Below are 57671 nucleotides of genomic sequence, written 5' to 3' on the forward strand. Positions count from 1 at the left end.
GGTCTGGGTATCGTAGAGCTGTTCGGCAACTTTTACGCCTTGTTCACCCTGCCCTCCCTGCTCGCTCCAGGCCGGCCAGAAGGTCACCGCGATACCGGCTTGCTGGCGCGTTACCTGTTCCGGCAATGCTGTCTGGCCAGCGGGCCGCTCGGGCTCGTGCTGAGGCTCGGGCAGTGGCGCACTGCGCTGTGGCAAGCCCGCCAGTTCACTGCACAACAGCCCAAGATCACGTCCCTGGGCAACCACCTTGCCAGCCGCATCCAGCACTTCAATACGCATGCGCAGGTGGGTTTCCAGCTCAGCAGAATCCCAGGCATCGTCAGGAATTCGCGCACCAGTCATGCGCGTCAGCTCACGGCCGAGCACCTGAGTCAAATTGCCCTGAGCAAACGGCATGCGCTCCAGCGCGGCGCGAACGAAATCCGGCACCGGCACAAAGTTCTTGCGCAGCGCCTTGGGCAGCCCCCGTACCAACGCCACACACTTATCGAACAGCAACCCTGGCACCAGCCACTCCAGGCGCTCGGCCGGCAATTGGCGCAGCAACGCCGCCGGCACCCTGAGCGTTACGCCATCAGCCTCGTGATTGGGCTCGAAGTGATAACTTAGCGGCAGTGCGACCTGTTCCCAGCGCCATACATCCGGATACTGCTCGGCGGTTACCTCGCCCGCTTCGCGCTGGAGCAGCTCGTCACGAGTCATATGCAGCAGTTGGGGCTCGCTCTGGCTGGTCTTTTTCAACCACCGTTCAAAACTGGCAAGCTGACAGATATTGGCCGGAATCCGCGCATCGAAATAACGGAACAGGGTCTGGTCATCGACCAGAATATCGCGCTTGCGCGCCTTGGCCTCCAGCTCATCGAGCTGAGCCAGCAACTGGCGGTTAGCCTGATTGAATGCCGCCCGGCCATGCCATTCACCGTCGACCAATGCCCGGCGAATGAAGATCTCGCGCGAGACGACCGGATCGATCGGACCAAAATGCACCTTGCGCCTGGGCACGATGATCAAACCGTAGAGGCTGACCTGCTCATAGGCCACCACCTGACCGCGCTTTTTCTCCCAATGCGGCTCGCTGTGACTGGTCTTGACCAGATGCCCTGCCAGCGGCTCGACCCACTGCGGATCGATCTTGGCCACAAGCCGGCCGTACAGTCGACGGGTTTCAGTCAATTCAGCAACCATGACCCAGGCCGGGCGTTTCCTGGCCAGGGCCGAGGATGGATGCAGCAGGAAGCGCCGCTGGCGGGCGCCCTGATAGTCGCCCTCTTCGGTCTTGTTGCCGATCTGGCTGAGCAGCCCGGCCAGCAGCGCCTGATGCACGGCGTCATAGCTTGCCGGCACAGGGTTGAGGTTGAGTCCCAGGTCACGGCAGGTCAGCAGCAACTGGCGGTGCGTTTCACGCCATTCACGCAACCGCAAGTAATTGAGGAAGTTGCGCCTACACCAACTGCGCAACTGACTCTGGCTGAGCGCCTGACGCTGCTCTTCAAAACCCCGCCAGAGGTTGATGAAGGCAACGAAATCCGAACTGTCGTCCTTCCACTGCGCATGGGCCTGATCGGCGGCCTGTTGGCGTTCAACCGGGCGTTCTCGCGGATCCTGTACCGCCAGCGCGCTGGCGATGATCAGCGCTTCGTCGAGGCTGTTCAGGCGGCTGGCTTCGATCAGCATGCGGCCAATACGCGGGTCGACCGGTAGTCGCGCCAACTGCCGGCCGACTTCGCTGATCTGGCCCGATTTATCGACTGCGCCCAATTCCTGCAGCAGAGTGAAGCCGTCACTGATCGCACGGCCATCTGGCGGCTCAATAAACGGGAAGTCCTCAATTCGCCCCAGACGCAGATGCAGCATCTGCAAAATGACCGCCGCCAGATTGGTGCGCAGGATCTCGGGGTCGGTAAAGGCCGGCCGGGCATTGAAATCGTCTTCGCCATACAGCCGCACGCAAATGCCCGGCGCTACCCGTCCGCAGCGCCCTTTGCGCTGGTTGGCACTGGCCTGTGATATTGCTTCGACCGGCAGCCGCTGAACCTTGGAACGCGGGCTGTAGCGGCTGATGCGCGCCTCGCCGGGGTCGATTACATAAACAATGCCCGGCACCGTGAGCGAAGTTTCCGCCACGTTGGTAGCCAGCACCACCCGGCGCCCGGCGTGTGGGGCAAAGATTTTCTGCTGTTCGCTGACTGACAGCCGCGCATAGAGCGGTAAAATTTCGGTATGCCTGAGGTTGGCCTTGCGCAGAAACTCGGCGGTATCGCGAATCTCGCGCTCGCCGGGCAAAAAGATCAGGGCATCGCCCGGTCCTTTGCCCTGGCTGCGCTCCTGCTGCTCCAGTTCACGCAGCGCGGCGAGGATGCCCTGATCGATCGACAGGTCTTCCTCAACCGGGTTGCCCTCCTCGTCCATCTCGGCAGCCAGCGGCCGGTACCAGACATCCACAGGATAGGTGCGCCCGGACACCTCGATGATCGGCGCGCCATCAAAGTGCTGGGAGAAGCGCTCCAGATCGATGGTCGCCGAGGTAATGATCAGCTTGAGATCGGGCCGCTTGGCCAGGATGGTCTTGAGGTAGCCGAGCAGAAAATCGATGTTCAGGCTACGCTCATGGGCCTCATCGATGATCAGGGTGTCATAGCGCTCCAGAAAACGGTCATGCTGGGTTTCAGCCAGCAGGATGCCGTCGGTCATCAGCTTGACCAGGGTGTTCTCATTGCTCTGATCGGTAAAGCGCACCTGATAACCAACCAGCTCCCCCAGACCGCTGCCCAGCTCTTCGGCCACCCTGCTGGCAACACTGCGCGCGGCCAGCCGGCGCGGCTGGGTATGCCCGATCAACCCGTAGGCACCACGGCCCAGCTCCAGGCAGATCTTCGGCAACTGGGTGGTCTTGCCCGAGCCGGTTTCGCCGGCGATCACCACCACCTGATGGGCAGCAATCGCCTGCTTGATCTCGTCACGCTTGGCGGCAATCGGCAGGTTATCGTCGTAGCGGATCGACGGCACGCTGGCACGGCGCTGTGCTACCCGGGCACAGGAGCGCTGGAAGCGCTCCAGCCATTGGTTCAGCTTGTGCTCATCCGGCTGCTTGCCGAGGTTCTGCAATTGCCGGCGCAGACGATGGCGATCAGCAGCCATGGCCTGATCAAGATTGTTGGCGAGTTGGTGCAGGTTGGTCATGAACGGCCTGTCAGAAATGAAACACCCCGCCCGGTTACCCGGGCGGGGTGCATTGTCGCAAAGAACGCGGCTCAGGTGTTACTTGGCGCCGAGTTTCTTCAGCTCTTCGTCACGCAGTTCACGACGCAGGATCTTGCCGACATTGGTGGTCGGCAAGGCATCGCGGAACTCGACGAACTTGGGCACTTTGTAGCCGGTCAGGTTGTTGCGCATGTGATCCTTGACCTGCTCTTCGCTGAGTTGCGCACCGGGCGCCTTGACCAGGAACACCTTGATCGCTTCACCGGACTTCTCATCCGGCACCCCGATGGCGGCGCACTGCACCACGCCGGGAATCGCGGCCATTACGTCTTCCAGCTCGTTGGGATAGACGTTGAAGCCCGAGACCAGAATCATGTCTTTCTTGCGATCGACAATGCGCAGGAAACCGTCTTCCTGGATGATGGCGATGTCGCCGGTTTTCAGCCAGCCTTCAGCATCGAGAATCTCGGCAGTGGCTTCCGGGCGCTGCCAGTAGCCTTTCATCACCTGCGGGCCCTTGACGCACAGCTCGCCACGCTCACCGATCGGCAGCTCGTTGCCATCGTCGTCGATGATCTTGCACAGCGTTGAGGGTACCGGGATACCAATGGTGCCGATCTGTACCGCATCGATCGGGTTGACCGTGGCTACCGGGCTGGTTTCGGTCATGCCGTAACCTTCGCAGATCTTGCAGCCTGTAACCTGCTCCCAGCGCTCGGCAGTGGCCAATTGCAGGGCCATGCCGCCAGACAGGGTGACCTTAAACTTGCTGAAGTCGAGCTTGCGGAACCCCTCGCTGTTGCACAGGGCAACAAACAGGGTATTGAGACCGACAAAGCCGCTGAACTTGAACTTGGACAGTTCCTTGACGAAGGCCGGAATATCGCGCGGGTTGGTAATCAGCACGTTGTGGTTACCGCTGATCATCATCGCCATGCAATGGAAGGTGAAGGCGTAGATGTGATACAGCGGCAGCGGGCAGATCACGACCTCTTCGCCATCGACCATGTTGGCACCCATCAGCGCCTTGGACTGCAGCATGTTGGCGACCAGATTGCGGTGGGTCAGCATCGCGCCTTTGGCTACGCCGGTGGTGCCGCCGGTGTATTGCAGCACAGCGATGTCATCACCTGCAGGCGAGGCTTCCTGAAAGCTCTGGCCTTTGCCCTTGGCCATGGCGTCATTGAAGCGGACCATGCCGGGAATGTTGTAGGCCGGCACCATTTTCTTCACATGCTTGACCACGGTATTGACCAGCAGGCGCTTGAGCGGCGGCAGCATGTCACCGACTTCGGTAACGATGACCTGCTTGACTCCGGTCTTGGGTACCACTTCTTCGGCCAGATGGGCCATGTTGGCCAGGCAGACCAGTGCCTTGGCGCCGGAGTCGTTGAACTGGTGTTCCATTTCGCGGGCGGTGTACAGCGGGTTGGTGTTGACCACCACATAACCGGCACGCATGGCCCCGAACACGACGATCGGGTATTGGAGAACGTTGGGCATCTGTACCGCAATGCGATCACCCGGCTGCAGGCCAGTATGTTTTTGCAGGTAAGCAGCGAATTGCCCGGACAGGGCGTACATTTCACCGTAGGTGATGGTCTTGCCCAGATTGCTGAAGGCCGGCTTGTCGGCGAACTTTTGGCAGGACTCCTTGAGAACGGCAAGGATATTGGGGTACTGATCCGGATTGATCTCGGTGGGAATGCCCGCCGGATACTTGTCCTTCCAGAAATTTTCAAGCATAGATGCCCGCTCCTGAACAGGTTCGGCTCAAGGCCGATATTGCCTTTATATTAGGTTCTTCTAGAAATTTTGGCTTTTCGCCGCATGTTCGTGAACGAATCTTGCTATTCGGTCGAAAAGTGGCCGAAGACTAGCAGTTTTTCTCAAACCAAACCAGTCTTGCCAGAGTTACAGAGGGTAAGTGCTGGCCTGGAGCGTCGGACGCCGCTCAACCTGCACGGCGCCCTTCCAGGTCATATTCTCAGACGATCATGAACAGACTCTTAGAGATCCCGCAGCTCACGGCGCAGGATCTTGCCCACCGGAGTCATCGGCAGCGACTCACGAATTTCATAATGCTTGGGCACCTTGTAACCGGTGAAATTCTCACGACAGTAGGCCTTGAGCTCATCAATGGTCAACTCACCGGAACTCGGCACCACGAACAGCTTGACCGCCTCCCCGGACTTCTCATCCGGCACTCCGATGGCTGCTGCGTTGGCAACCTTGGGATGGGCAGCGACAACGTCTTCAATCTCGTTCGGATAAACGTTGAAGCCGGAAACGATGATCAGGTCCTTCTTGCGATCCACGATGCTGACGAAGCCATCTTCATCGATGATTGCTACGTCGCCGGTCTTCAGCCAGCCTTCGGCATCCAGCACCTCTGCGGTGGCTTCCGGACGCTGCCAGTAGCCCTTCATCACCTGCGGCCCCTTGACGCACAGCTCTCCACGCTCACCGATCGGCAGTTCGTTGCCGTCATCATCGATCACCTTCAGCCCGGTACCCGGCGCAGGCAGACCAACCGAGCCCAGACGGGCCAGACCATCGCCTGGGCTGGAACAGACCACCGGCGACGTTTCGGTCAGGCCATAACCTTCGCCGATCAGGCAGCCGGTTTTGCTCTGCCAGCGTTCAGCAGTAGCCTTGACCAAGGCGGTACCGCCGGAGCTGGTCGACTTGAGCTTGGAGAAGTCGATGTCGGCAAACTCTGGATGTTCCATCAACGCTACGAACAGGGTGTTCAGACCAACAATGGAAGAGAACTGCCACTTTTTCAGTTCCTTGACGAAACCGGGGATGTCACGCGGATTGGTGATCAGAATATTGTGATGCCCAGCCAGCATCATGCACATGCAGTTCACGGTGAAGGCGAAGATGTGGTACAGCGGCAGCGGTGCTATCACCACCTCGCCGTCGTCGCTCATGATCTTCTTGCCGTCCTTGTCGACCTGCTGCATGTTGGCGTAGACCTGCAGCATGTTGGCCACCAGGTTGCCGTGGGTCAGCATCGCGCCTTTGGCTACGCCGGTGGTGCCGCCGGTGTACTGCAGGACTGCAACGTCGTCCAGAGCTTTGCTGACCGGTTTGGGCGACTGGCCGGCGGACTTCTTCAGGGAGTCCTTGATCGAGACAGCCTGCGGCAACTGGTACTCCGGGACCATTTTCTTGACTTTCTTGACCACGGTATTGACCAGCCAGCCCTTGAAGGTCGGCAGCATATCGCCCATACGCGCTTCAAACAGGTACTTGATCTCGGTATCGGGCAGCACTTCCTGAACCAAGTGGCCGAACAGGTTCATGTAAACCAGCGCCTTGACCCCGGCATCCTTGAACTGGTGGCGCATTTCCCGCGCGGTATACAGCGGGTTGGTGTTAACCACGACCAGACCGGCGCGCATGGCACCGAATACCACTACGGGGAACTGGAGGACGTTGGGCATCTGCACAGCGATCCGGTCGCCGGGCTTGAGGTCGGTATGGTTTTGCAGATAGCTGGCGAAGGCGGCGGAGTAACGTTCCAGGTCGCCGTAGGTGATGGTAACGCCCATGTTGGTGAACGCGGGGCGTTCGGCATATTTGCGACAGGACTGTTCGAAGACGTCGATGATCGAACTGTACTGCCCCAAGTCGATATCATTGGGTACCCCGGCCGGGCGTTTGTCGTTCCAGAACGCTGCTTCCATTATTGTTGTCCTCTTCCCCGTATTGATGCGGTAGTGTGTATTTATAGTGCTTCTCGCTCGCGGGCCTGCCCCCGAGACGAAGCTCGTTATCGGTTGCAACGGGAAAATTACCAGCAACCGAGTGAAATACAAAACCCTGTTCTGTTTCATTTGGTATATGAATACTGCCGCTGCACTCCAACCCAATCGTCTCGAAAGGACACAGCATGCACTACCAGCCCGACTGGCTTGAACGCCCGGACGCAGCCCGGCTGCGAGTTCACCGCTGGCACCCGGACAGCCCACCTCGGGCAACGCTGCTCATCAGCCATGGTATGGCCGAACATGCTCAGCGCTATCAGCGCCTGGCCGCAAGCTGCACTGAGGAGGGCTATCAGGTGGTTGCACTCGATCAGCGAGGGCATGGCGCCAGCGCAGCCTGCGGTCAACTGGGACACTTTGCCGATCAGCACGGCTGGCGAGCGGTGATCGATGATCTTGGGGCGCTGCTCAAGCAGGTTCGCCGCGAGCAACCAACACTGCCAATATGCCTGCTGGGTCACAGCATGGGGTCGTATATCAGCCAGGGCCTGCTACTGCAGCAGCCAGCAGCTGCCGATGCACTGATCCTCAGCGGCAGCAACGCTCACCCACCCTGGCTCAGTCGCCTGGCGCGCTTTGGCGCCAGTATTGAAGGCCAATTACGCGGCTGGCAGCAGCCGGCCCTGACGGTTGAACGCCTGAGTTTTGGTCAGTTCAACCGTCAGTTCCACCCAAACCGAACCCGTGCCGACTGGCTTAGCCGGGATCCGCTTGAAGTCGATCAGTACCTCAACGATCCACTCTGTGGCTTTGCCTGTAGCGCCCGGCTTTGGCACGATCTGTTCGGCGGCCTGCTGGAAATTGCCGACCCGATAGCCTTACAAAGGCTGCCAGCCAGCCTGCCGGTTTTGATCATTGGCGGCGATGCCGACCCGGTCAGCGCTGGAGATGGTCTGAAGAAACTGTGTCGGCGCTTGCAGCACGCCGGGCTTGAACGAGTAGAATTACGCCTTTATCCGGGCGCTCGTCATGAGCTGTTCAACGAGACCAACCGAGCCCAGGCCACCCAGGACCTGCTCGACTGGCTCGTGCAGGCTCTGCCCGCCGCCACCCAGCATCAGGAGAATCAGAATGTCCAAGCTTGAAAACCGCACCTACGACGAACTCACTGTTGGCGACAAGGCCCACGTTAGCCACAGTGTCAGCGAGCGCGACCTGACGCTGTTCGCCGCAGTCTCCGGTGACGTCAACCCGGTGCACCTGGACGAGGCCTTTGCCGCCGCCACCCCGTTCAAAGGCCGCATCGCTCACGGCATGTTCTCTGGCGCCCTGATCTCCGCAGCCATCGCCTGCGAGCTGCCTGGCCCTGGTAGCATCTATATTGGCCAGGAGCTCAGCTTCATGCGCCCTGTACGTCTGGGCGACAGCCTGCGTGTTGAGCTGGAAATTCTGGAAAAACTGCCAAAGAACCGAGTCAAGATCGCCACCCGGGTCTTCAATCAGGACGATAAGCAGGTGGTCGATGGCGTAGCCACAGTGATGGCACCAACAGAGAAGGTCAGCATCGAGAAGCCAGAGCTGCCGACAGTTCAGGTAGGTTAAGCTGGCAGGAGCGCTCTGCGAGCGCGAATGGGCCCTGCAGTCTTCGCTAGCTCACGTCGCGGCCGCAGACCGCTCCCACAAGCTCTGAGCAATTAGCGCTAACGCTATTTGCTCAGATAACGCATCCCCTCTTCCAACCCTTCCAGAGTCAGCGGGTACATGCGGTCTTCGATCAGATCACGAATGATCCGGGTCGAGGTGGTGTAATCCCAGGCATCCTTGGGGTACGGGTTGATCCAGATGAGCTTCTTGTACTTCTCCATGAAGCGCTGAATCCACACATGCCCGGCCTCTTCGTTCCAGTGCTCGACACTGCCACCGGGCTGGGTGATTTCGTAGGGCGCCATGGCGGCATCACCGACGAACACCACCTTGTAGTCCGGACCATATTTGTGCAACAGATCGATGGTCGGGGTGCGTTCGCTGGTACGGCGCAGGTTGTTCTTCCACACCGATTCATAGATGCAGTTATGGAAATAGAAGTACTCCAGGTGCTTGAACTCGGTACGACAGGCCGAGAACAGCTCCTCGCAGACCTTGATATGCGCATCCATCGAACCGCCGATATCGAACAGCAGCAGCAGCTTGACCGCGTTGCGTCGCTCGGGGCGCATCTGGATATTCAGCAGGCCACCGTCACGCGCGGTGTGATCAATGGTACCGTCGATATCGAACTCTTCAGCCGCACCGGTTCGGGCAAACTTGCGCAGCCGGCGCAGGGCCACCTTGATATTGCGCGTGCCGAGTTCGACCTGGTCATCAAGGTTCTTATACTCGCGCTGATCCCAGACCTTGACCGCCTTGCCCTGACGCTTGCCAGCATTGCCGACACGGATGCCTTCGGGGTTGAAGCCACCGGAGCCGAACGGGCTGGTGCCGCCGGTACCGATCCACTTGTTGCCCCCCTCGTGGCGCTCCTTCTGTTCTTCAAGGCGTTTCTTGAACTCCTCGATCAGCTTGTCCAGGCCGCCCAGGCTCTGGATCTGGGCCTTTTCCTCATCGGTCAGCAGGCGCTCGAATTCCTTGCGCAGCCAATCTTCGGGAATCAGCGCCTCAAGCAACTGATCGAGATTTTCCAGCCCCTTGAAGTAGGCACTGAAGGCGCGGTCAAACTTGTCGAAATGGCGCTCATCCTTGACCATTACGGTGCGCGACAGGTAGTAGAACTCTTCCATGTCGGCAAACACCACATGGTGCTTGAGCGCATTGATCAGATCTAGCAGCTCACGGACCGAGACCGGCACCTTGGCTGCACGCATTTCATTGAACAGGCCCAATAACATCGGGCACCCCCTTAGCGATTCTGCCGACGGGTCATGAACGCCAGACGCTCAAGCAGCTGTACGTCCTGTTCGTTCTTCACCAGCGCGCCGTACAGCGGCGGAATGGCCTTGGTCGGATCACGATCACGCAGCACCTCAGCGCCGATCTGATCAGCCATCAGCAGCTTCAGCCAGTCGACCAGCTCCGAGGTTGAAGGCTTCTTCTTCAGGCCCGGCACCTTGCGCACGTCGAAGAAGATATCCATCGCCTCGGCGACCAGCTCCTTCTTGATCTCCGGGAAGTGCACATCAACGATCTTCTGCATGGTGACGCGATCAGGGAAAGCGATGTAATGGAAGAAGCAGCGGCGCAGGAAAGCATCCGGCAGCTCCTTCTCGTTGTTCGAGGTAATGATGATGATCGGGCGCTGCTTGGCCTTGATGGTCTCGTTGGTTTCGTAAACGAAGAACTCCATCTTGTCGAGTTCCTGCAACAGGTCGTTGGGGAACTCGATGTCGGCCTTGTCGATCTCATCAATCAGCAGGATGGCGCGCTGGTCAGACTCGAAGGCCTCCCACAGCTTGCCCTTTTTGATGTAGTTGCGGATGTCGTGAACCTTGTCTTCACCCAACTGCGAGTCACGCAGGCGGCTGACTGCGTCGTACTCGTACAGCCCCTGATGGGCCTTGGTGGTCGACTTGATGTGCCAGGTGATCAGCTTGGCGCCCAGCGACTCGGCCAACTGTTCGGCCAGCATGGTCTTGCCGGTACCCGGTTCACCTTTGACCAGCAGCGGACGCTGCAGGGTGATGGCGGCATTGACCGCCAGTTTCAAATCGTCTGTGGCGACGTAGGAAGCGGTACCTTCGAATTTCATGCAGGCTGTCCTCAATAAAACCGGTTTGCGGTTGCCTTGGGCTGGCAACTTTCAAGTAAGCCGTTGACTATATCGCGTGCATAGGCGCAGTGTGAACCGGGGTGTAGTATTCAGTCACTGAATGATCATCAGGACAAGGAATCATCCATGAGCAAGATTTACGCAGACAACTCCCAGGCCATCGGCAACACACCGCTGGTGCGCATCAACCGCCTGGCCCCCAAGGGCGTGACCATTTTGGCCAAAATCGAAGGCCGCAACCCCGCCTACTCGGTCAAATGCCGCATTGGTGCCAGCATGATCTGGGACGCTGAATCCAGCGGCCGGCTCAAGCCCGGCATGACGCTGGTCGAGCCAACCTCGGGCAACACCGGAATCGGCCTGGCTTTTGTTGCTGCGGCACGCGGCTACAAGCTGATCCTGACCATGCCGGCATCGATGAGTCTGGAGCGGCGCAAGGTGCTCAAGGCCCTGGGCGCCGAACTGGTCCTGACCGAGCCGGCCAAAGGCATGAAGGGCGCCATCGAGAAAGCCCATGAAATCGCCACCAGCAACCCCGAGCAGTATCTGCTGCTGCAACAGTTCGACAACCCGGCCAACCCGGCGATTCATGAAAAGACCACCGGCCCGGAGATCTGGCGCGATACCGATGGCGATATCGATGTACTGGTCGCAGGTGTGGGTACCGGCGGCACCATTACCGGAGTATCGCGCTATATAAAGCAGCAGTGCGGCAAACCGATCCTTTCCGTGGCGGTAGAGCCGATCAGCTCACCGGTGATCAGCCAGACCCTGGCCGGCGAAGAAGTCAAACCCAGCCCGCACAAGATACAGGGTATCGGTGCCGGCTTTGTGCCAAAGAACCTCGACATCAGCCTGGTCGATCGCGTCGAGCAGGTCAGCGATGATGAGGCCAAGGCCATGGCCATGCGTTTGATGCGCGAAGAAGGCATTCTCAGCGGCATTTCCTGCGGCGCCGCCATGGCCGCCGCGGTACGCCTGGCCGAGAAGCCCGAGTTTCAGGGCAAGACCCTGGTAGTGATCCTGCCGGATTCCGGCGAGCGCTATCTGTCCAGCATGTTGTTCACTGACCTGTTCACCGAGCAGGAAATGGTGCAGTAAGCCTCCCCTGTGGGCCGCAACAGCGGCCCGCGACCTTCGAACACTTCCACCAGCGCCCACGACTGGCTTATTCTGCCGGCAGACATTCTGCACAAGGCCCAGCCAATCATGCCCTACAGCCCAGAAACCCTGGCTCAGACCATTCTCGACAGTTTCGACGATTACCGCCGTCAGTTTCGCGACATCACCGAAGGCGCCCGGACCCGGTTTGAACAGGCTCGCTGGAACGACATCCAGGACGCCTCAACTCAACGGATCAACCTGTACGAAGAGTGCGTTCACAATACTGCCGACACCCTGCGGGCTAATGCCGAGGTCAGTGGCATCATGGACGCCGAGCGCTGGCCGGCGATCCGCCAGGCTTACATTCCGCTGATCGACCAACGCTTCGATGACGAGCTGGCTGAGACCTGGTTCAACTCGATTTTCTGCGCGCTGCATCACCATGACCAGATCAGCGACCGGACCATGTTCGTCCACAGCTCCCGCCCGCTGACCAGGCCGCCGTCACGCATCGCCCTGACCCGCGGGTTCATTTCCGATGGCTCACTGGATGCCCTGGTCCGGCAGATACAGGATGAATACGCCTTTGATGCGCCATGGGCCGACCCGGATGCGGATCGCCACATGATTGTCGAGAAGCTGCGCCAGGGGCTGCCTGACTGGGCCCAGCAGGATCGCGGTCTGACACTGGAGCTGGTGCAGTCAGTATTCTACCGCAACAAGGGCGCCTATCTGGTCGGTCGGGTCCTGAGCCAGGGCGAACAATGGCCGTTCGTACTGCCGCTGGTACACCGCGAGCATGAAGGTATTGCCGTCGACACCCTGATCACCGACGAATCCGAGGTGTCGATCATTTTCTCCTTCACGCGTTCCTACTTCATGGTCGATGCACCGGTGCCGAGCGAGATGGTCGCCTTCCTCAAGCGCCTGCTGCCGGGCAAACACATCGCCGAGCTCTATACCGCCATTGGCTTCTACAAGCAGGGAAAGTCGGAGTTTTACCGCGCACTGATCGACCACCTGGCCAACAGCGACGACCGTTTCATCATGGCCCCTGGCGTGCGCGGCATGGTCATGAGCGTATTCACCCTGCCCGGCTTCAACACCGTCTTCAAGATCATCAAGGATCGCTTTGCGCCATCGAAAAATATCGATCGCGCTACTGTCATCGACAAATACCGCCTGGTGAAACGCCACGACCGGGTCGGGCGAATGGCCGACACCCAGGAATTCGCCGATTTCCGCTTCCCTCGCGAGCGCTTCGACCCCGAATGCCTGGCCGAACTGCTGGAAGTGGCGCCCAGCACGGTGGTCGAGGAAGGTGACACCATTCTGATCCGCCACTGCTGGACCGAACGGCGCATGACCCCGTTGAACATCTATCTGGAACACGCCAGTGAAAGCCAGACCCGCGAAGCCCTGTTCGATTACGGCCAGTCGATCAAGGAACTGGCAGCCGCCAACATCTTTCCCGGCGACATGCTGCTGAAAAACTTCGGTGTCACTCGCCACGGCCGTGTGGTGTTCTACGACTACGACGAGATCAGCTACCTGACCGAAGTGAACTTCAGACATATTCCCGAGCCCATGTATCCCGAGCAGGAACTGTCATCAGAGCCTTGGTATTCGGTAGGCCCCAACGACGTGTTCCCCGAAGAGTTTCCAGTCTTTCTGTTCGCCGACATTGGCCACCGCAGGCTGTTTGCTTCGATGCATGGCGACCTGTTCGACGCCGATTATTGGAAAGGCCTGCAAGCCCGGATCCAGGCCGGTCAGGTACTGGATGTCTATCCGTATCGACGCCAGCGGATGGAGGCCTGATGGGGCCTGGTAAAAAAATTTGTCGGGAAACGTGCGCTTTTACAAATCTGTCGTATACTCAAGTTCGTTTATTCGCGCATTAACGCTTGATGGGTTCTACTTGACTTGTTTGGCGATAAGGCGCAGAGTGAGCGCGTAGGTTTTCAAGAGATAGAGTTGTAGGCTGCAAGCGCACTTTTCAGTACGTATGTTCGTCATCTCGTAATCTTTGATTCCCACGCTAACTGAGCATTTGCTCTAGTTTTTCAATTTGATAGGAATTATCTGAAATGGCAACTGGTACTGTTAAGTGGTTCAACGACACCAAAGGCTTTGGCTTCATTACTCCGGATGGCGGCGGTGACGATCTGTTCGCCCACTTCTCTGAAATCAAAGTACAAGGTTTCAAGTCCCTGGCCGAGAACCAGAAGGTGTCTTTCGACATCACTACTGGTCCGAAGGGCAAGCAAGCTGCAAACATTCAGATCATCGGCTAATTGTTGAAATCTGACTGAAAAACCCGGCTCCGGCCGGGTTTTTTGTGCCCGTCTTTCAGACCGTGCACAGGCATGAAAAAACACTCGCCCTGAACTCTCTGACAGCGTACCCTATGGGCCATTGAATCCAGGGCCTGCACGACGCACCATGCCTACCTGCCGGGCCCGTTACCACGTAGTTTCCAAGGGGTTCGTACAGTGGATAGCACCGAATCGAAAAAAGCCGCCGACACGCTCAGACTGACCATCTTCCGCGCTGCCGAGGCCATCGTCAGTGAACAAGGCGCCTCGCAACTCAACTTCACCACCCTGAGCGAACGCACCAAGATCGACGAAGCCAGCCTTCAGTCGATGTTTTCCGACCGTGAAGCTCTGCTGACCGCCATGATCGAGCATCGCCTGGAGCGCTTCCGGGTCCGCTGGCGCGCCTATGAAAGCGTCCTGCCGGACGATCCCATGACCGAGCTCAAGGCTTTGCTGCTCAGCAACCTGAGCGAATCAACCGAAGAGAAGAACCTGGACTCAGCCATCCTGGCCGCCGCTGCCAGCAACCCGGCGCTGCTGCAGACAACCTCGGACGACGTTCGCGGGCTGTTTGACATCCTCGACAAGTCACCTCTGGGCCTGGCTCAGGCCAGCATTCTGTTCTTTTCGGTACGTGGCTACCGGCTGTTCGAGCAAATCGGCATCTGCCCGATGACCGACGCCCAGCGTACCGACTTCCAGGAACAGATCATGAAGCTTGCCCGTACCCTGTACGAGCAGAAGAACGAAGAATAATTCAGTCGCTGGCCGGAGCCGCCTCAGCACTCCGGCCACGCCAGTGCCGCCAGGCCAGCCGCAAGCACGCAAGACCAATCCAGGCCAGCAACGCCAAGGTCATTACCAGCGCCAACTCGCCGAGCACCCGCGCCTGGTTGTCGCCAGTATTGAGGAAGGTATCCAGCCCCCAGATGATCACCGCCGGCGCCAACCACGGCTCGCTGACATTGACCTGCGCCGGGGTAAACAGCAGAACCGCCATGATCACCCACAGCGGCTCACGGACAAACCACCAAGCCCAACGGGTCATTACCCACCATACCAGCCAACTACAGGCCGCCGCACCCAGGTAGGCGATCCAGATCAACTGATATTCAGACTCATTGAACATCGATAGGTATCCGCTTGCAGAAATGAGGTGCCTATAATAGCGGTTTTACCCTTGGAGTCCCAGACAGATGCCACCCCGCGCCCAGCGCCTCGCCGGCGAAGACCCCTACGCCTGGCTCGAACAGCGTGACGCTCCCGAGGTTCGCGCCTACCTCGAGGAAGAAAACCGCCATACTGAACAGTGGCTGAGCAGTCACCAGGACTGCCGCGAGCAACTGTTCGAGGAAATCCGCGGTCGCATCCGTGAAACCGACCTGTCCCTGCCCAGCATCTGGGGCCCCTGGCTGTATTATCAGCGCACCCAGGCCGGAGCCGAATATCCCCGCTACTTCCGATGCCCCAAACCGGCGGGCGACAGCCTGCAAATCGATGAGGTTCAAGAAAGCCTGCTGCTCGATCTGAACCAACTGGCAGGCGATGGATTTCTCCAGCTAGGCGACTTTGCCATCAGCCCCGACCACCAATGGCTAGCCTATAGCCTCGACCGTCAGGGCGACGAAATTTATCAGCTCTATCTCAAACACCTGCCCAGCGGGCAGGTCAGCGAGCTGCCGCTGGAACGAGCGGATGGCAGCCTGACCTGGGCGGCCGACAGTCAAACCCTGTTCGCCGTCAGCCTGGATGCCGCTTCCCGCCCCGCTACCCTGTGGCGCCTGAACCATGAAGCCGCACCAGTACAGGTCTATCACGAAGCCGATGAACGCTTTCTGCTGCATTGCTACCGCAGCAGCTCCGAACAATGGCTGCTGCTGGCCAGCAACAGCAAAAACACCAGTGAAGTAAGACTGCTCGATGCTCATCAACCTGATGCCACCTGGCAATTGATCGCCCCGCGTCGCAGCGGCCATGAGTACCATGTCGACCATGGCCCGGACGGCTTGCTGATTCGCAGCAACCAACCCGGCGACAACTTTGCCCTATATCAGGCCGACCCATCTACTCCTGGTTCAGAGCACTGGCAACTGCGAGTCACCATGGACAGCCAGCGCACCCTGGAAGATTTTCACGTCCAGTTGCATGGTCTGGTGCTGAGCTACCGCGACCAGGGCCTGACCCGGCTGCAGGTCTTGCCCAGCCACGGCCAGCCCTACCAGGTTGACATGCCCGACGCGGTCTATAGCCTGCATGTCCAGGGCGGCGAGGAATATCCCAGCGAGCGTATCCGGCTGCGCTATGAATCACTCAACCGCCCGACCGAGATCCGAGCTCTGAATCTGGCCAGCAGTGAACAGCAGGTTCTGCGCAGGACCCCGGTGGAAGGCCCATTCGATCCAGCCGACTATCGGGTCGAACGGCGCTGGGCTACAAGCCCTGATGGCCAGCGCGTCCCCATCAGTCTGGTCGGCCAGCATGCCAGCTTTAACGCCCCTGCCCCGCTCTACCTGTATGGCTATGGCGCCTATGGCGCAAGCATGGACCCGTGGTTCTCCCACGCGCGCCTGTCACTACTGGAACGCGGCTGGCTGTTCGCGATTGCCCATGTGCGTGGTGGCGCCGACATGGGCGAGCACTGGTATCTGGATGGCAAGCTTGAGCACAAGGAAAACACCTTCAGGGATTTTATCGCTTGCGCTGAACAACTGCTCAGCGATGGCCTGAGCACACCTGCTCAACTGGTGATTGCCGGTGGCAGCGCCGGCGGCCTGCTGATTGGTAACGTGATCAACCAGCGTCCCGAGCTTTTCGCCGCCGCCGTCGCCGATGTGCCCTTCGTGGATGTCTGGAACACCATGAACAACCCCGACCTGCCATTGACCATCGGCGAGTACGAGGAATGGGGCGACCCGTCCGAGCCCGAGGTGGCGGCCCGCATCCGTGGCTACGCACCCTATGAACAGGTACGCGCCCAGGCCTACCCGGCCCTCTGGATCACCGCCGGCTATCATGACGTGCGCGTACAGTACTGGGAAGCCGCCAAGTGGGCAGCCAAACTGCGGCATATGAAAACCGACAATAATCCACTGCTGCTACGCACTCAAATGGATGCAGGCCATGGCGGGGCCAGCGGGCGCTACCAGGCGATCCGGGAAATCACCGAGGAGTACAGTTTCCTGCTTAGTCAGGTTCCCGTTTGAACCACAGGCGGCCCGTCAAACGGGCCGCTGTTCCGCTTCAACCTTAGGTTCACGCCGGAACCCACGCTGCTCCAGCACCATGTAGAACACCGGCACGAAAATCAGCGCCAGGGTGCTGGCCGCCAACATGCCGCCCACCACCACGGTACCAATTTCCTGGCGGCTCACTGCTCCTGCGCCAGTACTGAAGGCCAGTGGCAGGCTACCGATGATGAAGGTCAGCGCGGTCATCATGATCGCCCGGAAGCGCTGCTGGGCAGCGGTCAACGCCGCATCGAACGGGGTCATGCCCTGTTTGCGGTTCTGCGCTGCAAATTCGACGATCAAAATAGCGTTCTTGGCCGCCAAGCCAATCAGTACCAGCAGCCCAACCTGGAAATAGATGTCATTGGGGAAACCGCGCAACATCGAGGCAACGATGGCGCCGAATACCCCGAATGGGATCGCCGTAGCCACAGCCAGGGGCAAGCTCCAGCGCTCATACTGGGCTGCCAGGATCAGGAACACCATAACAATGCCAAGCCCAAAGGCGATCGCTCCGGAGGATGCGGCTTCCAGCAACTGATAGGCCTCACCGGTCCAACCAAGCAAGCCCTGCTCGCTCAGCGCCTCATTGCCAAGCTCCTGCATCGCGGCCAGCGCTGAGGCGGTGTTGTAGCCGGGCGCAGGATCAGCCGTGAGTTTGGCTGCCGGATATAGATTAAAGCGGCTGACGCTGTCGATACCCTGGGTACGCTCGAGATTGACCACGCTATTGAGTGGTACCAGCTCTCCGCTGCCCGAACGCACAAACACCTTGCGCAGGTCGTCCGGGTGACTGCGAAACTCGCCTTCGGACTGCAGATTTACCTGCCAGTTGCGGCCCTGCAGAGTGAAGTCGTTGACGTACAGGGCGCCAAAGGTACTGCGCATGGTGGTGAAAATGTCGTTGATCGAGACATCCATGGCCTTGGCCTTGTCCCAATCGACCACCGCATTGTAACGCGGTACGCCAACATCTACGGCAATCCGGACATTGGCCAGCTCCGGGCGCTGCCGGGCCGCAGCCAGCAAGCGGTCAGCTTCTGCCTTGAGCCGGACCGGATCGCTATCGCCACGCAGTTGCAGATAACCTTCAACACCGCCGGTCAGCGACAGGCCGTTGATCGGTGGCGGTACAAAGGCAAACACGTTAGCCTCCTGGATCGCCATACCAAGGCCCGTGATACGCCGGGCAATGCCCTGAGCACTCTGCTCCGGGCGGGTTCGTTCCGACCAGTCATTGAGTGACACAAAGGCCACGCCCATATTGGTTCGCAAGCCACGATTGAGGATGTCGAACCCGGCGAAAGCGGTCATGCCACGAACCTCATCCATGGCTATCACCTTGCGGCTCAATTCATCACGCACGACTTCAGTACGAGCCAGGGCTGAGACCGGAGGCAACTGGTAAACGGTCAGCAGTGAGCCCTGATCTTCCTGAGGAACCAGACCGCTCCCCATGCGTCCCAGCAGAAAGAGCGTGGTGCCGATCAGCACGATGAACAGCAGCAAGCTGATCAGTACATGCCGTAGCATCCAGCCGACCACCCCGGTAAAGCTGTTGGTCAGCCAGTCAAATCCGTTATTGAACCAGGCAAAGGCCGGTGACGGCTCGGTTTCAGCCCGGTCGAGCAGCAGCGCACACATGGCCGGCGTCAAGGTCAGCGCCACTATCCCGGAAATGGCCACCGATACTGCAATGGTCACCGCAAACTGACGATACAACTCACCACTCAGGCCACCCAGGAAGGCCACTGGTGCGAATACCGCCACCAGCACCAGGGTCGAGCCCAGTACCGCGCCAGCCACCTGCTTCATGGTCTTGCTGGCGGCCTGATAACTGGAAAGCCCCTCCTCCTTGATCAGCCGCTCGGCGTTCTCCATCACGATGATGGCGTTGTCCACCACCACACCGATAGCCAGAATCAGACCGAACAGGGTCAGCAGATTGATCGAAAACCCCAACACCGCCATACCGGCAAAGGTGCCGACCAGCGATACCGGGATCGCTACCAGTGGAATCAGCGTGGCCTTCATGTGTTGCAGGAAGAGAAAGGTCACCAGCACCACCAGCGCCAACGCCTGGATCAGCGTAATGATCACCTCACGAATCGAGACTTCAATGAACAGCGTGGTGTCATAGGGGATGTCGTAGACCAGATCACCCGGAAAACGCTGGGACATGTCGGCCATGGCCGCATGCACAGCGCTGGCGGTATCCAGGGCATTGGCTCCAGGCTGCAGGTAGATGCCGATCGGTACCGCAGCCTTGGCGTTGTAGTTGGCAGTAAAGTCGTAGCTCTGGGCACCCAGTTCCGCCCGGGCAACGTCACCCAGACGCAATGTCCGCCCTTCGGCATCGCTGCGCAGAATAATCCGCTCGAAATCTTCCGGGGTCACCATCCGCCCCGGAGTGCTGACGCTGTAGGTAAACGCCTGACCTGGTGGGGACGGCTCGGCGCCGATGCGCCCGGCCGCGAACTGGGCATTCTGTTCGCGCAGGGCGGCGGCCACGTCACTGGGAGTCAGGTTGTATTCGGCCAGCTTGTCGGGGCGCAGCCAGATCCGCATCGAGTAGTCCTGGGCACCAAACAGCGCAGCATTGCCGACCCCCGGCAGCCGCACCAGCTCATCGATCACATTGAGCAAGGCAAAGTTGCCGATATCCAGGGTGTCGATCTGGTCGTTCTCCGACGACAGCGTAATTACCTGCAGAATCGAGGTCGAACGGGCCTGAACCTGCACCCCAAGATCCCGCACCTCCTGCGGCAGTCTGGCGGTGGCACGCTGCACCCGGTTGTTGACGTCAATGGTCGCCTGATCTGGGTCCGTGCCGATGCGGAAATAAATCGTCAGCTGCATGGCTCCGGAGTCGCCGCTGAAGGACTCCATATAGAGCATGTCATCGACCCCGTTGATAGCCTGCTCCAACGGAGCTGCCACAGTATCGGCAATTACCTGGGCACTGGCGCCAGGGTAGTTGGCCTGTACCACCACCTGTGGCGGTACCACGTTGGGGTACTGCTCAACCGGCAACTGGGTTAGGGAAGAAACACCGGCAATCAGGATCAATACCGACAGAACCGTGGAAAAGATCGGCCGATCAATGAAGAATTGCAGCATCAGCCCTCTCCCTGGCCAGCCAACCGCACCTGCATACCCGGTTGCAGGCCAACATGGCCGTTGACAACCACCCGCTCGCCGGCTTCAAGACCGGCACTGATGATCTGCCGGTCACCGATCACCGGCCCCAATCGTACAGCCCGACGCTCGACCTTCAGCTCCTGATCGACGACAAACACCGACGGCCCCTCGGGGCTGGCCCCCAGAGCATCGGCAGGAATCAGGATTTCATCACTGAATGTACTGAGCACTACCCGGACCCGGACGAATTGACCTGGGATCAGCTGCAGTTGGGGGTTGTCGAAGACCGCCCGCAAGGTAATGGTCCCGGTTGCCGGGTCAATCCGGCTTGAAGTGAAATCCACTCGCCCGCTCAGGCTGTAGTCAGAGCCGTCGGGTAACTCCAGCGCAACCTGCTGCCCGCGGCCATTGCCATCCAGGCCGGCGGCCCGCTGGATGGCCAGATCTCGCTCCGGTAACGCAAAAATCACATGCACCGGATCCTGTTGCACCAGCGTGGTCATCAGGCTGCCCAGCTCAATCAGGCTGCCCTCGGGCTGCACCTCCAGGCTGGTTGCCCCGGACACCGGAGCTCGTACTTCGGTATAGGACAGATTCAGTTCCGCCTCATCGAGCCGGGCTTCGGCCTGGGCCATACCTGCTTCAGCGAAATCCAGTTGGGAGCGAGCCCGATCGCGCTCACTGGTGCTGATCACCCCGCGCCCAAACAACTGCTCAGCCCGCGCCCAGTCACGCTGGGCCTGCAAGAGTTCGGCCCGTGCATTGGCCTGGGCGGCCTGAGCCTGTTTGACCTGTAACTGCATCGGAGCCGGGTCGATACGAAACAGCAGATCCCCCTGTTCGACCCGTTCCCCCTCCTGATAGGCCCGCTCAAGCAGAATACCGGATACCCGGGCACGCACTTCAACTTCACGCGCACCACGCACCCTGGCGGGATACTCCTGAACCAGCTCGGCGCTATCCGGGCTGACGGCCTTCACGGTCACCACTGGCGCCGGACGTGACATGCTGGCGTTATTGCCTTCACCGGATGAACAGCCCTGCACCAGCACACCCAGAATAGCCAGCCCGACAGCAGCCAGTAAATGGGGCAAAGTTCGTGTTGTCATACGGGGATTCCATGTCCTTGTTATAAATGGCCAAGCAGGCCGGACAGCCAAGGGCCGCAGCGAAATACCTCTGATTAGAAGTCAGGAACGGCAACAGCCTCAAGCGATACAACAAATACAGACTGTTGCACTGAGAGAACAGTTGGTTTCAGGCAGAAAAAACCCGCGCCCTGTACCGAGCGCGGGTTTCGGGGACAACCGCTTAGAAGCGGCTGGAGACGTCGTCGAAGGTCGCCTCGATAGTCTTGGACGGTGCCGGAGTCAGCAGGGTAACCACCACGATGGCGATGGTCGCCAGGATGAAGCCCGGAATGATTTCATACAGCCCAATAGTGTCGATCTGTTTGTAAATCACTACGGTCAGACCACCAACAATGATGCCGGCCAGAGCGCCGTTGCGGTTCATGCGCTTCCAGAACAGCGACAGGATAATGGCCGGGCCGAAGGCCGCACCGAAACCAGCCCAGGCGTAGGACACCAGGCCCAACACGGTGCTTTCCGGGTTGAAGGCGAAGATCAAGGCCAACAAGGCAATGCCCACTACCGCAAAACGGCCCACCCAGACCAGCTCAGTCTGGGTCGCGTCACGACGGAACAACGCCTTGTAGAAGTCTTCAGCCAGGGCCGAGGACGACACCAGCAATTGCGAGTCAGCGGTCGACATGATCGCCGCCAGTACTGCGGCCAGCAGGATACCGGCTACCAGCGGATGCATCAGCGCCTGCACCAGAGCAAGGAACACCGTTTCCGCATCACCGAGGCCAGCGTCGCCAAAGTAGCCAATCCCAATCCAGCCGATGAACAGAGCGGCCAACAGGCACACGGCGGTCCAGAGGACTGCGATACGGCGGGCGGTCGGCAGAGCTGCATCGCTCTGTACAGCCTTGAAGCGAGCCAGAACGTGCGGCTGGCCAAAGTAGCCCAGCCCCCAACCCAGCAGCGAGATGATCGCCACAAAGCCCAGTGCGTTACCGTCAACATCTGTGAAGAAGGTCAGCAGATTGGGATTCTTGGCTTCCATCGCCGCATGCGCGACTTCCCAGCCACCCATGGTGTTGAGCGCCATGATCGGCACAATCACCAGCGCGGCGGCCATCAGCAGGCCTTGAATCACGTCGGTCCAGGAGACCGCCAGGAAGCCGCCGAAGAAGGTGTAGGAAATGATCGCCAGGGTGCCGACGATAACCGCGATCTCGTAGCCGAAACCGAACGTGCTTTCGAACAGCTTGCCCGCTGCCACCAGACCAGAGCTGGTATAGAACAGGAAGAAAAGTAGAATGAACACCGCTGCGATCACCCGCAGCAGGCGGGTGTTATCTTCAAAGCGGAATTCGAAGTATGCCGGCAAGGTCAGCGAATCATTGACCGCATGCGAATACACCCGCAGTCGCCGGGCCACGATCAGCCAGTTCAGCCAGGTACCGGCCAACAGGCCAATGGCGATCCAGCTCGCCTCGTAACCGGCAGCCAGCGCGTAACCAGGCAAGCCCAGCAACAGCCAGCCACTCATATCCGATGCGCCAGCCGACAGCGCCGCAGTGCCCGGCCCCAGAGAGCGACCGCCCAGGATATAGTCGGACAAGTTGGTAGTTCGTTTGTAGGCGATGTAGCCGAGGGCCAACATCACCCCGATATACACCACGAAGGTTGCACTCACAATGCCAGTGTTACCAGTCATGTTGTTTTTCTCTCTTAGTTGATCGAACAGTCCCTGTCCTGTTGATTATTAATGGGAAGAGTCCCCTGCTCCAAATACAACCGGCGCCCAAGGGCGCCGGTTAACAACTCAAGGTTCGCCATCACCCAGCGACAGCAGGCTGGCGTTGCCGCCTACCGCAGTGGTGTTGATGGTCCGCGTACGCTCAGTCACAAAACGCAGCAGATAGTGCGGGCCACCCGCCTTTGGACCCGTCCCGGACAGGCCCTGGCCACCGAAGGGCTGTACCCCGACCACCGCGCCGATCTGGTTACGGTTGATGTAGACATTGCCAATCCGCACCCGGCTATCGATATGCTGGGCGGTTTCCTCGTTGCGGCTATGGATCCCGAGGGTCAGACCGAAACCGGTAGCATTGATATCATCAATGACCTGGTCAAGCGTATCGTTGCGCCAGGTGATCACATGCAGGATCGGACCAAAATTCTCGCGATTCAGCTCGCCGATCCGGTTCAGACGGAAGGCTACCGGTGCCACGAAGTGGCCATCCAGCCCGTCGGGCATTGGCGTCTGCGCAATAAGGCGACCTTCGGCCTTGAGTTTTTCAACATGCCTGAGCAATCCTTCACGGGCTTCGGCGTCGATTACCGGCCCAAGATCGGTATCGCGGTTGGCCGGATCGCCGATATGCAGCTCAGCCATCGCCCCTTTCAGCAGTTCGATCACCCGTTCGGCGATATCTTCCTGGACATACAACACCCGTAGGGCTGAGCAGCGTTGACCGGCGCTGGTAAAGGCCGAGTGAACCACATCCTTGACCACCTGCTCAGGCAATGCCGTCGAGTCAACCAGCATGGCGTTCTGGCCGCCGGTCTCGGCAACCATGGGCGCAATTGCACCATCGCGGGCAGCCAGAGCACGGTTAATGATGTGCGCGGTCTGGGTCGAGCCGGTGAAGGCCACGCCAGCAATACGCGGATCAGCCGTAATCACGCTACCCACCTGGGCACCATCGCCCGGCAACAGCGCCAGCACCTGCGGCGGCAGACCGGCTTCGAGCATCAGTTCGATACAGCGTACCGCCACCAGGCTGGTCTGCTCGGCCGGTTTGGCCACTACGGTATTGCCACACACCAGCGCAGCCGCAACCTGACCCAGGAAAATCGCCAGCGGGAAGTTCCACGGGCTGATGCAGGCAAATACCCCACGGCCCTGCAAATACAGCTCGTTGCTTTCACCGGTCGGCCCCGGCAGCGTGATGGTAGCGAAGCGCGCGCGGGCCTGCAGCGCGTAATAGCGGCAGAAGTCCACTGCCTCGCGTACTTCGTCGATACCGTCCTGCAGACTCTTGCCCGCTTCACGGGTACACAGCGCCATCAGCTCGGCCATGTTTTGCTCAAGCAGATCGGCAGTGCGCTCAAGCACCGTGGCACGCTGGTCCACCGGTGTTGCGTTCCAGGCCGGGAAAGCGGCGGCCAACTGATCGATCGCTCCACGGGTCTGCTCGGCAGTGGCCCAGACAACCTCGCCGACCAGATGCGACAACTGATAAGGGCACTGTACCGGTCGGGCCTCACCGCTCAGGCGCTGGCCATTGACAATCGGTGCACCGCTCCAACGCTGGGCGAGGAACTTGTCGAGGTCTTCTTTGAGAGGGAGCCACTGGGTCATTACATTCATATTGATACCACGTGAGTTGCGACGGTCCGCCCCATAGATCATCGGCGGCAAGGGAATACGCGGGTTGGCCAGGCTCGCATGCCTGCGCAGGGCCACAGCCGGATGCTCGATCAGTGAATCCACCGGGACCCTGGGATCAACCAGCTTGTGCACAAACGAGGAGTTGGCACCGTTCTCCAGCAGCCGGCGTACCAGATAGGGCAACAGATCCTTGTGCGCGCCTACCGGGGCATAGATCCGTACAGTGCAGCCATGCTGCTCGATAAGAGTGTCGTACAGGGCATCGCCCATGCCATGCAGGCGCTGGAATTCATAGTCACGCTGGCCAGCCATGGCCAGGATGCAGGTGACTGTATGAGCATTGTGACTGGCGAATTGCGGATAGATCAGCCCGTCGGTCAACGGGCTAAGCAGGTAGCGAGCACAAGCCAGGTAGGACACATCGGTGGCTTCCTTGCGGGTAAAGACCGGGTAACCGCCAAGCCCGCCCTGCTGGCACAGCTTGATTTCGGAGTCCCAGTAGGCGCCCTTGACCAAGCGCACCGGAATCCGGTCACCCTGCTGTCTGGCCAGCAGAGTCAACCAGCACAGCACCGGCAACGCCCGCTTGGAATAGGCCTGCACCACCAAACCGAAGTTACCCCACCCCTTGACGTCCGGGTGGTTGTAGAGCTTGGCGAACAGCTTCAGCGAAAGCTCCAGGCGATCAGCCTCTTCGGCATCGATGGTGATCCCGACATCGCCCTTGCGCGCCTGACGCACCAGCTCCAGTACAGTTTCGCTCAGCTCTGCCAGCACTTGGGCTTCACGTGCCGGTTCGTAGTGCGGGTGCAAGGCCGACAGCTTGATCGAGATGGTTGGCTTGGGGCCCTTGCCCTGATAGTTGTCAGCCACCAGCGCGCCGATGGCGTCACTGTAGTCCTTGAAATACTTGGCGGCATCGGCACGGGTCAGAGCCGCTTCACCAAGCATGTCGAACGAATAGGTATAACCGGCATCGCGCTGCGGCTTGCCGTTCTTCAAGGCTTCCTTGATGGTACGCCCGAGCACGAACTGGCGACCCATGATTTTCATTGCCTGCATCATCGCCGCGCGAATCACCGGCTCACCGCTACGCTTGATCAACCGCCCGAGGATAGTTCCCGGGGTACCGTCTTCGCGCTTATCCAGATTGACCACCTTGCCGGTCATCACCAGGCCCCAGGCAGCGGCGTTGACCAGCGTGTGTTCGCTCTGGCCGACGTGTTTATCCCACTGCGCGGCATTGAGCTTGTCGCGAATCAGAGCATCGGCGGTTTCGCTGTCCGGCACCCGCAACAGGGCTTCGGCCAGGCACATCAACATGATCCCTTCCTGGGTGTCGAGGCTGTACTGCTGTAACAGCGCATCAATGCTATCGACGGCGTTGTCACGCTTGCGGACGCTTTCGATCAGACCCCGGGCACGCTGCGACAGGGCAGCATGATCCTCTGGCTCAGCCAGGGTCAGCAACTCTTTGAGGTACTCGCCCTCGTCGACTGCATAATTGTCACTGAGGACCTTGAGGAATTCATCAGGTTGGCTGGTCAGGAAGGCACCTTCCAGCACGGCACTGGCTTTGAACATAGGACTCGCTCCACAGATTCCCAACCACATGCTGGCAGACATGGCTGGTGCACAGAACACGTCTTTCTACTAACCCTAGACCAAGGTCAGACGTTTGACGTAATACATTGTTTTGGGCCGACACCGTCAGGCGGGGGACAGGCCAGATGGGAATGTAGAAGCGAGGCGGGTGAAAATCTTGTCAAAAACTGGGGGATTTTTGCAAAAAACTCTGAGATAGCACTCAGAGTGGGCTCGACAGGCGCAATTTGCGTGGTGTCAACCCGGTATGCCGGCGAATCGCATGGGTCATGGCGCTCTGGCTGGAAAAGCCGCAACGACTGGCAATTTCGGCTACCGGTAGCGAGGACTCGCGCAACAACCTGCCCGCTTCATCCAGCCGCACATTGAGTACGAACTGATGCGGCGTCAGACCGCTGACCTGCTTGAACAGTGCGAAGAAATGGCTGCTGCTGACACAGGCACATGCCGCAAGCTCAGCAACACTGACCGGTCGATCCAGGCGTTCACGGACATAACGTTCGATACGCTCCAGATCGATGACCGAGGCCGAGCGCAATGGAATAGGCGTAGAAAACAGCCGGTCATGCAGGCTATGCAACAGGATGCCGCCCAGATGCCAGGCCATCGGCGAATCACTGGCATCCGGACCACCAAGCGCCTGGGCAGCGAAGTCCAGCAAACTCTGCATGCGCTGATCCAGACGCACGAAACGTGGCTTATCGAACAGCCGAGCCAACTGCTCTTCCTCTACGCCGCCAGGGCCTGGGCCCTCGGTCAGCAGGTCGAGAATCAGCATGTGGTTGTTGCCCCGGCCGGAAAACGCATGCATCTCATGCCCCGGTACCAGGCATGCGTGCAGCCGGTTAACCGCACCACCCTGCCCCATGACCTCAAAATCGGCACAACCATCCAGCCCGACGATCAATTGATGTTGAGCATGGGCATGGGTAGCACTTTGCACCGGCAAGTCGAGAATGCGGGTCTTGATCATGATGGCTGTGAGTTGAAGTGAAATTCCATCTTAGTCCTAGAACCGCCCCGCCTCAACCATTGAAATCCCTGACCGCTACCTCCACCTATTCGGTAAGGTTCATGTCACACAGGGTGTAATCAATGAGCGACCAGGAAGACTTTCAGGCGGATGTAATCGAGCAGGATGAAACCACTGACGACCAGCCGGGGACTGGGCTGGTGTTGCCGGACCAGCGCTTGCCCGAGCGCCTGTACCTGATACCGATCAACAACCGCCCCTTCTTTCCCGCCCAGGTAATGCCGGTTGTTGTCAATGAGGCGCCTTGGGCGGAAACCCTCGAACGGGTGGCCAACACTCCACACCAGAGTCTGTCGCTATTCTTTATAGACAGCCCCGGCACCGACCCGGAACAATTCAGCCCTGAACAGCTGTCACTGACAGGCTGCGCGGTGAAGGTACATCACGCCAGCCGTGGCGACGGCAAGATGCAGTTCATCGCCCAAGGTCTGACCCGAGTGCGGATTACCCAATGGCTAAGCCGCAAGCCGCCCTATCTGGTAGAGGTCGAATACCCACAAGCCCCGGCGGACGAGCGCAACGAGGTGCGTGCCTACGCGATGGCCCTGATCAATGCGATCAAGGAACTGCTGCCGCTCAACCCGCTATACAGCGAAGAGCTCAAGCACTATCTCAACCGCTTCAACCCCAACGAGCCCTCACCGCTGGCCGACTTCGCCGCCGCACTGACCACGGCCAAAGGGCCGGAGCTGCAGGACGTACTCGATACCGTACCCGTTCTGCGCCGTATGGAAAAGGTACTGGTGCTATTGAAGAAAGAAATCGACGTAGCCCGTTTGCAGGGCGAAATCAGCGCCGAGGTCAACCGCACCATCAGCGAACATCAACGCAAGTTCTTTCTCAAGGAACAGCTCAAGATCATTCAGAAAGAGCTGGGCTTGTCCAAAGACGACCGCACCGCCGATATCGAGCAGTTTCAGGAGCGCCTTCAGGGCAAAATCCTGCCCGAAGCCGCCAGCCGCCGAATTGAGGAAGAGCTGAACAAGCTTTCGGTCCTGGAAACCGGCTCGCCTGAATACGCGGTAACCCGCAATTACCTGGACTGGGCCACCGCCATGCCCTGGGGCCTTGAGCACCAGGACCGCATCGATATAAAACAGGCCCGCAAGCTGCTGGACCGTGACCATGACGGCCTGGAGGATGTGAAACAGCGGATTCTGGAGTTTCTCGCCATCGGCAGCTTCAAGGGCTCTGTAAGCGGCTCAATCATCCTGCTGGTCGGTCCGCCCGGGGTCGGCAAGACCAGTATTGGCCGCTCGATCGCCGAAAGCCTGGGCCGTCCGTTCTATCGTTTCAGCGTCGGCGGCATGCGCGACGAGGCCGAGATCAAGGGGCATCGACGCACTTATATCGGAGCCATGCCCGGCAAGTTCGTCCAGGCGCTCAAGGAGGTCGAGGTGATGAACCCGGTGATCATGCTCGACGAGATCGACAAGCTTGGCGCCAGTCATCAGGGCGACCCGGCCTCAGCCTTGCTCGAAACCCTCGACCCAGAGCAGAACAGTCAGTTTCTCGATCACTATCTGGATCTGCGTCTGGACCTGTCTAAGGTGCTGTTCGTCTGCACTGCCAATACCCTGGACAGCATTCCCGGCCCGCTCCTCGACCGTATGGATGTGATCCGCCTGTCCGGCTACATCACTGAGGAAAAACTGGAGATCGCCAAACACCACTTGTGGCCAAAACAACTGACCAAAGCCGGGCTACGCAAGAGTCAGTTACGTATTACCGACAAGGCCCTGCGCCAGGTGATTGAAAGTTATGCCCGCGAGGCCGGGGTGCGCAACCTGGACAAACAGTTGGGCAAGTTGGTGCGTAAATCGGTCATGCGTCTACTGGAACACCCGGATGACAAGCTCAGTATCAAACCCGACGATCTGGCGAACTTGCTCGGCACCCCGGCCTTTCGCAAGGAAAAGAAACTCAAGGGTGTTGGCATCATCACCGGGCTGGCCTGGACCGCCATGGGTGGAGCCACCCTGCCGGTCGAGGCTAATCGCATTCACACCCTGAACCGGGGATTCAAGCTGACCGGGCAACTGGGTGAGGTGATGAAGGAGTCAGCGGAAATTGCCTACAGTTACCTGTGCGCCAACCTCAAAAGCTACCAGGCCGACAAGAGTTTCTTTGACGAGGCCTTCGTGCATTTGCATGTGCCTGAAGGAGCCACACCCAAGGACGGCCCCAGCGCCGGCATCACCATTGCCAGCGCACTGCTGTCCCTGGCACGTAACCAGTCGCCGCGCAGCGGCCTGGCAATGACCGGCGAGATCACCCTGACCGGACATGTGTTGCCGGTAGGCGGCATCCGCGAGAAAGTGATTGCTGCACGCCGCCAGTCAATCCATGAGCTGATACTGCCCGAGGCCAATCGCGGCGATTACGAGGAGCTACCTGAATACCTGCGAGACAACATGACGGTGCATTTTGCCGGCCATTTCAAGGACGTGGCCAAACGCCTGTTTGACTGAGGCTGTCCAACCTAATCCAGCCTAACAATAAAAAGGGGCACCCCTGAGTGCCCCTTTCACTCTCCCACGCCGAGCCCTAGCGTCGTTCAGATTTGTGCGGCTCGTCGTGCTCCCACTCCTCCACATCAGGCAGATCATCCAGGCTGACATCGAAGTCGTCATCCACCGCTTTTGGTGGCTGCTTGCTACGCACAGGCTGCGGCCCCAGTGCGTCGAGCAGGTCCACGTCCAGATCCAGCTTGAAGTCTTCAAGGTTCAGGCGGACATCATCCTGCGCCTCCTGCTCGGCTGCGCGCGGGGTTCTGGACGGCTGCTCCAACTCATCATCCATCAGCAGCGGATCCAGGTGATCGACCCGCTCGACCATATCGGTCTCAACTTGGGCCAGCAGTGCAGGGAAGCGCATTTTCAACTGATCGATACGCTCCATGTCGGCTCCCAACGCCAGCGCTTCGCGCTCCTGTGCGGCAAAGGCCGGGCGGTCACACAATTCAGCCAGCACCCGCAGCAACCTGTAGCGCAGATCAAGACGCTCAGGTTGTGTGGCAATGGCCTTATCCAGCAATACGCGGGCCTCAGCAAACCGCCCATAGGTGATATAAAGCTCCACCCCGGCCAACGGGTCGGTTGCCGGTTTCGGCTGAGCCGGCGCAGGCTGGCGTACCCTCACTGAGCCGGGCGCGACCTGCTCGCGCGGGCGGATAGCCGGCATGGGAATCGATTCCGGCTCGGCTGAAGCCTTCCTGCGCATACCGAACAGCAAGCCAAGCACAGCCAGTCCCAGCCCGACCAGGATTGGCCACCAACTGAACCAGCGTTCCAGGCTGCTCGATGTCACCTGTGCACCCAGTCTATCGTCCATCAGCCCGGCTGCCGGCAAAACACCCAGCGCCCCCGGATTCGGATCATCCGATCCCTGTACCGAACTCTGAGCCCCAGGCTCCGCGCCCGCTACTGCAAGCAGCGCACCCGCCGCAGCCGACTCTTCAAATGCGGCCTGCTCCAATGCCCGCGCCTCGCGCAGCACTTCGAGCTCAGCCTGCAGACTGGCGATCTGGGAGTCACGATTATCCAACTCGCTAAGCAGCACACTGAAGCGCGTCTCCAGCATGCTTAGGCGATCACGCAACTCCGCCGATTCATTGGCTGCAGGCTCCAACGCATCGATTCGCAAACGATCAGCGCTCGCAACCGGCTCGGCAACCGTTGCGATCGACTCCGGCTGACTGTCCAGCGGACGCTGGGCCGGCGGCGCAGCTGAAAATCCCAACTGCTCAGCGGTCGGCAACACCAACGCCTGCCCCTGGCGCAAACGGTTGATGTCTCCGTCAATAAAGGCCTGAGGATTCAAGGCGCGAATCGCCAGCATGGTTTGTCGCACACCAGCACGCTCATCAGGACGGTAGCGTTCGGCAATCGCCCACAGGGTATCACCCGCCACGGTCTGATATTGCGCAGCACCCGGCTGCGGTTGCAAATCGGGCAGTGCCAGCGCAGCTGGCGCCGGTTGCACTGGACGTGAGACTGGCGTCTGGACGCTTGATCGGGTCTGGGCCGCAGCAGCTACCGGTTGACTGATGCCCGGTCCCGGACTGTACAGCGGCGGATCAAGCAGCACGGTATATTCACGCAGCATGACCCCATTGGGCCGGCGCAACTCAACCAGGAAGTTCAGATAAGGCTCGCGTACCGGCCAGTTGGATTCAACATCGATGAATAGACGATTGTTGCGCAGCACCGGGACGAAACGCAGGTCGGTGAGAAAATAAGGTCGCTGAATGCCTGCTTGATCGAAAGCCTGCTGGTCAGCCAGACGAACCCGAATATCCTCAGGTGTCACGCCACTACTGCCATGCAACTCAATAGTGGCCTTGAGGGGTTCGTTGAGCGCCGACCCCAAAGCAATGTCACCCAGCCCCAGCGCATTGGAGATTCCGGCATACAAAGCCGCCACGGTGGCGACTCCCAATACAACCCGGTGTTTGGCAGGCATACCTTAATCCCTTGTTGTTCAATGACCCCAGCTTGGCGGAGTCTTATTCACGGAGCACCCAGGGCAATACCATTATGCCACTACAAATCCCAAAAACGAACACACCATCGCCACGTTTTTGGCGAAACAGAGCAAAAACTCATCCGATCGACAAATGACAGTCACATACAAAGCCAAGCCTATAGTTATATAGCTAGACGCCAGTACCGAGACCGTCAAGCTGCGACCGGCAAATCCTCCCAAGCCTGGCGACTTGCGGTAGAATCGGCTCCCGGCCCGTCAACACTAAATGCCTCATGAATGATGTAGACAAACTGTTCGCCCAACCACTGACCAAGGTTAGCGACTTCGTGTTCGATCACGACGTAGCTCGGGTATTTCCCGACATGATCAAACGTTCGGTCCCTGGCTATCCGACCATTGTCGAGACGATCGGCCTGATTGCCGGGCAGCATGCGGGGCCGCACACACTGATTTACGACCTGGGCTGCTCGCTTGGCGCCGCCACTCAGTCCATGCGCCGGCATGTGCGCAGTCAAGGCTGCCGCATCATTGCAGTGGACAATGCCCCAGCCATGGTCGAGCGCTGCCGTGAATACCTCAGTGCCCAGTCGGCCATGACTGAAGAACTGACCCCGGCCGAAGTGATCGAGGCAGACATTCTCGAGCTGCCCCTGCAGCCCTGCTCGGTGGTAGTGCTGAACTTCACCCTGCAGTTCATCAATCCAGAGCTGCGCTTGCCCCTGCTCAGCCGCATTCGTCAGGCACTCAAACCGGGCGGCATATTGCTGTTGTCGGAAAAGTTGCGTTTCGATGACCCGGATCAGCAGCAACGCCTGGAAAACCTGCACTACGCCTTCAAACGGGCCAACGGCTACAGTGAGCTGGAGATCGCCCAGAAGCGCAGCGCGATTGAAAACGTCATGCGCCCAGACACTCTGGATACTCACCTGCAACGCCTCCAGCAGGCCGGCTTCAGCCAGGCGCATAGCTGGTTTCAATGCCTCAATTTCTGCTCGATGATCGCCACTTGTGATTGACTATCAACCGCTTTTCCACGCCCTGCGCAACACCCCACTGGAACACTGGCTGGATAACCTGCCACAGGCCCTGAACCAGCGGCTGGACACAACCAATCATGGCGATCTGGCTCGCTGGCAGGCGGCACTGGAACAGATTCCGTCACTGCCGCAAGCGTCCATTGAGTTGCAGCACGGAGTGCGCATCGGGCACCCGGAGGCCATCGACGAGTCGACCCAAGCAGCTCTGCGCCAGGCCTTGCAAGGTCTGCATCCATGGCGCAAGGGGCCGTTCGAGCTGTTCGGGGTTCATATCGATACCGAATGGCGTTCGGACTGGAAATGGCAGCGCGTCGCCCCGCACCTTGATCTGCGCGGCAAGCGAATTCTGGATGTTGGCTGTGGCAACGGCTATTACATGTGGCGGATGTGGCAGGCAGGCGCCCAACTGGTTGTCGGCGTTGACCCCAACCTGCTGTTTCTCAATCAATTTCTGGCAATCCGTCGATTCATGCCTGAGGCGCCGGTCTGGCAACTGCCCTTCACCCTTGAAGAGTTGCCGGAGCCGACCGATGGCTTCGACGCGGTGTTCTCCATGGGTGTGCTGTATCACCGACGCGCGCCTATCGACCATCTGTTACAGCTCAAGGCCTGCCTGCGCCCCGGCGGTGAACTGGTGATGGAAACACTGGTGGTTGAGGGCGACGCGCAACAATGTCTGGTGCCCGAAGACCGCTATGCGCAAATGCGCAACGTCTGGTTCCTGCCTTCAGTCCCGCTGCTTGAGCGATTCCTGCGCCGGGCAGGCTTTCAGGATGTGCGCTGCGTGGACCAGGCTCATACCAGCACCGAGGAACAACGCAGCACCGACTGGATGCGTTTTCAGTCACTGCCTGACTTTCTTGACCCGGAGAATCCGGCACTGACCCGCGAAGGCTATCCTGCACCCTTGCGGGCAGTGATACTGGCCCGCAAGCCCGGCTAAGAGGGTATTTACAAATTACTGCGCTCGGCTTAGGGAAACACTGATTAAATCAGTTCGGTGTTGGCCCAATTGTCGCTGACCTGTTCTGGACACGCCGTGAACCCATCCATGGGGGCTTGGCGATGCCCATCCGGGGCATCGACAGTCCAGAACAGGTCAGCGCCAACCGGGCTACTGGGCTGGTGTGCAATTAATCAGTATTCCCTTTTGGACTGCGCTCAGCCGAAAACCGCAACCGTTTGCCGGCTAATCGCGACCAACGCCCCATCCTCGCGCCAGACCATCGCTCCGGCATGCCCGTAGCCATCCCGGGCATGCTCAATACTGGCTTTGTAGAGCAGCCAGTCGGTATTACCAAGGGCTGGCTGAGGCTGCACAAACTCGATGGTCCAGGTCAGCGAGCTGGCTGGAGCGCGCTCGGCGAGATGCGGCAGCACTGCCGGTGGCCAGACATCGACCAAGCCAAGAATATGCGCCTCGTGAACCTCTCCCTCATCCTGTCGAAAGCGCATCCAGCCGCCCATATCGCGCTTGCGGCTGCGACTGAACGGCAGATCGCCAAAACACCAACGCAGATTGAAGTGTTTGAGAAAGACCGGACTCAGACCTTCGATATACGGCGTATCGACATACTGATCAGGTGCTTTGACCTCAGGAGGCGGCTCAGCCACGACATTAACCACCGACTCCCGCGCCGCGCCGAAGCTACCCTGAATGATGCACATCACCTGGCCATTCTGACGGGCCATGCCGAGCATCTGGCTGACTGCCTTGCCCTCACGCAATACCTCTGCTTCAACCATCATCGTCTCGCCCGGCGCCACCGGCCCGACGAACGTGATCGCCAGCGAACGCACCGGACGCCCAGCCGGAACTTTCTCACGCATGCCCTGGTACACCAGCGCCGCCACCAGGCCGCCATAGCCGGCCCGGCCTTGAGCCCAGTCGGGCGGAATAGTCACCTGGTTGTCGGGCGAGCGGGACAGAGCGGCAAGCAATTCTGCAAAGGTCATCAATAGCTTCCTTGGGATCAATATCCTTGCATGTTAATGCCCGGCGCAGCGTATTCGCATACTCATTGGTGCACTGAATGGCCCACTATCTCAGGACTGCCTGCGCAGCCCCGACAACCAGCCCAGTGCCAGCCAGGCCGCAGGTATCTCCGGCCAGTCGTGCTCGCCCAGGCCCGCCAGGTCATAACCCGGCACCCCGGCCCGGGCCAACAAGCGTTCATGCCACCAGCGCAGGCATGCCCCGCTACCCGGCTCAAGCTGCCTGGCCAGGGTCATGCGCAGGCGCATGGGCAACGACAACAGCAAGCGCTGCTCAACCGCGAGAAAGATTTGCCGTTCATTCTCCAGATAGGCCGCTTCAGCGGCAGCCGAGAGGTTCAGTTGCTGAGCCAAAATCAGTAATTGGCGGGCATACTCGCGGTGACTTTGCAGTGGGTCAAGGCGGCTGCGCCAATCCAGTTGCAAACGCTCTACGGCCTCGGTCAGGGTATGCACCCCCGCGCTTGGTGCATCGAGCAACACCGCCAGCCAGCGGCGCTGCAGCAGTGACAGGCCTTGCAGCAACAGCAACAACTCGGCGCTGCTGGAACCCGGCTTTGGGCGCCAGTCGCCGACTTCAGAATCGGCGACCTGGAGCAGCCGTGCACAGCGTTCCGGCCATTCAGTCGGCCCCAACTGGCGACGCATGCTGTGCCATTGTTGCTCGAGCACCTCAACACCCTGCTGCAGCCAGCGCCCGGCCTGCTGCCGGGCCGTGCGCTTAGCCCTCATCCTTACCTCCGGTCAAACGCTCACGAATTGCCTGAATGATGCCCCGATTATCTTCAGCCAGCATGCCCTGATCATCCGCGGGCACTGCCCGGCACAAGTCCAGGGTGAAATGTCCCAGCCGTGAACTGTACAGGCCAACACCAATCCCCTGCCCGACCCGAGCCGCCAGTTTCTCCATCAAGCCAGACAGCAAACTGTCGCTCAATGCTCCGATAGCCATCTCGGTACCGCCAGCCAAAGCGATATTGCGTAGCACATGACGGGCCAGTCGCCAGCGTCCTAGCTGCCCCATTGGAATGCCGAACAGTTGCGCCAGCTTCTGCATCATCCGGACATTGCGCCAGACCACCAACAGCAGATCGACCGCCACCCAGGGGCTGGTCGCCACCAGCATCCCGGTTCCAGTCGACTCGCGCCGGATCAGTTGCCGTGCCTGCAGGTCCAAAACCTGATAGAACTCCTGGTTCAGCCGGTGCCGAACTTCTTCAGGACTGTGCGAGACATCCAGCGTGGCACAACTGGCACGCACGGCCTGTGCCAGCGGGGTGTCCCGGTACAGAGTCTGCAAACGCTCCAGCCAGTCGAGCGACAGGCGAGCCCCGGGCTCGCGCAGTGCCAACTGCATTTCCCGACGCAATTGCTCCAATTCGGTCAGCCGTAGGCGCTGACGCCGAATATCACGCCAGGCCAATGCCGCAGTGCCGGCCAGGGCCAACCCCAACCCGCCAAGCAGCACACCGGCCAACGGCTGCCAGCTCCAGGCATCCAGGGTCCAGCGTCCCCACTCGAAGGCAGCCCCGCCCAGGACCAGCGCAAGAACCGAGCGCCCTAGCCGGCCTGGCCAAGGGCTGGTCGGTGGCGGGTTGAGCGTGTCCGGCAATGCCGGTTCGGTCTCAGGCAGTTGGCTGGCCAACTGTTCGGCCGGCACATCGCCAATGATCCGGGTGGCTGCGTCCGCCCCTTGTTGCTCGGTTTCCCAGCGCTCGAGAATACGGGTTTTGTCCTGACTCATCAGCCATCACCCTCCAGGGTCCAGTCAATCAGATCATCCATCCGGTAATGGGCAAAGGGCTCATTGCGGTGCAGCCCCGTTGGCGGGCGCAGGCGCAGCAGTTCAGGCCCTTGCACGTTCAGGTCCAGCGGCAGATGCTCGGGAATATGTCCTGGCTGGTAACGCACCCCGCCGCTTTGGCCATCCAGCGCCGCGACCAGCGCATCGCCCTCCTGACGCGCGGCACGGATCGCCGCCAGCGGAAAGCCCTTGACCTCCACACCACCATGGCGAACTTCCGACAAGCTGTCAGTCAACAGGTCTTCCAGGCACTGCTGAACCGCTCGCTGCTGGCTCGGCGCGACCTGATCCACCTTGCTGGCGCAGACCGCCAGGCGCTCGATACGCGGCTTGAACCAACGCTCCAGCAGGCTGTTGCGACCATAGCGAAAACTGTCCAGCACCGCCTCCAGCGCCGCCTTGAGATCCACCAGCGCAGCCTGTCCGGCATCCATAGGGGTAAGCATGTCGACCAGCAGGATCTGCCGATCCAGAGTACTGAAATGCTGGTCATAAAAGCCTTTGACCACATAGTCGCGGTAGTAGTCGAACCGGGTACTGCACTGATGCCACCAACTGCCGGACTCGCCTTGGGTATGCTGATTGACCGCCGGCAACGGAACGAACTGCAGCATCTCTGCCGCCACCCCTTGGCCTGGCAGCAAAAATCGTCCCGGCTGGTTGCGCGACAACCCCGCATCAGCTCGGCAGCGGTGCAGGAACGCGGTCCATTCTGTCGTAAGCTCGGCCAGCAGCCCGGCATCAACCGGGGCCAACGGATCAATCGCGGTCAGACGTTCGAGTAACGGCCCCGCCAATGATCGGCGAGGCTCCTGACTCAGCCAGCCCTGAAGCTGTTCACACCAGCGGCCATAGTCGAGTCCGAGCAATGGCAGATCCAGCAGCCACTCCCCCGGGTAGTCGATGATTTCGATATGCAAGGTCCGACTGCCCTGAAGTTTGCCCAGCAACCCGTGGGGGCGAAAACGCAGATCTATCACCACCCGTGACAGATCGCTGGTCGACTCCGGCCAGCGCGGCGGATCTGCTGCCAACGCAGCCAGTGCCGAAAGATAGGGAAACGGCTGCTCAACCCCGTCGCGCTGCCAGCGTACCGATTCCAGCCGGTCAAACGGCGGACGCCGGGCCAGCAGCCCACGCTGATGGTTTTCCAGCTGGTTGATAAAGCTGGTAATGAAGGTGGTTTTCCCGGCGCCACTCAGCCCAGTCACGCCAATGCGAATTCGCTGACCGGTCAAGCGTTCGGCCTGATAACGCACCTGCTTGAGCCAGTTCACAGTTTTCGCTTTCACCATACGGGCACTCCCTGAGGCATCCATGGTCTATTGGGGTCTACGATCAGTATCATACAGGCACAATCCCGGAGGACACCGCCTATGGCTTACTCTGATACGCACAGCAAGGTGATTGGATATCTGCTGTGGATCTTTGGTTTCATGGGGGCCCACCGGTTCTACTATGGCAAGCCATGGACCGGCACGCTCTGGTTTTTCACCTTGGGACTGCTGTTCATTGGCTGGATTGTCGACTTGTTCCTGATTCCGAAAATGGATCGGGAAGCCGATCACCGTTTTCGTAGCGGGCCGATAAACTTCAACTTGACCTGGGTGCTGCTGACCTTTCTCGGCATCTTCGGTGCCCACCGACTGTATATGGGCAAATGGATCACCGCCATTTTGTATTTCTTCACTGGCGGCCTGCTGCTGCTCGGGGTGCTGTACGACTACTGGACACTGAACGAGCAGATATCCGAGAAAAATATGCAGCGCTCCTGGTAAGCGCCGCGGTGTTGCCGCAGGCTCAGATCCAGTAAACTGGTGGCCTTTCAATCAGCAGGCATCAATGGCGTGGAAATCTTCAAGGAATTTACTTTCGAAGCGGCACACAAGCTGCCGCACGTTCCGACTGGGCATAAATGTGGCCGACTGCACGGGCACTCGTTCCAGATAGCCATTCATATCAGTGGCGAGGTTGACCCGCACACCGGCTGGATCCGCGACTTCGCCGAGCTCAAGGCGGTGTTCAAGCCCATCTATGACCAGCTCGACCACCACTACCTTAACGACATTCCCGGGCTCGAAAACCCAACCAGTGAAGTAATTGCCAAGTGGATCTGGCAACAGCTCAAGCCGCAGCTGCCGGAACTGTGCCAGATTACCATTCGCGAAACCTGCACCAGCGGATGCATCTATCGCGGTGAGTAAACCCCGCTATAGCGGATCATTAAGGCGCAGCAACTCTTCGGGCAAATGCTCGATGTACTCTTCTTCAGCCGGCGGCATCTGCAGGTGGAACCCCTGCCCCTGCAGATTGTCCAGCACAGTCTGAATCTCTTCCTGAGCCAGCTTGCGCTCAGGGCTCAATACCAGATCCAGACTGTGCTCGGGCTTGCCGAACACCTGCAGCAGCGCTTCTGGCACTTCACTCAGGCCCTTTTGACGCGGCACATACAGATACATGCCAGGCTTGCGCCGACTACGATAAATCGAACACAGAACTTTCATGCACTCTCCTGAGCCGTGGCATTGGCCACGGCCAACAACTCATCACCCATCAGGCGTCGCCGCCACCCAGTCAGCTCTGGCGGCAACTGGTAGGGTCCGTTGGGATAACCGCTACGCACCAGGCTTTCCAGCACTTTTTTACGCAGCATCAATTCCGGGGCAATCCCTAACCGCTCGGCATGCGTCTGGCCAACTTTGCGCAAAGCCTTGAGCAATCGGTTGGCATCCGCCGGCAACGGCTCAGGCAAACGCTCGGGCCATTGATCCTCCGGCATCGCCTGACCTTGACGAATCAGAGCCAGTAGGGTCTGACCATCATGCCGGACGGTGCGCGGATGCATGTCCTCAATACGCGACAGTGCCTGGAGGTTGTCCGGCTGATACTGGGCCAGCGGATACATTGCCCGTTCGCGAAGCAGCCGATTGCGCGCCTGATCACGGCGCCTGGCCTCACGCTCACGCCAGCTTGCCAAGACCTTGAGAACCGCCAGTTGCGACGGCTTTAAGCGCCAGGCCTGTTTAGTCTGCTGGTAAGCCAGTTCGGGGTCGGTCTCGGCGGTGCTGACTGCCACCTGCTCGGCTGTATCTTCCAGCAGCCAGTCGCGCAAGCCTGCTGCATCAATACGTGGCGCCAGAACCTGATAGAGCTCAGCCAGATGCACCGCATCACGGGCTGCATAATCAATTTGAGCCTCGCTCAGCGGGCGTTGCAGCCAGTCTGAACGGGTTTCATCCTTGGGCAAATCGATACCCAGCAGACTCAGTACCAGCCGCGAATAACCCATGGAGAAATCCATACCCAGGTAAGCCGCAGCCAGCTGGGTATCAAACAGCGGCGCTGGCGTGGCACCACACAGGTGCTGAAACACCTCCAGATCCTCGCTACAGGAGTGCAGCACCTTGGTAACCGCCGGGTCACGCAGCAGCTCTACCCAGGGGCTCCAGTCACTGATTTTCAACGGGTCAATCAGGTAAGCCTGACGTCCGTCGCCGACCTGCAACAGCCCGGCTATGGGGTAAAAGGTCTCGGTACGAACAAACTCGGTATCCACTGCCACATAGGGCAGTTGTCGCCAGCGCTCGCACCAGGCAGCCAGCTCGGCGTCCTGGTCGATCATCAAGGGTTGAGCCAGAGGCGGTGTCATATATCTGTTCCTTAAACCAGGGCAACAGTATAACCGATCGTCTGCCAGCCCGTGCGGCCGATGCTCCGCAGCAAGAGAGTCACGAATAGCTGTCAAGATTGACCGGGATCAACCGATACAGTTCATGGATCAGCAATAATTGCCAAAATCCGGCCCTTGGCCACCATCAAGGTCGGGTAACACTGCTAGGAGCCTGCATGGTCGTTCTCCAACACATCCCCCTCAAATACAAGTTTTGGGCGGTCAATGGCGTTACTTTTTTCAGTACCTTGCTACTGGTTCTGGTTGCCTTGTGGGTCGAGCAAGGGAGCCTGCACGCTGAGCGCCAACGCGTTGGCGAGCAACTGGTGCATCAAGCCGCGCAGGTCAGGCTGACAGAGTTTGAACCTATTGCCGCCGGCGGACGCTATGCCCGCCTGGAACAAGGCCTGGGCACCAGCCCGCGCTGGTTCCCGGTCGAGCAACTGGTAGCCACCGACCAGGACCGCCTGCTCGGGGTCTGGGCCCTGCGCCAGAACGAACAGGCCCTCCTTCTTGGAGTGAAACGCCAGGACTACCTTGAACTGCTGCTGGACCGTGCACCCTTTTACGCGCTGGTGGTCTTTGTCCTGATGGTCGGCGTACTGCTGGTATCACAATTGTTGATTCTGTTCATCACCCGCCACCTTCATGCATTGCGTGACGTTATGCAGAAGGTTCAGGAAAGCGGCGACCTGACCCTCAGGGCTCAGGCCAGCTCACGCGATGAGGTCGGTGCCATGGCGCGCGCCTTCAATGCTATGCAGGATGCCCAGCAACAGGTAGTTGGTGCTGTGCGTAAGGCAGCCGAGGAACTTGACCAGGGAGCCAGCCAATTGGCCGGGCTGATGGCGCGAGTCAATGACGGTATGATCAGCCAGCAGAGCGAAACCGACATGGTGGCAGCTGCCGTCAATGAAATGAGTGCGACGGTTCAGGACATTGCAGCCAATGGCGCCACTACCCGCGACCAGTCCGGCCAAGCAGATGAACTGGCCCGCCAGGGACGTGATCAGGTGCTCAAGGTCAGCGAAACCATCACCGGCTTGGCTACCAGCATCGAGCGTTGTACTCAGCATATGCAACGACTGGAGGGTCACAGCAAGGAAATCAGTGGCGTGGTAAGAGTGATCCGCGACATTGCCGAGCAAACCAATCTTTTGGCGCTCAACGCCGCCATCGAAGCAGCCCGGGCCGGGGAATCCGGTCGCGGCTTCGCCGTGGTCGCTGACGAGGTCCGCGCCTTGGCCCAGAGAGTCCAGAATTCCACCGATGAAATCCAGCGCATGATCGAAGCCTTGCAGGGAGGTACCCGCGATGCCGTCGCGGACATGCAAGCCAGCGCCGAGCTGACCCATGAGTCGGTTGAGCAGGTTGAAGAGGCCGGTACCTCCCTGAGCCGCATCACCACGGCAGTCAGCCAGATCCGTGACGGGAACAGTGAGATTGCCTCAGCGGTAGAACAGCAAAGTGAGGTCGCCGAATCCATCACCCAAAGTGTGGTACAGATTCGCGATGTGACCGAGCGTACGGTCGAGCAAACCCAGCAAAGCGCCGCCACCAGCCAGCAACTGGCTGCCCTGGCGCATCAATTGACCTCGGCCGTAAGCAAACTCAAAACCTGAGCGGTGTGCGCTCTGAGCGAGTCACGGGCAGGTTCATTTGCCCGTGACATGCTCATTACGGAAACACTGATTAAATCAGTTTCGGTGTTGGCCCAATTGTCGCTGACCTGTTCTGGACACGCTGTAAATCCCCTCCGGGTCCGGCCAACCGATCACAGATCGGTCGGCGTTTGGCTGCACACGAAGCATGCTTCGTAAACGCTTGCCTCACCCCTCTACGCTCTTAGATGCCATCCGACCGCCAGGGATGGCGGAAGTGTCGAAAATGCAGGAGCAATTTTCGACACTGGCATCTAACGGTCCAGAACAGGTCAGCGACAACCGGGCTACTGAGCTTGCGTGCAATTAATCAGTGTGTCCTTACTGCAGACTGATCCGCTCGCGATTACGCTCGACAGTGGCCTGGCCGATGCCCTTGACCCCGGCCAGTGATTCGACCGATTCGAACGCGCCGTTCTCATCACGGTAGGCAACAATCGCCTGGGCCTTGGACTCCCCAACCCCCTGCAACACTTCGGCAATTTCCGCGGCACTGGCGTGGTTGATGTTGACGACCGGGCCAACCGACTGTTCGGCCAAAGCCGGCACAGCAACCCAGGTAGACATGACGAACATAACTGCGGCAAAAAGTTTGCGCATAAATTGATTCCTCTCCATGTGATTGAATGCCGTACAGCCGGGCGACTGCCTGCGATTTCCTTCGCACTCCCTGCGGCTTGCCAAGACTAAACAAAACGGCGCCCGGAGCAAGCTCGCGGACGCCGTCTTGTGAAACAATTGGCAAATATGTCTCAATTAGCTATTTGCCACCGCCTCCAGGCCACGCTGCAGATCGGCACGCAGATCCTCAACATCCTCCAGCCCCACCGCAATACGGATCAGCCCTTCGCGGATTCCTGCTGCTTCACGAGCCTCCACACTCAGGCGCCCGTGTGTAGTAGTGGCCGGATGGGTGATAGTACTTTTGGCATCGCCCAGGTTGGCGGTGATCGACAGCAACCGGGTGGCATCGATAAACCGCCAGGCCGCCTCACGACCACCCTTGAGTTCAAAACTCAGCACGGCGCCAAAGCCTGACTGCTGGCGCTTGGCCAATTCATGCTGCGGATGACTAGGCAGGCCGGCATAGTAGACCTTATCGATCCCAGGCTGGCACTCCAGCCACTCAGCCAGGCTCTGGGCGCTGGCACAATGGGCATTCATTCGCAGCTTCAAGGTTTCCAGCCCCTTGAGAAATACCCAGGCATTGAACGGACTCAAGGTTGGGCCGGCAGTACGCAGGAAGCCGACAACCTCCTGCATGTGCTCCCGGCGCCCGGCAACCACACCACCCAGACAGCGGCCCTGACCATCGATATACTTGGTTGCCGAGTGGATAACGACATCTGCCCCCAGGGCCAGCGGCTTCTGCAAGGCCGGAGTACAGAAGCAGTTATCGACGACCAACAAGGCCTCCTGCCCTTTGGCCACATCGGCCAGGGCGGCGATGTCTACCAGCTCGGCCAATGGGTTGGACGGCGACTCGACAAAGAACAAACGAGTGTTGGGCTTGCAGGCGGCCTGCCAGCCAGCAATATCGGCTAAAGTAACGTAGTCGACCTCGATACCGAAGCGCTTGAAATACTTCTCGAACAGGGTCACGGTGGCGCCAAATACGCTACGCGAGACCAGAATGTGGTCGCCCGCCGAACACAGACTCATCACCGTCGACAGAATTGCTGCCATACCGGAAGCGGTACCCACCGCTTGTTCAGCCCCTTCGAGCGCAGCAATACGCTCCTCGAAAGTACGTACCGTAGGGTTCATGTAACGTGAATAGACATTGCCCGGCGCTTCGCCAGCGAAGCAGGCGGCGGCATCCGCAGCACTGCGAAAGACATAGCTGGAGGTCAGAAACAGCGCCTCGCCATGTTCGGCCTCCGGACCTCGACGCTGACCGGCACGCACCGCCAGTGTATCGAAACCGGCATCGAGCAGATCGCTGTCGAGCCGCCCGGCATCCCATTCAATAGTCATTACCTTCCCCTTGCCGCCAGGCGTCTCCCAAGGTCATTGCTACGCAGCAATGACCGGTTTCCGAGATGCCCTATTGCTCAATTGTTGTGCAGGTCAATAATCGCGTTGCCGATTTCCGACGTGATCTTGGCCGCATCATTGCGCGCCTGCTCGATCTTGCCCAGATACGCCTCATTGACGTCGCCGGTGACGTACTCACCGTTGAACACCGAACAGTCGAAATCATGGATATTGGGGTTACCCTCACGCACCGCCTCGACCAGGTCATCAAGATCCTGATAGATCAGCCAGTCAGCACCGATCAGCTCAGCCACTTCTTCGGTACTGCGATCATGAGCGATCAGCTCGTGGGCGCTGGGCATGTCGATGCCGTAGACATTAGGGTAACGGACCGCCGGAGCCGCCGAGCAGAAATAGACCTTATTGGCACCCGCTTCACGGGCCATCTGAATGATCTGCTTGCAGGTGGTACCACGCACGATGGAGTCATCGACCAGCAGAACATTCTTGCCACGAAATTCCAGTTCGATCGCATTGAGCTTCTGGCGCACCGACTTCTTGCGCGCCGCCTGGCCAGGCATGATGAAGGTCCGGCCGATATAGCGGTTTTTGACAAAACCTTCACGGAACTTAACGCCCAAGTGGTTGGCCAGCTCGACTGCCGAGGTCCGACTGGTATCAGGAATCGGAATTACCACGTCAATCCCGTGGTCCGGGCGCTCATGGGCAATTTTCTCGGCCAGCTTTTCCCCCATGCGCAGGCGTGCCTTGTAGACCAGAATCCCGTCGATCATGGAGTCCGGACGCGCCAGGTAGACATGCTCAAAGATACACGGCGAATACACCGGGTTGTCGGCACACTGACGAGTGAAGATTTCGCCCTTGTCAGTGATATAAACCGCCTCGCCGGGTTCCAGATCACGAATCAGCTCAAACCCCAGAACATCCAGCGCCACGCTTTCCGAGGCGATCATGTACTCGATGCCGGTCTCGGTTTCCCGCTTGCCATAGACAATAGGCCGGATTGCCCAGGGATCGCGGAAACCAACGATGCCATAGCCGGTGATCATGGCAATTGCAGCATAGCCACCCCGGCAACGATCGTGCACGCCTCGTACTGCATTGAAAATATCCTCTTCGCCCGGTTGCAGCTTGCCACTGCGGGCCAGTTCATGGGCGAAAACGTTGAGCAGCACTTCAGAGTCGGAGTTGGTATTGACGTGGCGCAGATCCGATTCGTAGATCTCACGCGACAACTGCTCGACATTGGTCAGGTTGCCGTTATGCGCCAGGGTGATGCCGTAAGGCGAGTTGACATAGAACGGCTGGGCTTCAGCCGAACTGGAGGAACCCGCTGTCGGGTAGCGCACATGACCCATACCCATGTTGCCCACCAGCCGCTGCATGTGACGCTGCTGGAAGACGTCTCGTACCAGACCGTTATCCTTGCGCAGGAACAGCCGGCCCCGATCACAGGTTACGATGCCGGCGGCGTCCTGGCCGCGATGCTGCAGGACGGTCAGGGCGTCGTAGAGCGCCTGATTGACGTTCGACTTGCCCACAATGCCAACAATGCCACACATGCCTAAACACCCTTACGTTGAATGTGTAAAACAGCCGTATCCGGAAGGATACCCACATCAGCTACCGAAAAAGCCGAGAATCGTGTTCTTGGACCAATCGGCAACCAGCAAAAAATGAGGAATCAGCTCGGACTGTGTCCACCAGATATCACCCTCGACAGGGGCCAGGCTTAGCAGGCCAATAACCACCACGACCAGTAACACACCTCGGGCCGCACCGAAAATCATACCGAGAAAGCGGTCAGTCCCGCTCAGCCCCGTCACCCTGACAAGTTGACCAATCAGATAATTGATCAACCCACCCAGAATCAGGGTCAACACGAACAGAATGGCACAGGCAACGATAACCCGTAGCGATGGCGTTTCTATGTAGCCTGTGAGCAGATCAGCCAAAGCGCCGCCAAACATCCAAGCGACCAGCCCGGCGATCACCCAGGTCAACAATGACAGCGCTTCCTTGACGAAACCACGCGCAAGGCTGATCAAGGCGGAGATAGCTATAACACCGATGATCAACCAGTCGACCCAGACGAATGTCACTACAGGCTACCCGATAACGAAAGAACGCTATTCTAACAGACTCTAACGCGCACGAGTATTCGCATCATAGGCAACCACCAACCCCTGGTTACCATGCTTGCGGGCCAGTTCATCGCGCAAGCTGTTGGCTGCAGCACGCTCGACTAACGGCCCGACATAAACCCGCGTGATGCTACGCCCGTCAACCTGGACCGTAAGGGTGTAGGCGTTATAGCCTTCGCTACGCAGGGTTTGACGGAAGCTTTCGGCGTTGGCGGCATTGGAGAAGCTGCCGAGCTGGATTACCCAGTCGCCAGTCACTGTGACCGGAGCAGCAGGTGCGGGAGCAGCAGGAGCTGACACCGGCGGCTCAGGTGCAGCAGTTACAGCAGGAGCTGGCTCGGGAGCCGGTGCGACAGGAGGGAGTTCGGTAGGCAGGTCAGCGCCCGGCTCGGGTATTTCGGCGACCTCCGCCGGCTCAGGCAACTCAATCGGCGCTGCCACCTCAATTGGACGAGAGTCCAGCACAGGAGGCTCTGGCACTTCAACCTCAACCCGAACCGTTTCATCTTGCCCGGACAACAGCATCGGCAGGAATACCACCGCCGCAATGATCAATACCAGCGCCCCAATGATGCGCTGCTTCAGACCTTCATCCATCGATCGGCTCCTGTGTCTGTTCAGAAAGCCAGAGTATGGCCTCTGCGACACAGAAAAACGACCCAAAAATCACGATCTCACTGTCAACCGGGGTTTGTTCGAGCTGGGCAACGATAGCCTCAGCCACCGAGTTGCATGACTTGGCCTCAGCCCCCTGCCTCGCCAGCACTTGCGCCAGGACAATGGCCGAGCAACTACGCGGGCTTGGCAAGGGCGCAGTCAACCACTGGGAAAACTCACCAAGCAGCGGTTCGACAACCCCTTGCATGTCCTTGTCGGCCAACAGCCCGAATACCGCCACGCGCGATCGGGGTCGCCGACGCAGTTCGCGGGCCAGAAAACTGGAAGCCTGGGGGTTGTGCCCGACATCAAGACACAGCTCTCGCCACTGTCCGCGCCACAGCACCCGGCGCCGATCCACTCGTCCGGGCACATGCGCTTTGCGCAGCGCCTGAGCCAGCAGCGGGTCGGGCAAATCCAGTCCAGCGGCCCAGAACGCCTGGAGCGCCCCGGCCAGGTTGTCTCGCGGCAGACTGACCGCCGGCAACTCGACCCGCCGCTGCCGCCCCTTTGCATCCACGCCCTGCATACACCAGGCACCCTGCTCCAGCGCTGACCAGTGATAATCCCGGTCAAGTAGCAGCAGGCGAGCATCCAGGCGTTGCACCTCAGCCATAAAGGTATCGGGCAGATCGGTTTCACCAGACACCACCGGCCGACCGGCACGTATGATCCCAGCCTTTTCGAAAGCTACCGACTCACGGCTGTTGCCCAGAAACTCCTGGTGATCGAGACCAATGCTGGTGACTACTGCGATATCGGCATCGACCACGTTGACCGCATCCAGCCGCCCGCCCAGACCGACTTCCAGCACCACAGCATCCAGCCCGGCACGCTGAAACAGCCAAAGCGCCGCCAAGGTGCCAAACTCGAAATAGGTTAGGGAAATATCATCGCGCGCCGCTTCGACCGCACCAAAGGCCTCGCACAGCTCAGCATCGCTTGCCTGCTGACCATTAATGGTTACGCGCTCGTTGTAATGCAGCAGGTGGGGAGAACTGTACACGCCGGTCCGCAGACCGGCGCATTGCAGCAGACTACCAAGAGTGGCGCAGGTCGAGCCCTTGCCGTTGGTGCCAGTAACCGTAAACACCAGAGGAGCCGGCTTGAGTACTCCGAGCCGGCCAGCAACCTGACCGACTCGTCCCAGCCCCATATCGATGTCTTTAGGGTGCAGCTTTTCCAGACGCGCCAGCCAGTCGGCCAGCGACAACTCGGCGATCAAGCGTCCTCAACGGCGGCGGCCGCCTCCCGTTCAGGGGCTGGCTGCTGAGTGAACATCGACAGCAGACTGGCAAGACGATCACGCATTTGATGACGCGAGACAATCAGGTCCAATGCACCGTGCTCAAGCAGAAACTCACTGCGCTGGAAACCTGGTGGCAGTTTTTCGCGAACAGTCTGCTCAATCACCCGCGGCCCGGCAAAGCCGATCAGTGCGTTGGGCTCGGCGACATTCAGATCACCCAGCATGGCCAAGCTGGCCGACACACCGCCATAGACCGGATCGGTCATGACCGAGATATAGGGAATGCCCTCTTCCCGCATCTTGGCCAGCGCAGCACTGGTTTTAGCCATCTGCATCAGCGAAAACAGCGCTTCCTGCATCCGTGCACCACCCGAGGCCGAGAAGCACACATAGGGAATACGTTCCTGCAGGGCGATTTCCGCACCACGTACGAAACGGGCACCGACCACACTACCCATCGAACCGCCCATGAAGTTGAACTCGAAGGCACTGGCTACCAACGGCATCCCCTTGAGCTTGCCCTTCATGACCACCAGTGCGTCTTTCTCGCCAGTGTCCTTTTGCGCAGCAGTGATACGATCCTTGTACTTCTTGCTATCACGAAACTTCAGCCGGTCGACCGGTTCCAGCTCGGCAGCTACTTCGCTGCGGCCTTCTGGATCAAGGAATACGTCCAGGCGGCGACGAGCGTCGATACGCAAGTGATGGTTGCACTTGGGGCACACATCCAGGTTCTTTTCCAGTTCCGGGCGATAGAGCACCGCGTCACAGGACGGGCACTTGCGCCACAGCCCTTCCGGCACGGTGCTCTTCTTTGCCTCGGAACGCACGATGGAAGGAATCAGTTTGTCCACCAGCCAGTTGCTCATCGCCAATCCTTATCTTGTCAGTTACACCAATTGGGTGGCTCTCAACGATCCATCGCCGCCCGCATTTCGCGGATGATCGAGGCAATGGCTTCGCGAGCCTTGTCCGGTTCTTGCTGATGGGCGGCAATCTGATTGACCAGCACAGAGCCGACAACGACTCCATCGGCCACCTGAGCCACTGCGGCTGCCGAGCCCCCATCACGAATACCAAAGCCGACACCGATGGGCAGATCGGTGACGCTACGCAGCTTTTCAAGTTTGGCTGCTACATCGGTGACGTCCAATGCACTGGACCCAGTCACACCCTTGAGTGAAACATAGTAAATATAGCCGCTGGCTTGGGCACAAATTTTCTTCGCCCGCTCCAAAGTCGTAGTTGGCGACAGCAGGAAAATACTATCCAGCCCTTGCTCACGGAACAGCACGGTGACCTCTTCGCCTTCTTCCGGCGGCAGGTCCACAGTCAATACCCCGTCAACCCCGGCACTGGCTGCAGCCTGGGCAAACTCGGCATAGCCCATGCGCTCGACCGGATTGAGATAACCCATCAGTACCACCGGGGTGGTCTGGTCACGTTCACGGAACTGGCGCACCATCTCCAGCACCTGGACAAGGCTGACCTTGTGGGCCAACGCCCGCTCCATGGCCAACTGGATGACCGGACCATCGGCCATTGGGTCGGAGAACGGAATACCCAGCTCAATCACGTCCGCCCCGGCCTCGACCAGCGCGTGCATCAGTGGCAGTGTCATCCCCGGCTCAGGATCGCCAGCGGTGATGTAGGGAATCAGGGCCTTGCGGCCGGAAGCCTTGAGAGCTTCAAAACAGGCTTGAATTCGACTCATGGTGTACTCGTTCAAATACTGATGCCGTCGATACCGGCGACCGTGTGGATGTCCTTGTCGCCACGACCGGACAGATTGACCACGATGTGCTGATCAGGCCGCATGGTGCGGGCCAGCTTCATCGCATAAGCGACCGCGTGACTAGATTCCAACGCAGGCATGATGCCTTCGACCCGGGTCAATTCGCGGAAGGCCGCAAGCGCCTCATCATCGGTAGCGTCCACGTAATTGACCCGGCCAATATCCTTGAGCCAGCTATGTTCAGGGCCTACACCGGGGTAATCGAGACCAGCCGAAACCGAATGAGTTTCGATGATCTGCCCATCTTCATCTTCCATCAAGTAAGTGCGGTTGCCGTGCAACACACCCGGACGCCCGGCATTCAGCGGAGCCGCATGCTGACCGGTCGCCAGCCCGAGTCCGCCAGCCTCAACCCCGTACATGGCCACACCTTCATCCTCCAGGAATGGATGGAACAGCCCGATGGCGTTGGAGCCTCCCCCGACACAGGCCACCAGGGCATCAGGCAGGCGTCCAGCCTGGGCCAGACACTGGGCGCGAGCTTCGCGACCAATCACGCACTGAAAATCCCGCACCAGTTGCGGATACGGATGCGGACCGGCCACAGTCCCGATAATGTAGAAAGTGTTGTCGATATTGGTTACCCAGTCGCGCATGGCCTCGTTCATCGCATCCTTGAGGGTCTTGGAGCCGGAGGTAACCGGAATCACCTCGGCACCCAACAGCTTCATGCGATAGACATTCAGTGCCTGACGCTTGACGTCCTCCGCGCCCATGTAGACCTGGCACTGCAAACCCAGGCGAGCGGCAACTGTAGCGGTGGCCACGCCATGCTGGCCAGCACCAGTCTCGGCAATCACCCGTGGCTTGCCCATGTGTTTGGCCAGCAGCGCCTGACCAATGGTGTTGTTAACCTTGTGCGCGCCGGTGTGATTGAGATCCTCACGCTTGAGCCAGATTTGCGCGCCGCCCAGCTTGGCCGTCAGCCGTTCAGCCAAATACAGTGGCGAAGGCCGACCGACATAGTGCGCCAGATCACGATCAAACTCGGCCTGGAACGCGGGATCGACCGACAATTGGCGATAGAGCGCCTCCAGATCTTCGAGCGCATCCATCAGTGTTTCGGAGACGAAACGCCCGCCGTAGGGGCCGAAATGGCCGCGCGCATCGGGCACTGCCGCATAATCGATTCGGGTTGAGTCAGACACGCTTCACCTCATGAACAAAAGCGTTGATTTTATTCGCATCCTTGATGCCTTTGGCGGCTTCAACACCGCCACTCACATCCACCGCCCAGGGTTTAACCCGAGACACGGCCTCGGCCACATTGCTGGCATCCAAACCACCTGCCAACACCAGCGACCAGCTGCGCTCGGACGGGATCATCGACCAGTCAAAGGTCAGGCCGGTCCCACCCGGAACCCCAGGTTTGAAACTATCGAGCAAAATTCCGCTAGCCGAAGGCCACTGACTCGCCAGGGCATTCAGATCATCGCCGGCACGCACCCGTATGGCTTTGAGATAAGGCCGGCCAAACTGCAGGCAATAAGGCTCTGGCTCATCGCCGTGAAATTGCAGCACATCCAGCGGAACCTGCTCCAGCACGGCGCGGACCTGTTCGGCTGGCGCATCGACAAACAGGCCAACCGTGGTTACAAAGGGGGGCAAAGCCCGGACTATTTCAGCTGCACGTGCCGGCTCGACTGCCCGAGGGCTCGGCACATAAAACACCAGACCAATGGCGTCAGCACCCGCCGCAGCCGCCGCGCTGGCGTCCTCGACACGGGTAATCCCACAGATTTTCACACGCGTTGCCATCGACCAGTACACCATCGGGAAACAAGGGTTGGATACTAACAGATCGCCCCGACAGCGTCAGTCCTGTGCGTTCAGCGCCGCCAGAAAGTGCGGCCCCATATAACGCTGCGGCAATTCGAACTGCTCGGGATAGGTCACATCCACCAGATAAAGCCCATAGGCTGGTGCGGTCAGCCCGCCTTCACGCCGATCTCGCGCCTGCAGAACCTCCGCCGCCCAGTTCTCTGGACGCTCACCAGCACCAATCTGCATCAGCACCCCGGCAATATTACGCACCATGTGATGCAAGAAGGCATTGGCGCGGATATCCAGCACGATGAAACGACCAAAGCGGATCAGTTCCAGATGATGCACGGTCTTGACCGGCGACTTGGCCTGGCAGCCGATGGCCCGGTACGAGGTAAAGTCATGCTCTCCCACCAGCGCCCGGGATGCCCGCTGCATCCGCTCAAAGTCCAGAGGCCGGTAATTCCAGGTCACCTCGTGGGCCAGGTGCGCCGGGCGAATCGGGTCATTGTAGATGACGTAGCGGTAACGCCGGGCCATGGCCGAGAAGCGGGCATGAAAATCCATGGGCACGACCTTGACCCAGCTCAGACTGATATCAGGAGGCAGATTGGCATTGGCGCCATGAATCCAGTTCAGCGCCTGACGACGGGCGTTGCTGTCGAAGTGGATGATTTGGCAGGAAGCATGCACCCCGGCGTCAGTGCGCCCGGCGCAGGCGACCTGGACCGGGTGATTAGCCACCCGAGACAACGCCTTTTCAACCGCTTCCTGAACGCTAGGCACACCCTCTTCCTGGCGCTGCCAGCCTCGATAGGCGGTCCCCCGGTATTCGACACAGGCCGCCACCCTGGAAACAACAGCGGCCGCCCCATGGGCGGCCGCGTCGAAGTGATTGGAATCACTGCTCATCAGTCAGTCAATGTCTCCATCATGCTGCGAGCTTCCTGCTGCTGCTGCTCGTTGCCTTCATCGATCACCTCGGAGAGGATATCCCGGGCACCTTCATTGTCGCCCATGTCGATATAGGCCCGAGCCAGATCCAGCTTGGTCGCGCACTCGTCAGTACCAGAGAGGAAGTCAAACTCATCATCATCCATGTCATCCCCCAATGGCACACCCTGCTCTGCCGGGCTGGCAGTATCCTCAGTTGCGTCGCCGAGGTTATCGGCCGCATCACCATCGGCCTCTTCAAGCTGGGCGCCCTGCGCTGCCATCGCCGAGCTGAGTTCATCCTCAAAGCCCATCAGATCTTCATCAGACAGGGCAAACGCATCATCAGCCTGCGGCTCGTCAACGCTCAACGGCTCATCCTGAACCGGCTCACCAGCCTCAAACTCGGCCAGCAGGTTATCGGCCTGCAGATCATCGGTGAGTGACAGATCGAAGTCTTCGTTCAGATCAAGCGAGGCCAGCTCTTCGGCGGGCTCTTGCACAGCCTCTGCGACTGCTTCCGGCTCCAGAGTATCCAGGTCGAAATCCAGATCGAACGCGCTCTCGCTGCTCTCGACACTCTCGCCGCTCTCAGCACTTTCCTGCTCGTCCTTCAGCGACGGCTCATCCAGAGTGAAGTCCACTGCAGCAGCTTCAGCAGAGTCTTCAGCATCCAACTGGCTATCGTTCAACTCAGCCTCAAAGTCACTGAAGTCAAAATCCAGGTCATCGGCTACTTCAGGCTCGGCAGGCTTGTCAGCACTGACTGCGTCATCGCTAGCCGGGGCTGCGGGATAGTCAATCGGCTGGTCGCGCTCATCTTCGGCAACCACCGCTGCCGCCCCCAGGGCTGCAGCCGCCATCAACGGGAAGCGAGCGTTCAGTGCCTGCAACTCGCTTTGCGCAGTGCTCTTATTACGCAGCACTTCAGCCTGAGCGGCATAGCCGAGGCTATTGTCACGCAGGGCATGCACTTCCATCAGCTTGAGCCGCAGCTCATCGCGCTCAGGGTCAGCCCCAATCGCAGCCTGCAGCACGTCCGCAGCTTCATCCAGCTTGCCATAGGCAATCAGCGCATCGGCTTCGGTTAACGGATCACCGGCAATATCCAGCTCTTCGCTACCCTCAAGCTCATCGAAGCCCGCCAGAGCGACATTGAAATCATCACTGGCTGAGCCGGTATCGTCCCCCTCCCGGTCGGCCTCAGCAATAAACTCTTCTACCATTTCCGCTTCACGCCGGGCGTTGCGACGAGCTACAGCCATCAACACCAGCAGCAGCACCAGCAGTGCCAAGGCACCACCACCCAGCAACAGCGTCTGATTCTGCATCAGTCGCTGCAACATGGCTTCCGGCGACTGGTCTGCGGTCGAGGCCGGTGTCACTTCAGCGCTTGGCGGGCTAGGCGGAGTTATCGCATCACCAGCACCAGGCTCCTGACCAGCGATAGTTGCCGCGGGCACAGGATCTTCATCTTCGCTCAAGTCTTGCTCGATGCGCTCAAACTCAGCAAGTTCGTCGCGTTCGGCCGGCTGCTGTGCAAAGTCCTGAGCAGCCTCCTCAACCAACTCCTCAGATACCGGCTCGAGCTCCTGTTCAGCTACTGTTTCATCCAGGGGCTCAGGCAGTATGTCCGGCAGAGCCTCATCACGACCCAGCTCCTGCTGCAAGGCAGCCAACTGGGCATCCTTGAGCTCCAGCAAACGTTGCAGCGTGTCAAGCTGACCCTGAACCTCAGCCAGACGTTCGTTCAGTTCAGCCTTTTCACGCTCGGTCGAATCCAACTGCTCCTTGGTCCGATCCAGCACATCGCGCAACTGGCCGTTACCGGCCTGATCGGCAGCATCGGCGCCGCCGTCGACCGACTCATCAGCAGCCGCCACCAGACGCAACGCATCGCCCCTCTCGGCCTGCGCCGGGGCCGCCCCAGCAGTTTCACGCTGACGCGCATCAAGTTGCCGCTGACTGGCTTGAGCCTGGCGCGCAGCCTGCCAACTGGCGTTCTGCTGGGCGACTTGGGCAATCGCATCAGCCTGACTGCGGCTACGGACCTGTTCTGCGTCAGGTAAACGCAGAGTTTGGCCAGCCCGCAGTTGATTGATGTTGCCATCAATGAACGCATGAGGGTTCAGGTCCAGAATCGCCAACATGGTTTGGTGTACAGAAGCACCGGCCGGGCGATTCTGCAGGGCGATATCCCAGAGCGTATCAGAGCGACTGGTCTGCAATTCGCTTCGAGCGGCTGCAGACCGCACTGGAGCGACTGCGGCTGGTGCGGCAGCCGGAGCCGGCGTGCGAACGATCGGAGCAGGAGGGGTTGCTGGCGGACTGACCGGAGCCGAAGCAGAAGTGACCGCTGCCGGCTGGTATAGCGGCGGGTCAAGCAGCAGAGTAAATTCCCGCAGCACGCGCCCGGACGGCCAGCGCACCTCAATCAGGAAGTTAAGATAGGGTTCACGCACCGGCCGCTCGGAAGTCACCCGAATCAAGGCCCGGCCACCCTCCACCACCGGCGTGAATTTCAGGTCGGTCAGGAAGAAGGGGCGCTCGATACCGGCTCGACCGAAGTCGTCCGGCGTCGCCAGTGCGGCCAGAATCTCCGCACTGGACAAGTCGCGAACCTGCAACAGCTCGATATCTGCCTGCAACGGCTGATTCAGAGCCGAGTGCAGATTGATCTCGCCTACTCCCAACGCCTGAACCACACCCGAAGACATCAAGGCGCTTGCTGCGGCGACGGCCAAAACCAGTTTGCGAACCATAGCGAAAATCCTTTGCTTTATCGTTTTCTCTCGCGTCTGCAGAACCATTGCCCGGATTGGCCAACTACCTCCCCACCCAATCCGGACAACCTAAAATCGCTGAGTCCAGGCAACCCGTCAAGGCAACAAACCTAAGCTGCTGGATACGAAATCAACAGCAAGTATCGATTACAACAAGCCTTTTATCAACAGCTCAACCGTCTGAAGACTATTAAGTGCCACACCTTTTCGCAGATTATCCGACACAGTCCACATATTAATCCGACGCGAATCCCCGGAGTCGGTACGCAAACGCCCCACCCACACCTGATCGCTGCCTGTAGCATCGGTAACCGGCGTCGGGAAGCCCCCAGCCGCTGGCTTGTCCAGCAGTTTCAGACCATCGAGTTTGCGAATCGCGCTATTGATACGCTTGAGCTCGAGGGTTTCTCGGGTTTGCACTTGCAGCACCTGGGCATTGCCATAGAACAGCGGCACCAGCACGCAGGTGATCGATACCAGCAACTGCGGCAGACCCAACACTCGGCGCAGATCCTCAGCGAACTGCTGCTCCGGCAGAGTGCCACCATCATCCAGCGGCTCACCAACCCGGGCCAACAGATTGAACGCTACCTGCTTGTCAAACACGCCCTTCTCGACCGGCTGGCCATTGAGCAGCTTACCCGTCTGCATGGCCAGCGCCTCTAGCGCCTCCTGCCCTCGGGTCGACATCGATTGATAGGTTGCCAGCACCAGCGCTTCAAGCCCTGCACTCAGCAGCGGCTGCACAGCCAGTGCTGCCTGCACCACCTGACTATCGGCGGCACAAACTTTTGCACCCCGGGTGCAGCCGGCCAGCACCTCATCATTGACCCCGGCCACCACCAGCGGCACCTCTGGACATTCACGCAAAGCACCAGTCGTATCCACCACCATACAACCCGCAACACTGGCCTTGTCGGCCCAGTCATTGGTCAGCGCCGGATCACCAAGAAACAGAACTGCCTGCACTTCGGTGAAATCAAAACGTTCCAGCGGCTCGACCTTGAGGCTTTGCCCCTTGACCATCAATCGACCGCCGGCAACTGCTTCAAGGTCCACCAGGCGCACCTGAGCGAAGGAGAACTCATGATCCTCAAGCACGGCCAGGACCGCCTCCCCTGCCAGATTCTCAACCCCAACAATCGCCACACTCACGGCTGCACTCATAAGCCTTCCGGTCTCACTTTCTTTGATTACACATAATCTGACGGTTCAATCAGCACCAACCTGGTCAGCACCCGACTGAATATCAGCACAACTCAAACACAAAGGGCACCCCCGCTTGCACAGGGGTGCCCTCCTATAGCCGGGCGGCCTGCCGCCCGGCCATCTCAACCTTCCTGCAGGATGCGCAGCATCCGCCGCAGAGGCTCGGCGGCCCCCCACAGCAACTGATCACCGACAGTAAAGGCCGACAGATACTGCGAGCCCATGTTGAGCTTGCGCAAGCGCCCCACCGGCACAGTCAGAGTACCGGTCACGGCGGTCGGGGTCAGATCGCGCAGAGTATCTTCCTTGGCATTGGGCACCACCTTGGACCAAGGGTTGTGCGCATCGAGCATGGCTTCGATATCAGCCAGCGGCACGTCCTTGTTCAGCTTGATGGTCAGAGCCTGGCTATGGCAACGCATCGCACCGATCCGCACGCAGATACCGTCAACCGGAATCGGCCGGGCGCTGCGACCAATGATCTTGTTGGTTTCAGCCTGGGCTTTCCACTCTTCACGGCTCTGGCCGTTCGGCAACTGCTTGTCGATCCAGGGGATCAGGCTGCCAGCCAGCGGCACGCCGAAATGCTCGGCTGGGAAGGACTCACCACGCAGGGTGTCGGCCACCTTGCGGTCGATGTCGAGGATCGCGCTGGCCGGATCGGCCAACTCGTCAGCCACGCTTCCCTTGATCGCCCCCATCTGATTGATCAGCTCACGCATGTTCTGGGCGCCGGCGCCAGAGGCAGCCTGATAGGTCATGGCACTCATCCACTCGACCAGGCCGTTCTCAAACAGCCCGCCCAGCCCCATCAGCATCAGGCTGACGGTGCAGTTGCCACCAACAAAGGTCTTGACCCCGTCGCGCAGTGCCTGATCGATACTGCGACGGTTGACCGGGTCGAGA

44 protein-coding genes and 2 pseudogenes (2 of these 46 only partly in view) are annotated in these 57671 nt (G+C 59.5%); 13 read left to right on the forward strand and 33 right to left on the reverse strand.

The window, feature by feature from the left end:
* The 3 genes from hrpA to C2846_RS10100 form a co-directional block, all read right to left on the reverse strand.
* Window positions 1-3180: the 5' portion of an ATP-dependent RNA helicase HrpA gene (gene hrpA / locus C2846_RS10090; protein ID WP_119701378.1), read on the reverse strand. Its footprint begins 723 nt before the window's first position; 3180 of the gene's 3903 nt are visible here — the first part of the coding sequence; the start codon lies at window positions 3178-3180; its stop codon lies off the left edge, out of view.
* Between the two features lie 78 nt (window positions 3181-3258).
* On the reverse strand, window positions 3259-4947 hold the full coding sequence (gene fadD1, locus C2846_RS10095; protein WP_119701379.1) for a long-chain-fatty-acid--CoA ligase FadD1: 1689 nt from the start codon (window positions 4945-4947) through the stop codon (window positions 3259-3261).
* A gap of 263 nt (window positions 4948-5210) precedes the next feature.
* Entirely contained in the window at window positions 5211-6896 is a 1686-nt protein-coding gene (locus tag C2846_RS10100) for a long-chain-fatty-acid--CoA ligase (RefSeq protein ID WP_080050786.1), read from the reverse strand.
* 206 nt (window positions 6897-7102) lie between these two features.
* On the opposite strand from C2846_RS10100, the gene C2846_RS10105 reads away from it, so the two are divergent.
* Together C2846_RS10105 and C2846_RS10110 are read left to right on the forward strand one after the other, a co-directional pair.
* Window positions 7103-8062 (forward strand): alpha/beta hydrolase, encoded by a 960-nt coding sequence (locus C2846_RS10105; RefSeq protein ID WP_080050787.1) that lies wholly within the window; start codon window positions 7103-7105, stop codon window positions 8060-8062.
* Window positions 8049-8519: a MaoC/PaaZ C-terminal domain-containing protein gene (locus C2846_RS10110; protein WP_119701380.1), complete on the forward strand. Its 471-nt coding sequence runs from the start codon at window positions 8049-8051 to the stop codon at window positions 8517-8519. The genes C2846_RS10105 and C2846_RS10110 overlap by 14 nt, the downstream gene beginning before the upstream one ends.
* A gap of 104 nt (window positions 8520-8623) precedes the next feature.
* Here the strand turns inward: C2846_RS10110 and C2846_RS10115 are convergent, their stop codons facing one another.
* Window positions 8624-9802, reverse strand: a complete 1179-nt coding sequence (locus C2846_RS10115) for a vWA domain-containing protein (protein WP_080050789.1) — start codon at window positions 9800-9802, stop codon at window positions 8624-8626.
* Window positions 9803-9813: 11 nt separating this feature from the next.
* On the reverse strand, window positions 9814-10659 hold the full coding sequence (locus tag C2846_RS10120) for an AAA family ATPase (protein WP_080050790.1): 846 nt from the start codon (window positions 10657-10659) through the stop codon (window positions 9814-9816).
* A gap of 147 nt (window positions 10660-10806) precedes the next feature.
* Between C2846_RS10120 and cysK the strand changes: the two genes are divergently transcribed.
* From cysK to C2846_RS10140, 4 genes are all read left to right on the forward strand, one after another.
* Window positions 10807-11781, forward strand: a complete 975-nt coding sequence (gene cysK, locus C2846_RS10125; protein ID WP_080050791.1) for a cysteine synthase A — start codon at window positions 10807-10809, stop codon at window positions 11779-11781.
* Between the two features lie 108 nt (window positions 11782-11889).
* On the forward strand, window positions 11890-13605 hold the full coding sequence (aceK, locus tag C2846_RS10130; protein ID WP_080051745.1) for a bifunctional isocitrate dehydrogenase kinase/phosphatase: 1716 nt from the start codon (window positions 11890-11892) through the stop codon (window positions 13603-13605).
* Between the two features lie 269 nt (window positions 13606-13874).
* The gene (locus C2846_RS10135) at window positions 13875-14081 is read left to right on the forward strand and encodes a cold-shock protein (protein WP_036989629.1); all 207 of its coding nucleotides are present in this window, start codon (window positions 13875-13877) and stop codon (window positions 14079-14081) included.
* 198 nt (window positions 14082-14279) lie between these two features.
* Window positions 14280-14861 (forward strand): TetR/AcrR family transcriptional regulator, encoded by a 582-nt coding sequence (locus C2846_RS10140; protein ID WP_080050792.1) that lies wholly within the window; start codon window positions 14280-14282, stop codon window positions 14859-14861.
* Between the two features lies 1 nt (window position 14862).
* Here C2846_RS10140 and C2846_RS10145 read toward each other — a convergent pair whose 3' ends face one another.
* Window positions 14863-15234, reverse strand: coding sequence for a hypothetical protein (locus C2846_RS10145; protein WP_080050793.1), 372 nt, complete (start codon window positions 15232-15234; stop codon window positions 14863-14865).
* 67 nt (window positions 15235-15301) lie between these two features.
* Here C2846_RS10145 and C2846_RS10150 point away from each other — a divergent pair, with 67 nt between their 5' ends.
* Entirely contained in the window at window positions 15302-17308 is a 2007-nt protein-coding gene (locus tag C2846_RS10150; protein WP_119701381.1) for a S9 family peptidase, read from the forward strand.
* Between the two features lie 15 nt (window positions 17309-17323).
* Here C2846_RS10150 and C2846_RS10155 read toward each other — a convergent pair whose 3' ends face one another.
* From C2846_RS10155 to C2846_RS10175, 5 genes are all read right to left on the reverse strand, one after another.
* Entirely contained in the window at window positions 17324-20452 is a 3129-nt protein-coding gene (locus C2846_RS10155) for an efflux RND transporter permease subunit (RefSeq protein ID WP_080050795.1), read from the reverse strand.
* Complete coding sequence (locus tag C2846_RS10160; protein WP_095624319.1) at window positions 20452-21582, reverse strand: efflux RND transporter periplasmic adaptor subunit; 1131 nt, start codon at window positions 21580-21582, stop codon at window positions 20452-20454. The genes C2846_RS10155 and C2846_RS10160 overlap by 1 nt, the downstream gene beginning before the upstream one ends.
* A 202-nt stretch (window positions 21583-21784) precedes the next feature.
* Window positions 21785-23260 (reverse strand): sodium/proline symporter PutP, encoded by a 1476-nt coding sequence (gene putP, locus C2846_RS10165; protein WP_080050797.1) that lies wholly within the window; start codon window positions 23258-23260, stop codon window positions 21785-21787.
* Between the two features lie 108 nt (window positions 23261-23368).
* A complete protein-coding gene (putA, locus tag C2846_RS10170) occupies window positions 23369-26524 on the reverse strand; it encodes a bifunctional proline dehydrogenase/L-glutamate gamma-semialdehyde dehydrogenase PutA (RefSeq protein ID WP_119701382.1) in 3156 nt (1051 codons plus the stop codon).
* Between the two features lie 223 nt (window positions 26525-26747).
* Complete coding sequence (locus tag C2846_RS10175; RefSeq protein ID WP_080050799.1) at window positions 26748-27518, reverse strand: AraC family transcriptional regulator; 771 nt, start codon at window positions 27516-27518, stop codon at window positions 26748-26750.
* Window positions 27519-27640: 122 nt separating this feature from the next.
* Here C2846_RS10175 and lon point away from each other — a divergent pair, with 122 nt between their 5' ends.
* Entirely contained in the window at window positions 27641-30049 is a 2409-nt protein-coding gene (lon, locus tag C2846_RS10180; protein ID WP_080050800.1) for an endopeptidase La, read from the forward strand.
* 76 nt (window positions 30050-30125) lie between these two features.
* Here the strand turns inward: lon and C2846_RS10185 are convergent, their stop codons facing one another.
* Entirely contained in the window at window positions 30126-32042 is a 1917-nt protein-coding gene (locus tag C2846_RS10185; protein ID WP_119701383.1) for a type IV pilus assembly protein FimV, read from the reverse strand.
* Between the two features lie 296 nt (window positions 32043-32338).
* Between C2846_RS10185 and cmoA the strand changes: the two genes are divergently transcribed.
* Together cmoA and cmoB are read left to right on the forward strand one after the other, a co-directional pair.
* Window positions 32339-33082 (forward strand): carboxy-S-adenosyl-L-methionine synthase CmoA, encoded by a 744-nt coding sequence (gene cmoA, locus C2846_RS10190; protein ID WP_080050802.1) that lies wholly within the window; start codon window positions 32339-32341, stop codon window positions 33080-33082.
* Window positions 33075-34046 (forward strand): tRNA 5-methoxyuridine(34)/uridine 5-oxyacetic acid(34) synthase CmoB, encoded by a 972-nt coding sequence (gene cmoB, locus C2846_RS10195; protein ID WP_080050803.1) that lies wholly within the window; start codon window positions 33075-33077, stop codon window positions 34044-34046. Before cmoA ends, cmoB begins: the two co-directional genes overlap by 8 nt.
* 218 nt (window positions 34047-34264) lie before the next feature.
* On the opposite strand, the gene C2846_RS10200 is transcribed toward cmoB, so the two are convergent.
* The 4 genes from C2846_RS10200 to C2846_RS10215 all read right to left on the reverse strand — a co-directional run bounded on the left by C2846_RS10200 (window position 34265) and on the right by C2846_RS10215 (window position 38197).
* Entirely contained in the window at window positions 34265-35059 is a 795-nt protein-coding gene (locus C2846_RS10200; RefSeq protein WP_095624323.1) for an acyl-CoA thioesterase, read from the reverse strand.
* Between the two features lie 90 nt (window positions 35060-35149).
* A complete protein-coding gene (locus C2846_RS10205) occupies window positions 35150-35830 on the reverse strand; it encodes a hypothetical protein (protein WP_119701384.1) in 681 nt (226 codons plus the stop codon).
* On the reverse strand, window positions 35820-36842 hold the full coding sequence (locus C2846_RS10210; protein ID WP_119701385.1) for a TIGR01620 family protein: 1023 nt from the start codon (window positions 36840-36842) through the stop codon (window positions 35820-35822). The genes C2846_RS10205 and C2846_RS10210 overlap by 11 nt, the downstream gene beginning before the upstream one ends.
* Complete coding sequence (locus tag C2846_RS10215) at window positions 36842-38197, reverse strand: YcjX family protein (protein WP_165443803.1); 1356 nt, start codon at window positions 38195-38197, stop codon at window positions 36842-36844. Before C2846_RS10215 ends, C2846_RS10210 begins: the two co-directional genes overlap by 1 nt.
* Window positions 38198-38278: 81 nt before the next feature.
* On the opposite strand from C2846_RS10215, the gene C2846_RS10220 reads away from it, so the two are divergent.
* Together C2846_RS10220 and queD are read left to right on the forward strand one after the other, a co-directional pair.
* Complete coding sequence (locus C2846_RS10220; protein WP_095624327.1) at window positions 38279-38680, forward strand: NINE protein; 402 nt, start codon at window positions 38279-38281, stop codon at window positions 38678-38680.
* Between the two features lie 69 nt (window positions 38681-38749).
* Window positions 38750-39106, forward strand: coding sequence for a 6-carboxytetrahydropterin synthase QueD (queD, locus tag C2846_RS10225; RefSeq protein WP_080051746.1), 357 nt, complete (start codon window positions 38750-38752; stop codon window positions 39104-39106).
* A 6-nt stretch (window positions 39107-39112) separates the two neighbouring features.
* On the opposite strand, the gene C2846_RS10230 is transcribed toward queD, so the two are convergent.
* Together C2846_RS10230 and rnd are read right to left on the reverse strand one after the other, a co-directional pair.
* On the reverse strand, window positions 39113-39406 hold the full coding sequence (locus C2846_RS10230; protein ID WP_080050809.1) for a YcgL domain-containing protein: 294 nt from the start codon (window positions 39404-39406) through the stop codon (window positions 39113-39115).
* Window positions 39403-40551 carry a ribonuclease D gene (gene rnd, locus C2846_RS10235; RefSeq protein ID WP_420849038.1) on the reverse strand — a complete coding sequence of 383 codons (1149 nt, stop codon included), beginning with the start codon at window positions 40549-40551 and terminating at the stop codon, window positions 39403-39405. Before rnd ends, C2846_RS10230 begins: the two co-directional genes overlap by 4 nt.
* 197 nt (window positions 40552-40748) lie before the next feature.
* Here rnd and C2846_RS10240 point away from each other — a divergent pair, with 197 nt between their 5' ends.
* Window positions 40749-42194, forward strand: a complete 1446-nt coding sequence (locus C2846_RS10240) for a methyl-accepting chemotaxis protein (protein WP_095624328.1) — start codon at window positions 40749-40751, stop codon at window positions 42192-42194.
* Window positions 42195-42554: 360 nt separating this feature from the next.
* Here C2846_RS10240 and C2846_RS10245 read toward each other — a convergent pair whose 3' ends face one another.
* From C2846_RS10245 to asd, 15 genes and pseudogenes are all read right to left on the reverse strand, one after another.
* The gene (locus C2846_RS10245) at window positions 42555-42833 is read right to left on the reverse strand and encodes a ComEA family DNA-binding protein (protein ID WP_080050811.1); all 279 of its coding nucleotides are present in this window, start codon (window positions 42831-42833) and stop codon (window positions 42555-42557) included.
* A 156-nt stretch (window positions 42834-42989) separates the two neighbouring features.
* On the reverse strand, window positions 42990-44210 hold the full coding sequence (locus tag C2846_RS10250) for an O-succinylhomoserine sulfhydrylase (protein WP_080050812.1): 1221 nt from the start codon (window positions 44208-44210) through the stop codon (window positions 42990-42992).
* A 77-nt stretch (window positions 44211-44287) separates the two neighbouring features.
* Complete coding sequence (gene purF, locus C2846_RS10255) at window positions 44288-45793, reverse strand: amidophosphoribosyltransferase (protein WP_080050813.1); 1506 nt, start codon at window positions 45791-45793, stop codon at window positions 44288-44290.
* 57 nt (window positions 45794-45850) lie between these two features.
* On the reverse strand, window positions 45851-46333 hold the full coding sequence (locus C2846_RS10260; protein ID WP_080050814.1) for a CvpA family protein: 483 nt from the start codon (window positions 46331-46333) through the stop codon (window positions 45851-45853).
* 42 nt (window positions 46334-46375) lie between these two features.
* Window positions 46376-46972, reverse strand: a complete 597-nt coding sequence (locus C2846_RS10265) for an SPOR domain-containing protein (protein ID WP_080050815.1) — start codon at window positions 46970-46972, stop codon at window positions 46376-46378.
* Window positions 46965-48254 (reverse strand): bifunctional tetrahydrofolate synthase/dihydrofolate synthase, encoded by a 1290-nt coding sequence (gene folC / locus C2846_RS10270; protein WP_080051748.1) that lies wholly within the window; start codon window positions 48252-48254, stop codon window positions 46965-46967. The genes C2846_RS10265 and folC overlap by 8 nt, the downstream gene beginning before the upstream one ends.
* The gene (gene accD / locus C2846_RS10275; RefSeq protein ID WP_080050816.1) at window positions 48254-49150 is read right to left on the reverse strand and encodes an acetyl-CoA carboxylase, carboxyltransferase subunit beta; all 897 of its coding nucleotides are present in this window, start codon (window positions 49148-49150) and stop codon (window positions 48254-48256) included. The genes folC and accD overlap by 1 nt, the downstream gene beginning before the upstream one ends.
* A 41-nt stretch (window positions 49151-49191) precedes the next feature.
* Window positions 49192-49995, reverse strand: coding sequence for a tryptophan synthase subunit alpha (trpA, locus tag C2846_RS10280; RefSeq protein WP_080050817.1), 804 nt, complete (start codon window positions 49993-49995; stop codon window positions 49192-49194).
* A gap of 11 nt (window positions 49996-50006) precedes the next feature.
* Window positions 50007-51224, reverse strand: a complete 1218-nt coding sequence (gene trpB / locus C2846_RS10285) for a tryptophan synthase subunit beta (RefSeq protein WP_080050818.1) — start codon at window positions 51222-51224, stop codon at window positions 50007-50009.
* A complete protein-coding gene (locus tag C2846_RS10290) occupies window positions 51217-51834 on the reverse strand; it encodes a phosphoribosylanthranilate isomerase (protein WP_119701386.1) in 618 nt (205 codons plus the stop codon). Before C2846_RS10290 ends, trpB begins: the two co-directional genes overlap by 8 nt.
* Window positions 51835-51891: 57 nt before the next feature.
* Window positions 51892-52752: a tRNA pseudouridine(38-40) synthase TruA gene (truA, locus tag C2846_RS10295; protein WP_119701387.1), complete on the reverse strand. Its 861-nt coding sequence runs from the start codon at window positions 52750-52752 to the stop codon at window positions 51892-51894.
* Window positions 52752-52934 (reverse strand): annotated as a pseudogene (locus tag C2846_RS19120) (FimV C-terminal domain-containing protein); the annotation flags it as partial. The pseudogene C2846_RS19120 and the gene truA, both read right to left, overlap by 1 nt.
* Before the next feature lie 1842 nt (window positions 52935-54776).
* Window positions 54777-55583 (reverse strand): annotated as a pseudogene (locus C2846_RS19125) (type IV pilus assembly protein FimV); the annotation flags it as partial.
* Between the two features lie 120 nt (window positions 55584-55703).
* Window positions 55704-56723 carry an aspartate-semialdehyde dehydrogenase gene (locus tag C2846_RS10305; RefSeq protein ID WP_080050822.1) on the reverse strand — a complete coding sequence of 340 codons (1020 nt, stop codon included), beginning with the start codon at window positions 56721-56723 and terminating at the stop codon, window positions 55704-55706.
* Window positions 56724-56887: 164 nt separating this feature from the next.
* Window positions 56888-57671, reverse strand: the 3' portion of a protein-coding gene (gene asd / locus C2846_RS10310; RefSeq protein ID WP_080050823.1) for an aspartate-semialdehyde dehydrogenase. 329 nt of this gene lie beyond the right edge of the window; only the last 784 of its 1113 coding nucleotides appear in the window; the start codon falls outside the window, past its right edge; its stop codon occupies window positions 56888-56890.

Origin of the sequence: Pseudomonas jilinensis, from assembly GCF_003586265.1 — a bacterium.
Lineage (GTDB): Bacteria > Pseudomonadota > Gammaproteobacteria > Pseudomonadales > Pseudomonadaceae > Halopseudomonas > Halopseudomonas phragmitis.

Bases quoted from the DNA above. Each gene is read 5' to 3' on its own strand.
- C2846_RS10185 (WP_119701383.1), bottom strand. From the start codon at position 32,042: ATGCCTGCCAAACACCGGGTTGTATTGGGAGTCGCCACCGTGGCGGCT.
- cysK (WP_080050791.1), top strand. From the start codon at position 10,807: ATGAGCAAGATTTACGCAGACAACTCCCAGGCCATCGGCAACACACCG.
- putP (WP_080050797.1), bottom strand. From the start codon at position 23,260: ATGACTGGTAACACTGGCATTGTGAGTGCAACCTTCGTGGTGTATATC.
- C2846_RS10240 (WP_095624328.1), top strand. From the start codon at position 40,749: ATGGTCGTTCTCCAACACATCCCCCTCAAATACAAGTTTTGGGCGGTC.
- C2846_RS10245 (WP_080050811.1), bottom strand. From the start codon at position 42,833: ATGCGCAAACTTTTTGCCGCAGTTATGTTCGTCATGTCTACCTGGGTT.
- accD (WP_080050816.1), bottom strand. From the start codon at position 49,150: ATGAGCAACTGGCTGGTGGACAAACTGATTCCTTCCATCGTGCGTTCC.
- C2846_RS10120 (WP_080050790.1), bottom strand. From the start codon at position 10,659: ATGAAATTCGAAGGTACCGCTTCCTACGTCGCCACAGACGATTTGAAA.
- C2846_RS10135 (WP_036989629.1), top strand. From the start codon at position 13,875: ATGGCAACTGGTACTGTTAAGTGGTTCAACGACACCAAAGGCTTTGGC.
- C2846_RS10155 (WP_080050795.1), bottom strand. From the start codon at position 20,452: ATGCTGCAATTCTTCATTGATCGGCCGATCTTTTCCACGGTTCTGTCG.
- C2846_RS10220 (WP_095624327.1), top strand. From the start codon at position 38,279: ATGGCTTACTCTGATACGCACAGCAAGGTGATTGGATATCTGCTGTGG.
- C2846_RS10200 (WP_095624323.1), bottom strand. From the start codon at position 35,059: ATGACCTTTGCAGAATTGCTTGCCGCTCTGTCCCGCTCGCCCGACAAC.
- C2846_RS10250 (WP_080050812.1), bottom strand. From the start codon at position 44,210: ATGACTATTGAATGGGATGCCGGGCGGCTCGACAGCGATCTGCTCGAT.
- C2846_RS10290 (WP_119701386.1), bottom strand. From the start codon at position 51,834: ATGGCAACGCGTGTGAAAATCTGTGGGATTACCCGTGTCGAGGACGCC.
- truA (WP_119701387.1), bottom strand. From the start codon at position 52,752: ATGAGCAGTGATTCCAATCACTTCGACGCGGCCGCCCATGGGGCGGCC.
- aceK (WP_080051745.1), top strand. From the start codon at position 11,890: ATGCCCTACAGCCCAGAAACCCTGGCTCAGACCATTCTCGACAGTTTC.
- C2846_RS10115 (WP_080050789.1), bottom strand. From the start codon at position 9,802: ATGTTATTGGGCCTGTTCAATGAAATGCGTGCAGCCAAGGTGCCGGTC.
- C2846_RS10150 (WP_119701381.1), top strand. From the start codon at position 15,302: ATGCCACCCCGCGCCCAGCGCCTCGCCGGCGAAGACCCCTACGCCTGG.
- C2846_RS10305 (WP_080050822.1), bottom strand. From the start codon at position 56,723: ATGAGTGCAGCCGTGAGTGTGGCGATTGTTGGGGTTGAGAATCTGGCA.
- C2846_RS10110 (WP_119701380.1), top strand. From the start codon at position 8,049: ATGTCCAAGCTTGAAAACCGCACCTACGACGAACTCACTGTTGGCGAC.
- C2846_RS10215 (WP_165443803.1), bottom strand. From the start codon at position 38,197: ATGGTGAAAGCGAAAACTGTGAACTGGCTCAAGCAGGTGCGTTATCAG.
- C2846_RS10105 (WP_080050787.1), top strand. From the start codon at position 7,103: ATGCACTACCAGCCCGACTGGCTTGAACGCCCGGACGCAGCCCGGCTG.
- C2846_RS10175 (WP_080050799.1), bottom strand. From the start codon at position 27,518: ATGATCAAGACCCGCATTCTCGACTTGCCGGTGCAAAGTGCTACCCAT.
- C2846_RS10210 (WP_119701385.1), bottom strand. From the start codon at position 36,842: ATGAGTCAGGACAAAACCCGTATTCTCGAGCGCTGGGAAACCGAGCAA.
- C2846_RS10100 (WP_080050786.1), bottom strand. From the start codon at position 6,896: ATGGAAGCAGCGTTCTGGAACGACAAACGCCCGGCCGGGGTACCCAAT.
- fadD1 (WP_119701379.1), bottom strand. From the start codon at position 4,947: ATGCTTGAAAATTTCTGGAAGGACAAGTATCCGGCGGGCATTCCCACC.
- lon (WP_080050800.1), top strand. From the start codon at position 27,641: ATGAGCGACCAGGAAGACTTTCAGGCGGATGTAATCGAGCAGGATGAA.
- cmoA (WP_080050802.1), top strand. From the start codon at position 32,339: ATGAATGATGTAGACAAACTGTTCGCCCAACCACTGACCAAGGTTAGC.
- purF (WP_080050813.1), bottom strand. From the start codon at position 45,793: ATGTGTGGCATTGTTGGCATTGTGGGCAAGTCGAACGTCAATCAGGCG.
- C2846_RS10160 (WP_095624319.1), bottom strand. From the start codon at position 21,582: ATGACAACACGAACTTTGCCCCATTTACTGGCTGCTGTCGGGCTGGCT.
- C2846_RS10230 (WP_080050809.1), bottom strand. From the start codon at position 39,406: ATGAAAGTTCTGTGTTCGATTTATCGTAGTCGGCGCAAGCCTGGCATG.
- C2846_RS10145 (WP_080050793.1), bottom strand. From the start codon at position 15,234: ATGTTCAATGAGTCTGAATATCAGTTGATCTGGATCGCCTACCTGGGT.
- trpA (WP_080050817.1), bottom strand. From the start codon at position 49,995: ATGAGTCGAATTCAAGCCTGTTTTGAAGCTCTCAAGGCTTCCGGCCGC.
- rnd (WP_420849038.1), bottom strand. From the start codon at position 40,551: ATGACACCGCCTCTGGCTCAACCCTTGATGATCGACCAGGACGCCGAG.
- putA (WP_119701382.1), bottom strand. From the start codon at position 26,524: ATGTTCAAAGCCAGTGCCGTGCTGGAAGGTGCCTTCCTGACCAGCCAA.
- C2846_RS10265 (WP_080050815.1), bottom strand. From the start codon at position 46,972: ATGGATGAAGGTCTGAAGCAGCGCATCATTGGGGCGCTGGTATTGATC.
- C2846_RS10205 (WP_119701384.1), bottom strand. From the start codon at position 35,830: ATGAGGGCTAAGCGCACGGCCCGGCAGCAGGCCGGGCGCTGGCTGCAG.